This window comes from Butyrivibrio hungatei (assembly GCF_001858005.1).
In the GTDB taxonomy this organism is placed as follows: domain Bacteria; phylum Bacillota; class Clostridia; order Lachnospirales; family Lachnospiraceae; genus Butyrivibrio; species Butyrivibrio hungatei.
On the sequence record NZ_CP017831.1, the window covers coordinates 1,091,372 to 1,149,042 of the forward strand.

Below are 57,671 nucleotides of genomic sequence, written 5' to 3' on the forward strand. Positions count from 1 at the left end.
GCGGACCTCTATATCTCTTTTGACAATGAAAAAGTAGGAGAGATGATGGGCCAGGCCATGGTGGACAACGGTCTTAGAAACGGCAAGGTCGTAATGATCTGCGGTTCTCTTACAGATCACAACGTTCCTATGGTAGAAGCAGGCTTTAGAAAGATAATGGCTGCAAATGGAAATCAGATCCTGGATGTGACATACTGTGATGGCTGGAGAGCAGAGCTTGCTGGGGATTATATCTATAATAATGTGGATAAAGTTACCGAGGCTGATGCGATAATGTGCGGAAATGATGATCTTGCCAGCAGAGTAGTGTATGCTCTTGCAGAGAAAAGAATGGCTGGAAAGAAGATAGTAGTTGGACAGGACGCTGACCTTGAAGCCTGCCAGAGAATTGTTGAGGGTACACAGCTTATGACGGTGTACAAGCCTATCGAGAAGCTTGCTCAGAAGGCAGCAACAGCGGCAGTTGATCTTGCTCTTGGTAAAGAAATAGAGGGAGAGGATATATCTGATTATGACGATGGAAGTCAGATGGTTCCATACCTCAAGATACAGCCTATCAGCGTTACAGCAAGGAACATGGATGATGTTATTATAAATAGCGGTTTCCACCTTAAAGAAGATGTTTACCTAAATGTTCCCAGCAAAAAATAAACATTTTAGTAAAATAGCATAAAATTAATATTAACGGTTGTGCGTGCAAAAAAATGCTAGCACAACCGTTTTTTTGTTTATGACACTTATAAAAATTTGCTATTCTTCGTAAATTATTCCTATTTTTTCTATGATAAATTGAATTCAGTAAAGAGCGGGACTAAGGTCCTGGAGTTCAAACCAAATTGTGGGAGGAAAAAGAAATGAAGAAAAGAATTGTAAGTGCAATCCTTACAGCTGCTATGGCAGCATCTCTCATCGTAGGATGCGGCAGCACAGCTCCAGCTGAGACTCAGCCAGAGACAAAGACTGAAGAGACTACAGAAGCTCAGCCAGAAGAGAAGACAGAAGAGAAGGCAGAAGAGACAACTCAGGCTGGCGGCGGAAAAGTCGGCGTAGCAATGCCTACTAAGGATCTTCAGAGATGGAATCAGGACGGCGCAAACATGGAAGAGCAGCTCAAGGCAGCAGGCTATGAAGTTGATCTTCAGTATGCATCAAACGATATCGCTACTCAGGTTTCTCAGATCGAGAACATGATCTCTTCAGGAGCACAGGTTCTTGTAATCGCATCTATCGATGGTGATTCACTTGGAACAGTTCTTGCTCAGGCTAAGGAAGCTGGTATTTCAGTTATCGCTTATGACCGTCTTATCATGAACTCAGACGCTGTTTCTTACTATGCTACATTCGATAACGAGATGGTAGGTCAGAAGCAGGGCGAGTACATCAGAGATCAGCTTGATCTTGATAACGCTGCAGGTCCTTTCAACTTAGAAATCTTCACAGGTGACCCTGGTGATAACAACGCTAGATTCTTCTATGGCGGTGCTATGAAGGTTCTTCAGAAGTACATCGACGAAGGCAAGCTTGTTGTTAAGTCTGGTCAGGTTGACTTCGATAACGTTGCTACAGCTAACTGGTCAACAGAGAATGCTCAGTCAAGAATGGATGCAATCATCTCAGCTAACTATGCTGATGGAACAAAGATCGATGCAGTTCTTTGCTCAAACGATTCAACAGCTCTTGGTGTTACAAACTCTCTTGAGGCTAACTACACAGGTGATTGGCCAATCATCACAGGTCAGGACTGTGACGTTGCTAACGTTAAGAACATGATCGCTGGCAAGCAGTCAATGTCAATCTTCAAGGATACTCGTGATCTTGCTAAGAAGACTGTAGAGATGGTAGATGCTATCATGAAGGGCTCAGAGGCTCCTGTAAACGATACAGAGACATATGATAACGGAACAGGTGTCATTCCTTCATACCTTTGCGAGCCTGTATTTGCAGATGTTAACAACTACAAAGAGCTTCTTATTGAATCTGGATACTATACAGAGGATGACCTTAAGTAATAACTTATTTTTCCTAAATTGGACTAGGGCGGTCGTTTAGACCGCCTTATGTTCAGCCATAATACAGCTAAATTGCAGATAAGAAGGAGGGGCAAAGTTGAAAAAGATATTATTGGAAATGAAAAATATCACTAAGACCTTCCCCGGTGTGAAAGCGTTAGATAATGTAAATCTTCAGGTAGAAGAAGGCGAGATACACGCGCTGGTTGGGGAAAACGGCGCTGGAAAGTCCACTTTGATGAACGTACTTAGTGGTGTTTATCCGTATGGCTCCTATGAGGGTGACATTATATATGATGGAAAGGTATGTCAGTTCAATGCTATCAAGGATAGTGAAGAAAAGGGCATAGTTATAATACACCAGGAGTTGGCTCTGATTCCCTATATGACAATTGCTGAGAACATGTTTCTTGGTAATGAAAGAGGAAATAAGGTAAAGATCAATTGGAGTGAGACTAATTCACTTGCACGCAAGTATTTGGACATTGTTGGACTTAAAGAAAGTACACAAACTTTGATTAAGGATATTGGTGTTGGTAAACAGCAGCTTGTTGAAATTGCAAAGGCTCTTTCAAAGGATGCTAATCTTCTGATTCTTGATGAGCCTACATCATCACTTAACGAGACAGACTCAAGGGCTTTGCTTGATCTTTTGCTCAAACTCAAGAAAGAGAGAAATCTTACTTCTATTATTATTTCTCACAAGCTCAATGAGGTTTCATATGTAGCTGATAAGATCACAGTTATCCGTGATGGTTCAACTATTGAGACCTTGACTAAGGGCGTTGATGACTTCTCTGAGAGCAGGATCATCAAGGGAATGGTAGGAAGAGAACTTTCAGACAGATTCCCTAAGAGAGAAAGCCATGTTGGTGAGGTCAGCATGGAAGTAAAGAATTGGAATGTTTACCATCCTTTACATAAAGATAGAAAAGTAGTAGATGACGTTAACATCTATGTTAGAAAAGGAGAGGTACTTGGTATCTCCGGACTTATGGGAGCTGGTAGAACAGAGCTTGCCATGAGTATCTTCGGCAAGAGTTATGGAGAGAATATCTCTGGTGAAATCTATATAAATGGACAAAAGGTAAATTTAAATACAGTAAGCAGTGCTATCAAGCACGGACTTGCATATGTAACTGAAGACAGAAAGGGAAATGGTCTTATCCTATCAAATCCTATCAAGACTAATACCACACTTGCCAATCTGGAAGCAGTTAGTAGTAAGACAGTAATCGACAAGCATAAAGAGTATTCGGTTGCTGTAGATTACAAGGATAAGTTAAAGACTAAGTGTCCAACGGTGGAACAGAACGTTGGAAACCTTAGTGGTGGAAATCAGCAGAAAGTTCTTTTAGCAAAGTGGATGTTTGCTGATCCTGAGATACTGATCCTTGATGAGCCTACAAGAGGTATCGACGTAGGTGCTAAGTATGAAATTTATTGCATTATCAACCAGCTGGTAGCAGAAGGAAAATCAGTAATCATGATTTCATCTGAGCTTCCTGAGATCCTGGGAATGTGTGACAGAATTTACGTAATGAACGAAGGCAAAATGGTTGGGGAACTTGATGCTAAGGATGCCACACAGGAAAAGATCATGACTTATATTTTACAGTCAGCTGGAAACAAGGAGGAGAATCATGAATAAAAATTCTGTATTAGGTTTTCTTAAAAAGAACACCATGATAATCGAACTTATCATAGTTGTGGCATTTTTCTCATGGAGAACAGGAGGAGCTATTCTTCTTCCTATGAATGTCAGTAACTTGATATCCCAGAACGCTTATGTATTTGTTCTTGCAACTGGTATGCTTTTGTGTATCTTAACAGGTGGTAACATCGATCTTTCAGTTGGATCAGTTGTATGTTTCGTAGGTGCTGTTGGAGCACTTCTCATGGTTAATTATGGCGTACCTGTTTGGGTAGCTATCATTATCATGATCTGCATTGGAACACTAATCGGTGCATTCCAGGGCTTCTGGATCGCTTTCGTAAGAATACCACCTTTCATCGTAACACTTGCTGGTATGCTTGCATTTAGAGGACTTTCAAATGTAGCACTTAACGGTCTTACAGTTTCAATCAAGGACAAGACAACCTTTGTAAACCTCTTTGGTGGTGGAGCTGACTGTTATGTTCGTGATATTTTTGGAGGAACAAACCTTAACCTCACATGTCTCTTTGGTGGAATCCTTGCAGCATCAGTGCTTGTACTTCTTCAGATTCTTAGCCGCAGCAAAAAGAGAGCCAGCGGATATGATCTTGAGCCAATCTGGGCATTTGGAGCAAAGCTCGTTGCACTTGTAGCTATCATCTTAGCTTTCGCTTACAAGCTTGCTCAGCACAAAGGTATTCCTACAGTATTCATCTGGGTATTGGTAGTAGTAATCATTTATGGTTACATCACAAGCAATACAACAGTTGGTCGTTACTTCTATGCAGTAGGTGGTAACGAGAAGGCAACAAAGCTTTCTGGTATTGATACAAACAAAGTTTACTTCCTTGCTTACACAAATATGGGATTCCTCGCAGCACTTGCAGGTATGATCACAATCGCCAGACTTACATCAGCTCAGCCAACATATGGTCAGAACTATGAGATGGATGCTATCGGATCCTGTTTCATCGGTGGAGCATCTGCTTACGGCGGAATCGGTACAGTTCCTGGAGTTATCGTTGGTGCGGTTCTCATGGGTGTTATCAACCTTGGTATGTCACTTATGGGCGTAGATGCCAACATGCAGAAGGTAGTAAAAGGTGCAGTTCTTCTTGCAGCCGTTATCTTCGACGTAGTATCAAAGCGTGGCGGTAAATTTGTAGTGAAGAATTGATGGTGAATTGTTAGAGGTTTAATAGAGGATTCAAGGCATGTCCCTTTTGGGGCATGCCTTTTTTGTGTGGGCGAAAGTGGACCTGAGGGACGGGGTTAGTGGGCCATTTTTCTTTGAAAAATGGCCCACTAACCCCGTCCCTCAGGTCCACTTTCGCCCAGCCCCCCCAGGTCCACTTTCGCCCCTACCTTTCCTTATTTGCTTCTCCGTTGTAGAATAAAAGAGCTGTTATATTTATATAGAAGAAATGAAAAAAGAGAGGGCAATAATTATGAAATTTTCAGAGATGCCATATGAACGTGTGGATATGGATGAAGTAAAGAGCTTTTTTGAAAAGCTTATAAATGATAGTAAGAATGCTAAAAGTGGTGAGGAGCAGTTTGAACTTCACAAGAAGTACTATAAGTTTGTTGCTGATATTCGTACTAATATCATTATTGCAAAGTTCCGTCATGACTGTGATACATCAGAAGAGTATTATGCCAAGGAGAATGATTATATTGATGAGATCACACCTGTGATCGCTCAGCTTGATACTGAGTACAATAAGGTTCTCTTTGAATCTCCTTACAGAGATTATCTTGAGGGCAAGATCAGTAAGGTGGCTTTCAAGAACATTGAGCTTGCCAACAAGTCAATTGATGAGAAGATCCTTCCACTTATGCAGGAAGAAAATGCTCTTATCAGCAAGTATGACAAGATCATTGCATCAGCCAAGATTCCTTTCGATGGAGAGGAGTACAACATTTCACTTCTTAGAAAGTTCCTTACAGACAAGGACAGAGATACCAGAAAGCGTGCCTGGAAAGCTTATTCAGAATATTTCCAGTCTGTTACAGATGAGATCGATGAGATCTTTGATAAGCTTGTGAAAAACAGATCACAGCAGGCAAAAGAGCTTGGTTATGACAATTTCGTTGAGCTTGGCTACAACAGGATGACCAGAAACGCCTACAGAAGAGCTGAGGTTGAGAACTTCAGAAAGCAGGTAAAAGAGTCTTTTGTTCCACTTGTATCTGAGATTCAGGAAAAGAGAAGAAAGCAGATTGGCGTAGATGAGCTTAAGTACTACGATAACGAAGTCTACTTTAATGATGGTAACCCTGCTCCAACAGGAACACCTGAAGAAATCCTGAAGGCTGGTCAGGAGATGTACAGAGAGCTTTCACCTGAGACAGCAGAGTTCTTTGATTTCATGACTGAGAATGAGCTTTTTGATGTACTTGGCAGAAAGACCAAGAAGCAGGGTGGATATATGGACTTCCTTCCTAAATATAAAGCACCTATCATCTTTGCCAACTTCAATGGTACCAGCGGAGACGTAGACGTTATCACTCATGAGTGCGGACATGCATTCCAGGGCTATGTTACAAGAGATGATGAGATCAAGGAACACAACGATATCACAATGGAGACAGCTGAGATCCATTCCATGTCAATGGAGTACTTCACATACGGCTGGATGGATAAGTTCTTTGGAAAAAGAGCTGACGAATACAGAGAAATGCATATGATGGATTCCATCACATTCGTTCCTTACGGATGTATGGTGGATGAGTTCCAGCACATTATCTATGACAAGCCTGAGCTTACACCAAAGCAGAGAAAAGAAGTATGGAAAGACCTTGAGAAGCAGTACAGACCATGGCTTGACTATGAAGACGATGCATTCTTCTCAGAAGGAGGCTTCTGGCAGAAGCAGGGACATATCTTCTGGAATCCTTTCTATTACATAGATTATGTACTTGCAAGTGTCGTTGCAATGCAGTTCAAGGTGTGGATGGATAAAGATTATAAAGAAGCGTGGAAACATTACTTAGAATTATGTAAACTTTCTGCAAAAGACTTCTATGAAACTGAACTTGAAACGGTTGGGCTTAAAAGTCCATTTAAAGACGGAACTATAGAAACGCTAGCTAGCGAAATGAAGGCTAAAATCTGATAAAAAATACTTATCGCCAGTAATAAAATTTTTATTAAAAATATAGCTTGCAATTCTTGGTGTGGCGATTTAAAATGTTAAAGTATTGATGTAATTTAATTATTGTATACAAGTATTACTTGATCAGATTTAAGGATGCTATTTTTTATGTAAACAGAGAATAACATCTTTATTATAAAGGAGGAGAACTATGAAGAAGTACAAGAAGATCATTGCATTCCTTGCAACAGCTACTCTTGTAGCAGGTTCACTTGCAGGATGCGGCAACAAGACAACAGTTCCAACAACTTCAAACGATACAGAGTCTTCATCAGATGCATCTGCTGCTGATAGCACAGAGTCAACTGGCGAGACAGCTACAGGCGTAGCAATCTCAACACTCGTTGGTGTTGAAGAGGATACAACACCTGCTGCTGAAGGTTATTCAGCTCTTTGGGATGCTGAGAGCTATCAGGCTGAGTCATCAGAACTCTACAACAAGATTCTTGGTGAGTTCTACGAATCTTATCAGAAGGCTTTAGAAGCTGAAAACATTTCTGAAAGATATGCTCTTATGGCTGTAGCAGAAGCTAAGATGCTTGAATCTGGTATTTTCGTACCACTTACAACAAGAGGTGGTGTATACGCTATTTCAAGAAGAGCTCCTGGATCAACAACAACAACTCTTTGGGGTAATGATGAATATCGTTATCACAATGCACTTGTAACAGAGGAACTCATCACAGCAGAAGACACTGCTGAACTTAGAGCTAAGCTTGCAGAACTCAGAGGTACAGGTGAGTATCATGAGTGGGCTAAGAAGTATCTTACAGATAAGGGATACACACTTAAGGATAGCTACAATTATCCAAATACTTCAGATCCTGTAACTTGGGACGTACTTGCAACATCAAGTGCTACTGATACATCAGTACTTGTAAACCTCTATGATGGTCTTTATGAGTATGATGGCGAGAATGAACAGCAGCCAGCTCTTGCTGAGAGCTACACAGTATCTGATGACGGAAAGGTTTATACTTTCAAGATCAGACAGGGTGTTAAGTGGGTTGACTCACAGGGCAGAGAAGTTGATGAAGTTAAGGCTGATGACTTCGTTGCTGGTATGCAGCACATGATGGATGCTATGGGTGGTCTTGAGTACCTCGTTGATGGCGTTATCGAAGGTGCTACAGAGTACATCAATGGCGAGACAACAGATTTCTCAACAGTAGGTGTTAAGGCACTTGATGATTATACACTTGAGTACACACTTACAGATGATATCCCATACTTCCCAACAATGATCAGCTATTCAGTATTTGCTCCTCTTTCAAGATCATACTATGAAGGACAGGGCGGACAGTTTGGTCAGGGCGCAAGCGCTGGTCAGTATGGTACAGATAAGGATCACATCGCTTACTGCGGACCATTCCTTATCACAAGCTACACAGAGAAGAACTCAATCGTATTCAAGGCTAATCCTTCATATTGGAATGCTGAGAATCAGGAGCTTAAGACTCTTACATACAACTATGAAGATCTTACAGATGCTACAAAGATCTATACAGATATCCTTGCTGGTACTGTTGATGCTGCGAACCTTGATACAGCTCAGGTTGAGATGGCAAAGAAAGATGGAAACTTTGATAAGTATTGCTTCATCAGCACAACAGAAGGAACAACATTCTGCGGTTGGCTTAACGTAAACCGTAAGGCATTTGCAAACTTCAACGATGCATCAAAGGCTGTTTCAGAGAAGACTGTATATGATGCTCAGAGAACAGCACTTGCTATGCAGAACAGAGATTTCAGACTTGCTCTTTGCACAGCTATCGACAGAGCTTCACACAACGCTCAGAGATTCGGCGAAGATGTTAAGTACAACAACATGAGAAACTCATATACACCTGGTAACTTCGTATTCCTTGACGAGGATGTTACAATTGATATCAACGGAACTCCTACAACATTTGCAGCAGGAACATACTTCGGCGAGATCGAGCAGGCTCAGATCACAGCTGATGGATTCCCTGTAACTGTATGGGATCCTACAAAGGAAGAGGGCGCTGGTTCATCTGATGGATTTGATGGATGGTATAACCCAGAGTTCGCTAAGGAAGAAATCACAAAGGCTGCTGAGGCACTTAAGGAAGTTGGCGTAGAAGTAACAGCTGAGAACCCAGTACAGATCGATCTTCCATACTTCTCAGGTTCAGAGGTTTATACAAACAGAGCTAATGTTCTTAAGCAGTCTGTAGAGTCAGCTACTGATGGACTCATCCAGGTTAACCTTGTACAGTGCGAGGCATCTGATGATTGGAGCTATGCTTCATACTATCCACAGACTGGTTCAGACTTTAATGCTGATATTTCAGATAACTCTGGTTGGGGTCCTGACTATGGTGATCCTTCAACATACCTCAACACAATTCTTCCTGATTATGCAGGATACATGACCAAGTGCATCGGTCTTTTCTAAGATTTAATGTAATTCAGTCATTGAATTTGGGAGAGAGTGGGGTTATACCCACTTTCTCCATTTTGTGTGAAAAGGGAATATTTATTATTCCGTAAATTTATGTTCCAAATAGTAAGGAAAAAAACTTATGGCTAAATATGTATTAAAAAGATTAATTCATGGACTTATCTCATCATTCATTGTTGTAGCGATTGTTATGATCATGATCTACTCATTGCTTGATAAGAACCTTATTTTCAAGGCTGATACAGTCTACACTAACTACGGAAACAACGAGAAGGTTGCTTATTCTTTCAGAAAATGGGAAGAGTATGGCTATCTCGATTATCTTACATATAACGAGTATCTTCTTAAGCTGGTAGCAGACGGAGAACTCGATGAGGATACTCGTGCATCAGTTGCTTCTTTTGGTAAGAAACCAGAGAATGACTCTGATAAAGTAGCAGAGTATGTTAAGAAATTTAATGATTATTGTGCAGCAAATGGATATACTGTTGTGAGACTTAATGCCATCATGATGAATGGTAAGAAATATGCCAGTGGCGGTCAGCAGCAGCTTTTTGCTTACAAAGATCTTCCTATAACAAACAGATTGTGGACATATGTTAAGAATCTTATCCATGTTGATAATATTCACTATGTTGAGAAGTTAACAGGAACTCCTCTTGAGAATCAGGGACTTACATTTACTCTTCATGATCCTGTTTATGGCGGACAGAAGTTCTCACCAGCCATCATGGGAAATGGAACTTATTACAAGTACCTCCTTTATTGTGACAATAGGTTCCCATTTGTTCATCAGAACCTTGTTAAGCTTCAGCTTGGAACTTCATATGCAGTTAACTACGGCGTTGATGTATTTGACACTATGACTAAGACTCAGGGCTCATATGTTATGAGCACAACAATCTTCCCTACAGGTCTTACAGAGGAATCTGCTGACGATCTTCATAGTGTAACTTATGTTCTTGGCTCCCGTGATGCCAACAAGATCAACGCAGACAGATTTACAGATGACTATACAAACCTGACTACTATCAAAGCTGGTAAGTCCAAGATGGGCTACTCATTTACAATTGGTCTTATCGCTATGTTCCTTGCTTATCTTATTGGTCTTCCAATGGGACTTTTGATGGCTAAGCACAAGGACAAGCTTATTGATAAGATTGGTACAGTTTATATCGTATTTATCATTGCTGTTCCATCTCTTGCTTATATATTCCTCTTTAAGGCAATTGGTGGTATGTGCGGACTTCCAACAACTTTCGATATGGAGTCCTCAAGTAAACTTATATATGCACTTCCAATCATTTCATTGGCACTTCCAAGAATTGGTGACAATATGAAATGGCTTCGTAGATACATGATCGATCAGATGAACTCAGACTACGTTAAGTTTGCCAGATCAGGCGGACTTACAGAGGGCGAGATCTTCAGAAAGCACATTATGAAGAATGCAGCTATTCCTATTGTTCATGGAATTCCTGGAGCAATACTTGGAGCACTTGTCGGCGCTATTATTACAGAGCGTGTGTACACAGTTCCTGGTGCTGGTAACCTTCTTACAATTGCTATTAACCAGTATGATAACGGTGTAATCGTAGGTGTTACATTGTTCTATGCTGTACTTTCAGTAGTAAGCATTATTCTTGGTGATGTACTTATTTCACTTGTAGATCCTAGAATCAGCTATTCTGGTAAAGCTAGGTAAGATATTTAGATTGGAGACATTAGTCATGGAAAACAACAATGAACTTTTTACTGTGGAAGGCATGACAGATGAAGAGCTCTTTGCAAGAGTTGATCATAACAGCCTTGATTCAGAAAAGATAACAGCGCCTCGTTATTCATACTGGCGTTCAGTATTTAGAGTATTCTTCAAGAAAAGAATCAATATAGTGATTCTTTCAGTACTCGCTTTTGTAATCTTGTTTGCTTATATCTATCCGGTTGTAACAACCTATGATAGATTCAGCAACCTTATGGATGGTTCAACCAAGCACCTTTCACCAAAGGCTGCTATTGAGAAGTTTGGATTCAGTATTAAGTGGATCCTCGGAACAGGAGCTTCTGGACAGTCAACATTTGATGCTATATGGAATGGCTCCAGAATATCAATCTCACTTGCATTTATCTGCGCTGCCATCAACATGACAGTAGGCGTACTTATCGGTGCTATTTGGGGATTCTCCAAGAAGATTGATATGTTCATGATGGAGGTTTACAACATTGTAGGTAACGTTCCAAATATCCTCCTGATCTCTGTACTTGTACTTATCCTTTCACCAAGCTTCTGGTCAATGGTATTTGCACTTACAATCACAGGCTGGCTCTTTATTGCTTACTTCATCAGAACACAGGTTATCATCATCAGAGATAGAGAGTACAACCTTGCAAGTAGATGCCTTGGAACACCTATCACAAGAATTGCAACCAAGAACATTTTGCCATTTATGACATCAGTTATCGTTACACTTCTTGCTGTTGAGATTCCTTCATACATTTCATACGAGGTATTCCTTGCATATATCGGTATGGGAATGAGTGATATGTCTCTTGGTAGACTTATTTATGAAGCAGAGAGTGCTATGGTTACTCCTGGTTGGCAGTTTGAGTTCTGGAGCCCAGTAGTTATCGCTTCAATTATCACAGTTTCACTTTATGTTACAGGACAGAATTTGGGTGATGCTTCAGACCCTAGAACACACATGTAAGGAATTGGTACGATGGAAGATAAGAAAGTATTATTATCAGTAAAAGATATGGAAGTAAAGTTCCGTGTAAGAGGCCGTATTCTTACAGCTATCCGCGGAATTTCACTGGATATATATGAAAACGAGTCTATTGCCATTGTAGGTGAGTCAGGCTCAGGTAAGTCAGTATTTACCAAGACATTCGCAGGAATGCTTGAGACAAACGGTTTCATCAGCAAAGGTGACATCATTTTCAACGATGATGATCTGGCTGATACATCAGTTAAGTTAACTGGTATCGCTAAGCAGATGATCGCTAATACAACTAATAAGCTCAACTCATATTCATCACTTGAGTTTGGTGCTGACACATACAAAGAGATCCTTAATCTCGAGTCAGAAAGAAAGCTTAAAGAGACTCTTTCTGATGAGCAGGACCTTGAGTTTACTAAGAAGATCGAAGACCTTAAGTTCAAAAAGACAGAGCTCTTTAACTTGAAGCAGACTTACGATACAAAGTCTGAAAAGGACAAGATCAAAGAAGCAGAGAAAGAGATCGATGCATACGAAGATAAGATCAAGGCAGTAGTTGCTGAGAAAGAAGCTCTTATCAAGAAGCACAAGGAAGAGGTTAACGCTGATACAGCTTACCTTGCTGAATATGACAAGAAGCACTCAGAACTTCAGGCAAAGTATGACAAAGAGATATCTTCTAAGTGCACAGAAGAGCAGGCAAAGAGAAACGAGATCGTTGCTAAGGAAATGTACCTTGCAACTGGTAGATTTGGATATAGAAAGAGAATTAAGTCAATCAATGGCCTTCTCAAAGCTTGTAAAGAGGCTATGAGAATGGGCGAAGACATTGGTTCTAAGGATGTTAAGATCAAACTCTTTGATAGCGTTATGTACTGCGAGCTCCTTGATGAGACACCTGAGAAGCTCCACGGTAGAAGCTACATCAACCTTGCAAGAGTAACACATCCTGGTGATTGGGGACAGATTCGTGGTAAGAAGATTGCTACAGTATTCCAGGATCCTATGACATCACTTAACCCAATCATCACAATTGGTAAGCAGATCTCATCAATCATCATGAAGCATCAGGGATGCTCAGAGGTTGAGGCTAGACAGCGTGCTATCGAGATCATGCACAAGGTTGGTATTCCTAATGCTGAGAAGCGTTATGATGATTATCCATTCCAGTATTCAGGTGGTATGAGACAGCGTATTGTTATTGCTATCGCACTTTCATGCCAGCCTAAGATCCTCATCTGTGATGAACCTACAACAGCTCTTGATGTTACAATTCAGGCGCAGATACTTAGACTTTTAAAGGATCTTCAGAAAGAATATGGCTACACTATCGTATTCATCACACATGACCTTGGTGTAGTTGCTAATATCGCAGATAGAGTAGCAGTTATCTATGGCGGTCAGATCGTTGAGCTTGGTAATGTTGAAGAAGTATTCTATGATTCAAGACATCCATATACATGGGCTCTTTTATCATCACTTCCTCAGCTTGCACAGAAGGATACAGAGCTTTACTCAATCGCTGGTACACCACCATCACTTTACAACAAGATCGTGGGAGATGCCTTTGCGCCACGTAATCCTTATTGCCTCAAGATTGATACAATTGAGGAACCACCAATGTTTAAGGTAACAGATACTCATTATGCCAAGACATGGCTTCTTGATCCAAGAGCACCTAAGATTGAAAAGCCGGAAATCATCCGGAATATTCATGAGAAGTTCTTGAACGTTTACAATATTACGGAGGTTTCAGAAAATGTCTAATAATTCATTTCCTGAACATGGACCTATAGATCCAGCAACAGGTAAAGAGATACTTTTGTCAGTCAAAAATGTAGACATTACATTTGGTAAGGGTGACAAAGCTGTAAGAGCAGTTAAAAACGCAAGTTTTGATATTTTTAAGGGCGAGACTTTCTCACTTGTTGGAGAGTCAGGCTCAGGTAAGACAACAATCGGTAGAGCGGTTATCAGAGTTAACCCATGTGCTGCCGGTGAGATTGACTATAAGGGTGTTAAGATCTCTGGTGATATTTCTAAGGCTCTCGATAGAGAAGTTATCAGAAATATCCAGATGGTATTCCAGGATCCTGCTGCATCTCTTAATGAGAGAGCAACAGTAGATTACATCATTTCTGAAGGTCTTTATAACTTCCATCTCTTTGAGAACGAAGCAGACCGTATTCAGAAGGTTGAGAAGATGATCGAAGAAGTAGGTCTTCTTCCTGAGCATCTTACAAGATATCCTCACGAGTTCTCAGGTGGACAGAGACAGCGTATCGGTATCGCTAGAGCAATGGTAATGGAGCCAGAGCTGGTTGTAGCTGATGAGCCTATTTCAGCTCTTGACGTTTCAATCAGAGCGCAGGTACTTAATCTTCTCAAGAAATTCCAGAAGGAGAGAGATGTATCTTACCTCTTCATTGCACATGACCTTTCAGTAGTAAGATTTATATCTGATCGTATCGGTGTTATTTACAAGGGCGATATCGTGGAGATCGCAAGTACAGAAGAGCTCTTTAACTTCCCTCTTCACCCATATACTAAGTCCCTTATTTCAGCAGTACCTATTCCTGATCCTAAGCTTGAGAAGAACAAGGTACTTTACACTTATGATGCTAAGATGCATGACTATTCTGAGGACAAGCCTGAGCTTGTAAACATTGGTCATGACCACTTTGTATATGGTAACAAGAAGGAAATCGAGGAGTACAAGGCTCTTCGTGAAAAGAATGTTCCTATTCAGGCTGTAACAATTGATCCAGTTGCTGCTAAGGCTGAAAAGGCTGTTAACACAGAAACTGAAGATGTTGAGAATGAAAACGTAGGATCAGAGGATGATATCCTTCAGAGACCTATCCATGACACAGGTAACTTCTGGCTTGGAATTGCATCCTTCATTTTGCCAATTATTGGCCTTATAGCAGGATTTATCTTCAGAAAGGTAAATCATATCAGAAATTACAAAAAGTGTCTTAAAGGAGCAATTATTGGCCTTATTGTAAGAGCTGTAATAGTAGTTCTGTTTATTATATTCTTGCTTCTTTCATTGATATAAAAAAGCAAAAAGTAAAGGTTCTTGTGAGTGATCACAAGAACCTTTTATTAATGTCTGTATTTATTTAAAAATATATATTACTTAGACTGGCTGGCTTCTGCGGTAGCAGTTTCTGCTGCTGTCTCCGTAGTGCCTGTAGAAGCATTGTCATAGGTTGATACATTAGTTACTACCCAGCTGTCTGTTTCAGCATTCTTTTCAACTGTAAGAACAATTGCATATGTCTCAGGAGAAGCGTTTTGAATAAGTCCTTCATACATATCAAGAATCTCGACAATCATATCGTTATAGACGATTGCTTCAACTTCTTCGTCTGTGTGCTCTTCATATAGAGCCTGGATCTCATCAGCTTTCTCAGTTGCATAAGTCTCTGTGATGGTATTCATCTTGGAAACTGCTTCATCATTGTCGATCACATTTATTGGGAAAGCAGTATCGATAGTGGCGGTTACAGTTCCTACACCATTCTTATCTACAGTAACTTCTTTGATCTCGTATCCGGTTACCATAGAAGAGAAGAGTTCACAGAAGGAATCTACCTTAGCTGATGTATCTGCGTCAATTTCATCAGATGCAAAGCCGTCTTTGAATTTCTGAGACAGGTAAGCGCTGTCAAATGTTCTGACGAACTGACCATTGGATACTGAGTCGCTTGCGTACTTCTCAATATTGTCTGTGGTTCCGCTTACTACAATGGATAAGAAATTTTCTGATGTCTCCCTGATGGCATCTTTATCAGCTGAAGAACAGCCTGTAAGTAGTGATATAGTCATTGAAGCGCTTAATAAAGCTGCGCATATTTTCTTATTGATCTTCATAATTTAAATTTGTATTTTTCCTTTCAAAAAAATATTACAACTTCTGTAATACACCGATAGTATAGCATAATTCGGATAATTATCCAAAGACTATCGTAATTACACTAATTTAATGATAAAATATAGGTGATGTTTAATCTTTATAATAACTGCTGAATAAAAGGAGGTTTTTTTAATGAGAGTTCTTTTTGGTGAAGGCGTTGTTAAAGAGGTTTATTCTGCAGAAGTTAAGCCTCTGGACTTTGGAGATGGACAGATTAGCGGAACAGAGATAGATTTTGTACTGGAAGGCGGAGATATACTTAAATATATCTATAGCCAGAATGTAGCTATAGAGGATTCCGGACAGAGAGCAATAGATTTTATCAAAACTCTCTACAATGAAGGAAAAGCAGACTTTACACGTGAGCCTGTAGAAATGTTATAAGAACAAATTAAAAGGTCCTATGCTGATGAATGCATAGGACCTTTAATACTGGACTTCTTCCATGTTATTCTCCCTATAATAGGTTAAGATCATCTTTTTCCAAGACAACCCTGATTTTTAAGTTCGATAAGCAGATCAAAAACTACCCCCAATGGTAAGCCTGTGATATGAGCTACCTTTTCAGGATCTGGATAGTATTCATCTTCAAAATCCTTCTTTATGCAGTCCATGACTTCCATTCTGGCATCACATGTAGCTAGCATACACATTGTTCCTCCTTTCCAAATAGTCTAATAATTTGAAAGTAGATATCATCTACCTTTCTATTATTATATCGTAAATTTAATACAAAAGTTAACCTAATTGTATTAAAAAAATATGAAATTTGATGCTGCGTAATTATTCTATTCGAAAGAAAAATCCCGTATTTCGAAGAAATACGGGACCTTTGATCATACATATTGGCTTAATTGTCTTGCTGCATATCTGTAAGCTTGTTAGCCTGCTGGAATATCTGAAGAAGTATATCTTTAAATTCATCGAACTTGGCAACAGCTTCATCAGATTCTCTGACACCTTCATTAGATAGTGAAGCAACTTCCTGACTGGTTGCAGAAAGATTGGAGATACTGTCGTTGATCTCGGTAGTGGAAGCGGCAATAGACTTCATACCTTCTCCAATCTCTGTAAAGCGAGAGAGCATATCGCTGACATTTTCGTTGATACTATCAAAGTTCTCACCTACAGATGCAATCATTTCATTCTGCTCAGATACGGAAGCAACTGTTTCATCAATACTTGCCATAGCTTTCTGAACATCTTCATTAAGCTCATTTATGATATTTGTGATCTCTGTAGAAGCAGTATTGGTCTGAGCTGCAAGCTCACGTACGTCGTTAGCAACAACGGCAAAACCTTTACCTGCTTCACCAGCTCTTGCGGCTTCTATGCTGGCATTAAGAGCCAGGAGATTGGTCTGTTTTGATATGGACATGATGGTTCCAACAATTTTTTGAACATCAGAAACTTTATTGATAACTGCCTGAGTTGCGTCTACAGTAACCTGACTTTGATCAGCAACAGCAGCTGATTTTTCTTTCAGATTATCGATAACAGCTACACCTTCACGGACTGCGTTCTGAGTATTCTCAGATGCCTGTGTCATGTCTTTTCTATGCTGCTCAGTAGTAGCTGTCTCTTCCTGAATTTGCTGAACTCTTTCAGCCTGAGTTACTGCAGATTGAGCGGTTGTTTCCATGCTTGTGGCAATTTCCTGCATTCCTCTGTGCTGCGCCTCGATGATCTGCTGGAGATCATGCATATTTTCCTGAGAATTATTAAAGAGTTCAGTGATCTTATTGGCTATGTTTGCCATGTTGTTTCCGGTTTCCAAACTTTTTTCAGCATCTTTTGTAATACGATCGTTGTTTTCATCATTGAACTTGGTTAAAAGAGTTACTGTAGCAAGACATGCTATGAAAGCAAGACCAAGTGTCAAAAAAGCCAGGCCATGCATCAGGTCCAGTGATCCGTTGACCACGTAATATTTTATACAAGTAATGATAAAAGAAATAATGATGGCACCAATGCCTGCTTTACACAGTCTGACATTAAGATAGATTATGCTACATATAAGTATTGGAAGCCCAAAAGCAAAGAATATTATATTATCTTCAAATATCAGGAGGAAAAAGTAAAATACGGTTGATCCTCCCATGATAAGAATAGATCCGAGCTTTTCTTCTGCGTGTCTGAATTTACCAGTCATTATCATTGCATTTCCTGCCAGAACACCTACCAGGATACCTAAATTAGAAATAGTAGCACCGTTTTGCATGAATTTTGAGATTGTGATCAAAATGCCACTGATGAGGATCACTATACATACATTAAAAGAATTATTATTTGCACGACGGTATTGTTCAGGACTCATATATAATCTCCTTTTCTTAGTATGAATTTCACCATAAATGTAAACTTATAATAACATACAGAATTGCGCAATTAAACACATTACCGGTTAAAAAGAAATAAAAAAACGATAAAGTTTTGGACTGTGTACATGATAAGTTTAATCGTTTTTTAAGAATAAAATATTACTAAATAATGTACAATTGTAATAGAGAACGTTATTTCATTCTCTTATTAAACTAAAGGGGTGATTTCATGAAAAAATTAAGTTTACGTGTTAAGATGCTTATCTGTATACTTCCGGTTATGGCAGTAGCAATGATAGTTCTTACGTATGTAGCTGCTTCCTTGCTTAGCGATAATCTCCAGAAGACTAATACTGATAGTATGTATCAGAATGTAAATGCTAATGCGACTGCAATAGATACCAAGTTGGAGATTGTGAGGACAACGGCAACTAACATTGCGGAAATGGTCTCAACTTCATATCAATTTGTTGAGATTGATAATTATAGAGGAACTCTATCCAAGATCATCAGTGATAATGATAGTGTTTTAGGATCTGGTGTCTGGTTTGAACCTTATGTTTTTGATTCTGCGGAAAAGTACATGGGACCATATTGGTACAAAGATGGAAACACAATAGTTGAGACCTGGGATTACAGTAATGCAGAATACGACTATTTTAATGAAGAATATTATACCAGTGCCAAAAACCTCAAGAAGGGTGAGGCATCTATAACAGATCCATATTATGATGAGACGTCAGGTATGGTTATGTCCAGCTGCTCAGCACCTATATATGATGGTGATAAGTTTGTGGGATGCGTCACAGTTGATATGAAGCTTGAAGATGTGCAGAACATGGTTTCAAACATTAAGGTCGGCAAAACAGGAAGAGCTATTTTGCTTGCATCTGACGGCACATATATCTATACAGACGATTTAGATAAGGTTGCCAGTTCAATGAAGATGCAGGAAGATCCAAGTGCGGCTTTTGCTACTGTTGGTGCAGAAATTGTAGAAAAAGCTTCTGATAGTCCTGCAATGGGAGCAGCATTTGAACCTGGAGGAACAGTTCTTTTGACATACAAGAATGTTCCAAAGGTTAACTGGAAGATGATAGTAGCTATAGACTATGATGAGATAAACGAACCGGTTGTTATGGCAGTCAGAATGCTGGTGATTCTTGCTATAGTCGCTCTTTTGATTGGAGCTGTTATCATTTGGTTATTTGTTCTTAATATCAGTAAGAGCATTAATAACGTAAAGGCTTTCGCTGGAGTTTTGGCAAGTGGAGACTTTACAGTCGATAAGATGATCAATAAAAGAGGTGACGAGCTTGGTCAGATGAGTGAGTCGCTCAATAATATGTATGAGAGTAACAGAGAAGTTATCAGCAGGATTTCAGACGGTTCGGTTCAGGTAAGTGAAACTTCTTCGGGACTTGCTAATATGGCAAATGAATTGTCAGATCAGTTTGGCAGTATCAGGGATAATATGTCCGGTGTTAATGATGCTATGATGGCTTCCGGCGCAGCAACAGAACAGGTAAATGCATCAGTTGAAGAAGTAAATGCGTCTGTTCAGCAGCTTGCTTCTGAGACGGAGTCATCAAGTTCAGAAGCTGCAGATATCAAGGAAAGAGCAAAGGAAATTGAGAAAAAGAGCCATGATGCATATGAAAACGCCCTTAATATTGCAGAGCAGAGGCAGGCTGATCTTGAAGATGCAAATGAAAAAGCAAAGGTAGTAGATCAGATAGGAAGTCTTGCAGATACGATCGCTGAGATTGCTGATCAGATCAATCTCCTTTCACTTAATGCCAGCATTGAGGCGGCAAGAGCAGGAGATGCAGGTAAAGGATTTGCAGTAGTTGCTTCTGAGATCAATAAGCTTGCAAGTGGCACTTCTGAAGCAGTTGAGCAGATAAGAGATACGATCGAAGGAGTACAGGAAGCTTTTGGAACTCTTTCAGGAGCATCAGATGAACTTCTTGGATTTATCAAGGAAACAGCTATTCCTGATTATGATAACTTTGTAAATGTAGCCAAGCAGTATGGATCAGATGCAGATTCTTTTGGTGTTTCCTCTGAGAAGATTGCAGGAATGGCAGAAAATATCCGCTCTGCAATGGATGAAGTATCTAAGGCTATCCAGAATATTGCTGAGTCAACCCAGGATACAGCTGATCTTTCAAGTAGAGTAAACGATTCTGTTCTGGCAGCTTCGGATGTTGTATCTAATGTAAATGATATGACAACCAAGCAGGAAGATATTGCTAATACACTTGGTGAGATCGTAGGTAAGTTCAAACTTAAATAATAATTAGTTTCATATGAATAAAAGAAAGCTTGCGGAAAATGAATATTCCGCAAGCTTTTTATTTATTATTTTATAAGGAATCAAAGCGTGTCCTGACGTTTGATATATTGTGGCTCATTTTCAGTGCCCATAATAGTCTTGGCGTGTATTATCTTTGCCCATTTATCTACTATGGCATTTTCAATATGGATACCAGCTTCGATCTCTGCATAAGCCATGATAATTGAGTTTTTGACAACTGCACCCTTTTTGATAGTAACACCACGGCCTATGATGGAATTTTCTACAGTTCCTTCAATGAGACAACCGTTACTGATAAAGGAATTATTGACCTTGGCACTCTCAAAATACTGAGTAGGGCAGGAGTCGGTGGTTCTTGTGTATATTGGCCAGTCAGACTTAAACATCTCACTTGCAGTATTGTAATCCAAAAGCTCCATAGAAGCGTGGTAGTAATCCTGAAGAGATGTAAGGCTGGCAAAATATCCTTTGTGCTGGAAAGCGCGTACATCAAGCTGCTTACACATGAGATTAAGGATATCTGCAAAGGTATAGATGGAAGACATGAAGCTTGCATCGTTTACCAGCTCAACGAAAAGATCTTTTTTGAGGCAATAGGTATCCATAAGGATATTCTTGTTATTGGCTGTTCCAAGGTTCTTTTCAATTGCCTGTACACCCTTTTGCTTGTTGAGAGTGACTGTATGGCAATTCTTGAAATAATCTCTAGCATTATCAATCTTGTGATAAAGAACTGTGACTTCTGCGCCTGTCTGAATATGTGTATCAAGGAGTTGCCTGAAGTCCTGTTTGTAGACCATGTAGCTAGGAGTGATGATAACGTACTCCTGATGAGCTCTCTGGATGTAATCGAGGTTTTCCTTGTAAGCTAATATATCGTTGTTGTAGATAGAACGTGATGAAGTATTTTCTGTGAAAAGAAGCTGAATCTTACCTCTTTTACTGTTGATGTTGTAGTGTCTTCCTGAACCGACGTGCTCTGCAATTGATCTGGGCCTTGAGTTAAGGAACACCTGAATACGGTTGATGTCTGAGTTACTCATGTTGGATATCGGGAAGTCGATCACACGGAATCTTCCAAGGAAAGAGAATGCTCCGATAGGGCGGTAGTCCTGAAGCCCGTCAACATGGATAGTGTTATCAGCGGAGGATACAATTCCTAATGCAGTAGCCATTATTTGTTACCTCCTTTCACATTTGATGCAACAAGTATGATGTTTTCGCTGTTCTTCTGGCCGACTTTAGCTTTTTTGCCAATTCGAACATTCTCAGCAACAAGGGCTCTTGTGACAACGGCGCCTTCCTCAATGACTGCTCCGGGCATTATGACTGAGTCGACTACCTTGGCACCTTGTTTTACTACAGCTCCTGTGAAAAGAACTGAGTTTGTAACGCTACCTTCGATCTGAACACCCTGTGTTATATAAGCACGCTTAACTTTGGCATTCTGGCCTATGTACTGAGGAAGAGTAGATACATCCTCTGTGTAGATGAGCCATGAAGAGTCGTTTAGATTAAGTTCATTCTTGGGATCAAGAAGGTCCATATTTGCTTCCCAGAGAGAGTCGATTGTTCCAACATCTTTCCAGTAGCCTGAGAATTCATAGGCGAAAAGATCTTTCTTTTCATTGAGCATTCTTGGGATGATGTCCTTACCGAAGTCGTGATCGGAATTTGGATTGTTCATGTCATCCACAAGCATCTTGCGAAGGAGCTTCCAATCGAAGATATAGATGCCCATAGACGCTAAGTTGCTCTTTGGCTTAGCAGGTTTTTCTTCGAATTCTATGATCCTTCCCTTGTGGTCTGTATTCATGATTCCAAAACGGCTTGCTTCTTTCATAGGAACGCCGCGCACAGCAATAGTAGCATCCGCATTGTGCTCCTTGTGGTATGCAAGCATCTTGGAATAATTCATTTTGTAAATGTGATCTCCAGAGAGAATTAAAAGATATTCTGGATTATAAGCATCGATAAAATCGATGTTCTGAGAAATGGCATCTGCAGTTCCTCTGTAGACATCAAGGCCTTCATCAGCCTTCTCACGAGGAGTCAGAACATATACGCCACTGTCTTTGGAATCAAGTCCCCAGCGTCCATCCTGAGCAACATAACTATTAAGAAGAACAGATTCGTACTGGGTTAGCACACCTACGACATCAATTCCGCTGTTAGCACAGTTACTTAGTGGAAAATCTATGATACGATATTTGCCGCCGTAGTACACAGCAGGCTTAGCAACTTTGGTGGTCAGATCTTTGAGTCTGCTACCACGGCCACCGGCTAAGATCATGGCCAGCATTTCATTTTGAGCCATACACACTCCCCCTTGTCCTATGGATTTATAGAAATACTACTATATTTATGATATAATACAGCGTAAAAAAAAGATAGTTTAATTATCGAAAAAGTGAGGATTTAATAGTGCTTTCAGTAGTAATACCTGCATACAATGAAGAGGAGATTATCCCCAAAACTGCTAAGACGATCGATACCATATTGAATGATGCAGGAATAGATCATGAGCTTTTGTTTATAAATGATGGTTCCAAGGATAAAACTTGGGAGAGGATTGAAGAGCAGGCTAGCCTTATTCCTAGTGTTAAGGGCGTATGCTTTTCCAGAAACTTTGGCAAGGAGTCAGCGGTATTTGCTGGAATTGCAGAGGCAAAGGGAGACTGCTGCGTGGTAATCGACTGTGACCTTCAGCATCCACCAGAAAAGATCGTTGAGATGTACAGACTCTGGGAACAGGGTTATGAGATAGTAGAAGGTGTTAAGACCAGTAGAGGTAGAGAGAGCGGCATGCACAAGTTTGCTGCCAAGACTTTCTATTCAATAATGAGCGATGCTGTTGGCTTTGATATGTCCAGAGCATCTGATTTCAAGCTTCTTGATAGGAAAGCCATCAACGTTCTGATCAATATGAATGAAAAGAACGCATTCTTTAGAGCCCTTTCTTCATGGGTTGGTTTCAAGCAGACAGAAGTTGAATATGAAGTTAGAGAAAGAGAAGCTGGTACTTCCAAGTGGAGCACAAGATCTCTTATCAAGTATGCTGTTACTAACATTACGTCCTTTACATCTGCTCCTATGCAGATAGTTACTATCATGGGAGTATTCGTATTTGTGTTTGGGCTACTTGTGAGCATCGAGGCTCTTGTTCAGTACTTTAGAGGAACTGCAAGAGAAGGCTTTACAACAGTTATCATTCTTCAGTGCTTTACATGTTCTGTTATCATGATGGGACTTGGTGTTATAGGGTTTTACATTTCCAAGATCTATGATGAAGTTAAGGGAAGACCTAGATATATCATAGACAAAACAACTGATGAAAAATAATTGGTTGACGCTATTTTATAAAAAAATATTGGTTTAAACGGGAATATAGAGTACAATATAGGTGGGAGTCTGTCTTTTTGTACAGGAAAGGAGACATAAATGTTAGCTACATTAATTCCTTTGTTTGATGGTAATATGTCAGTGTGCGCCTACTCTGTGTTTGCCCGCAAAGAGAATCATTTCTTGAATCCCAATCTCGAGGGCGGCGCAAGATACGACGGAGCTGGTACTGTTCATGAGCTGGAAGTTGTCAGTAGCATGGGTGTATCTACTCTTTCTGGCGGCAAGGAAGTATTTGTCCCCATAAATCAGTTTTCAATTTTTTCAGAGATATCCCTTCAATGTACAGTGCCTGCAAATAAGGTAGTTCTTTTGATGGATAATACCATTAAGCCCGAGGAACAGTTTATTAAGAGGGTAAAAGAGCTAAAGAGTCAGGGATACAAGCTGGCTATGAGAAAACTCCCTATTATCCAGTTCGAACCTTATAGAGAGATTCTTAATAAATGTGATTATATTTTACTTAATCATTCTAAGATTGATATACAGAAGGCAAAGATATATTTCACAGCTGTATATCCTAATATCAAGCTCTGTGCAGTAAATGTAGATACTCAGGATGAGTACGATGAGCTTACCAAAGACGGCGGCTATGATCTTTATGAAGGAAGCTTCTTCAGAATGCCGGTAAAAGAGTCTGAGACAGAAGTTAATCCTCTAAAAGTAAATTATATTGAGCTTTTAAATGTAGTAAATGATGCTGACTTTGATCTTACAGATGCAGCTGATGTTATCGGTAAGGACCCAGCTCTGGTGATCTCTCTTTTGGAGATCGTTAACAGAATGGCTCTCAATTCTGAGATCACATCTATCAGACATGCAGCAGCTATGATGGGTCAAAAAGAGCTAAAGAGATGGATAAATACAGCTGTTACCAAGGAGCTGTGTGCTGATAAGCCTTCTGAGATCACAAGACTTGTTATGATCAGAGCCAAATTTGCTGAGAATCTGGCAGAGCTTTATGAAATGGCAATGCAGGGACCTGAGCTCTTTATTATGGGACTTTTTTCAGCAATTGATATCATGCTTGATAAGACTATGGAAGAAGCCCTTGACATGGTAGTTGTGCCTAAGCTTGTTAGACAGGCACTTTTGGAGAACTCAGGAGATTATTACAAGATACTTAATTTTATCAAACGCTATGAGGATGCAGATTGGATCGAAGTCTCCAGGCTTATGGTACTTGATAATATTGATATGGATAAGGTTTACGAAGCATATCTTAATGCATTAAGATGGTATAGAGATCTTATCCCAGTAACTTAAAGAGGTTATAATGGCCGCGCTGGAGGAATCTGGCGCGGCTTTTTTGGTGAAGCTAATGAATGAGATATTTGGAGTAGACATCAGAATACTAGATGATAAAGAGGCCTTTGATTCCTGGTATCAGAAAATGCCTGAATATAGGAAAAAGAAGATAGACGGCATAAAGCCCATAAATGATAAAAAGCTTTCTCTTGGCGCTGGTATCGCGCTTCATAGAGCTCTTTTGGCAAATGGGATAAAAGAATATGAAGTTGGAATAGCTGAACATGGCAAGCCTTATATCTTGGGAAGAGAGGATATCTTTTTTAATCTGTCTCACTCTGGAAATATTGCAGTGTGTGCAATATCTGACAGTGAGGTTGGGGTAGATATTGAAAAAAAACGTAACTTTAGTGAGGGACTAATAAAAAAAGTCTTTGACGATAAAGAAATCCAGGATGTGGAAAGCATTGCAGAGACTAAGGAAGATAGAGATGAGCGTTATACAGCTCTTTGGACTATCAAGGAAAGTATAATGAAATATTATGGAACTGGAATAGCCATGGCCCCTGCTTCTATACATGTGGATTTTGGAGAGAAAGTAGCAGTAAAATGTCAGGCTTTCCCTGAGGAAAATCTTAACATTTTTTTTAATAATTATGATGAAATAATGTTGACAATCTGCTCCAAAAATAATAACTTTAACAAAGTGATTAATTTTTTATAACGCTTTGAAAAGGGGATAGAGTAAATGTCGATTTTAGCATTCCTTGCAGTGTTACCTGCTGCAGTATTACTTATCGTTATCTACAAGTTAGATAACATTGAGAAAGAGCCAGTAAGCCTCATGGCTAAGGTATTTGGCTTTGGTGCATTATCTGTAATCTCAGCTATTTTGATGGAGATGGCCGGTAGTGCAATTCTTTCATTATTCTTTAGAACAGAGAACGCATTATATAATGCTATTATGTACTTCTGCGTAGTTGGCTTTTCTGAGGAGATTGGTAAGTTCGTTGCTCTTAAGCTCGGAACATGGAAAAATCGTGAGTTTAACTTCTCATTTGACGGAATCGTATATGGCGCTTGCGCAACACTTGGTTTTGCAACAGTAGAGAACATTATGTACTGCTTTCAGTATGGACTTTCTGTAGCAATCACAAGAGCTATCATGTCAGTTCCAGGACACTGCATCTTTGGTGTATTCATGGGTATCTACTATGGTATGGCTAAGAGATGTGAGCTTAATGGAGATGAAGAGGGCAAAAAGAAGAACATCTTCAAGTCACTTCTTATTCCTATCTTACTTCATGGAACTTATGACTTCTGCCTCTCATATCAGTATGACGGAATCATGTTAGTATTTATCATATTCGAAATTGCTATGGTTACTGCAGCAATCAAGAGAGTTCTTAAGATGTCCAAGACTGACAGCCCACTTGCACCAGAAATGCAGATGGCAGTTGGCTCAGAGGGAATGTATCAGCAGGCTCCAATGATGGGACAGATGCAGACTCCAGTAATGGGACAGCCTCAGGCTCCAGTGATGAATCAGCAGCCTGTAACTCCAGTTGCACCAATGCAGCAAGTTCCAGTACAGCAGACACCAGTAGTACCAGTTCAGCAGGCACCTGTACAGCAGACACCAGTAGTACCAGTTCAGCAGACTCCTGTAGCACCTGTTCCTGCAGCTCCAGTTCAGGAGCCAGTTGTAACACAGACACCTGAGCCTGGTATTTACAATCCTAACCCAGTATTTACTCCAGAAAGTATCGAGAATAAATAATTGGAAATTTGAATTTATGACCTGTCGTTGCTAAATTGATTTAGCAAGGCAGGTCTTTTTTTTCATAAAATTTGTTATAATGTGTAGGACTTTGTAGGTAGATTGGAGATATGCAATGCTTTATATAATGCGACATGGCAAAACACAGTGGAATAAGGAGCAAAAGCTCCAAGGACAGATTGATATACCTCTTATTGAAGAAGGAAGACAGGCTGCTATAACAGCAAGAGAAAAGAATAAGGACCTTCATTTTGATGTGTGCTATGCGTCTCCACTTTTAAGAGCTAAGGAAACAGCAGAGCTTTTCCTCGAAGGCACAGATACTCCTATTATCTATGATGACAGGTTAAAAGAGATGTCTTTTGGCGAATATGAAGGATCACTTGGATATTTTGATGATCCAAAGAATCCTGTAAATGTGCTATTTGTAAGGCCTGAAGCTTATGTGCCTACAGGTAGCGCCGAATCACTTGAAAAATTAAGCGAGAGAAGTAAGAGCTTTTTGGATGAGATTGTTTATCCTCAGGTAAAAGAAGATCCACATAAGAACATCTTGATAGTAGCTCATGGAGCACTTGGATGTAGTCTTATTTCTCACATAAAAAAAACTCCACTTGAACATTTCTGGGACAATCTCATAGGAAATTGCGAATTAGTCAGACTCCTGTAAAACGCTGGTTTTACGGGAGCTTTTCTTTTTCGGAATTATAAATTTTTCACTGCCATGAAATATAATTTCACAAAATAATTAGATTGAATGAAATTTAATATTGATATTTTTTATCATCCCATGTATCATTTTTTTAACGGCAAATTATTATTTTTTTAATGCTTTTATGATTTTCTTAATGGAGGGGAATATGACAAGGAATGTTTATGGAAAGCTACGCAAGATAGCTGCTTCTGCGCTTGCGGGACTTATGATCGTATCGTTTGCAATCGTTCCAGGAACCAGTGTTTATGCAACGTCTGATGACGCAACACTGGAATCATCTTCAGCTGAAACTCCAGCTGAAGCACCAGTAGTACAAGAAATAAAGGATGAGGAAACTCCAGCTGCGCCAGCGCCTGAGGAAGTTACACCTGCACCTGAGACACCTGCACCTGCATCAGCAGAGGTGGTTTCAGCTACTGCTCCTGCACCTGTTGAAGAGCCAAAGGGTGAAGAACCAGCACAGGGTGAAGAGCCAAAGGTACCAGCTAATGTATCTGCTTCTTTTGAGAATGGTGAGATCACTATTACTTTAACTGAAGGTGAGACTCAGGAAAAGAAGGAGGATCAGCCTGAAGCAGAATCTGATAAAAAGGAAGATGCAGCTTCTGAACTTAATAGTGAAAGTAACGTCAATGACGCAGAGCCCGAGACTAACGAGAACAAAAGTGAAGAACAGCCAACAAAGTTGTTTTCGCTACGTTTAGCAGCTGCTCCTGCAGCTACAGCTAGTCCTGATGATCCTATCAGTGTAGAGACACTTGATGATGGAAGTATTGTTGAGACTTATTTAGGATATAAATATATATATAAGCCAGTTAGTAGTGATGATGGAACAGAGTATTCATTCGTGGTAGAAGTAACAGGAGATGGTTTAGACGAGATAGTTATTAATACACCTAGACTTAAGAAATCCCTTGAGCCAGGAGACACTGTTTCTGTTCATTTTAAGCTGAATAACACGGATGAGACATATACTGTAGAATATACTGAAGATCCTTCAAAATATGTTCTGTATTACTCTCTTCCAGATTCAGAAAGAAACAGAGCAGCTTTAGAAAAGATGGGGTACACAATAGTCAAAGAGTCTGATGATGGAAAGATATTAGTTACTCCTAGTGGCAGCTTCTTAGGTTCTCATACAGGTTATGTGGGAACCAGTCTTATGCATTTTTTGATAGAGACTGAAGAAGGTAGAAACATATTAAAAGAAAATAATGTGCAATTTGATTCAAGTGTTGATGAGAAAAGTCTTTACAGAAAAAATATGTATTCTGTAACTCGATTTTTGGAAAAGCTGGAGGATGATGATCCTGACAAGATTGACGAATTGTTTATTAAAAACGCAGAGTACAGAATTAAAGAACAGACTGGGCAGGAAGTGAGTTTTGGAAATGATGTGGCTAAAGCTTGGAATGATTTATTCTTTAGTTTAGCATGGAGAACATATTTCGAATTAGATGGAAAAGAGGTAAAGGAGTTCCCAAGTGATGCAAAATGGGAGCCAGGACAGAGCATCAATATTGCTGTTATATCAAAGCTTGATGGAGAGCTTGGTGATAATTTCTACGAAGACATTGCTTGGAATTATGCAGGTCGACTAGTTATCAGAAGATTTTCAGAACCAGTCCCACCACCATATGATCCACCAGAGGATCCAGACGATCCACCTTCAGATTCTCCATCAGACCCACCATCAGATCCACCTTCAGAGCCACCTGTAGTTCCTACAGTTCTCACACAGCCAGCACCTGAAGCTCAGGTTCTCGGCGCTAGAAGAGAAAATGGACAGGCAGTTCTTGGAGCAAGAAGAGCAAAGACAGATGATACTTCCAATAATGCAGGAAGATTGTTTATAATAGTAGTTGCAGCTGGTGCTCTTGTAACAACATCAGTACTTGGCCGCAAGAAAGCTAAATAATTTTCCATGCCGGGAGGTTACATCAATATATGTCGAAGGGTACTAATCAGAAATTAAAGCTATATTATCTGGCTAAGATCATGATTGCAAAGACAGATGATGATCACTATCTGACAATGCCGCAGATCAAGGATATGCTTGAAGAATACGGCATAACTGCTGATAGGAAAAGTCTTTATGATGATATGGAGGCCCTTAGGACTCTAGGAATAGATGTGCTTCTAGAGCATGAAGGCAGAAATTATTATTACCATGTTGGATCCAAGCACTTCGAACTTGCTGAGCTTAAGCTGTTAGTTGATGCCATTCAGGCTTCAAAGTTCATAACTGAAAAGAAGTCTAATGCTCTCATCAAAAAGCTTACAGCTCTTGTAAGTGAGTACGAGGCAAGTCAGTTAAAAAGACAGGTTGAAGTTCAGGGCCGTATCAAGACCATGAACGAGAGTATCTACTACACTGTAGATGATATTCATAACGCCATAATCAATAATAAGGCGATAACCTTTGAATATCTTAAATGGAACCTGCAAAAAGAACTGGTGCCAAGGAAAGAAGAACGCTACGAAGTAAGCCCTTGGGCTCTTACATGGGATGATGAAAACTATTACCTCATTGCCTATGATGATGAAAGTCAAAAGATAAAGCATTACAGAGTAGATAAGATCAACAAGATCAAGATCACTGATAAGAAACGCCAAGGTAAAGAGCATTTCGCAGCCTTTGATATGGCAGCCTATTCCAAGATGAACTTTGGAATGTTTGGCGGAAAAGAGACTAAGGTAAAGCTTAGGTTCAAGGATGAAATGGTCGGAGTCTTACTTGATCGTTTTGGAAAAGACATTTCTATCAGGAAGTCAGCTACTGCTGGCTGGTCTGAAACAAATGTCGATGTTGCAGTAAGTGATCAGTTCTTTGGATGGATATTTGCTCTTGGGGGCTCAGTAGTCATCGCAGGTCCTGATGAAGTAAAAATGAGATTCAAAGAAGAATTAGAGAAGGTTAAGGAATTATATAAGTAATTTTAAAGGGCTGTGAATTTATTTTCACAGCCCTAGCTTTGTCTTTATTTAGTTTTTACTGGCAGAAGCTGTAAGCCTTTTGTTCCAAAGAACAGGCTGTTTCTAATCATTCCGATCCTATAGAGATTTAAGATATAAAATAATGAGCACATTACTGTAATTATTCCGAATGTACTTATAAGCTCCTCTACAGTAGGTGGATAGCCACGTCTTCTGGTATAGTTACCTACATATTCTGCGATTTCAAATTCTATTCTTCCCATCTAGTCTACCTTCCCTTCTGGTTTATATAGAACGATAGGATAATGATACCTGTTTTATGTTTCATAAATGTGTAGCAAATATTAAATGAAAATAAACTTTATACCCCCTTACATTTGAAGTATAATGTGGCTATTGGGGAATTTGAAAGGGGAGAGCGCATGAATAATTTAGATAATCTTGAAAAAGAAGTTGCTGAGATACAGCGCCAGATGTCTAGCATCAATTCTATGCTTGGCAAAGTAGCTCAGGAAATATCTGAAATAAAAAAATCCCAGGAAGAAGAAAAAATACAGCAGACACAGCCTGTACAGCCGGTTCAGTCAAATGCGTACACTCAGCCTATATATCAAAAGCCTGTGTACACGCAGCCTACATACAACAGGCCAGTTCAGAAGCCTTCAGAAAGCCAGGCTATCTTTTCACAGGTTAATATTCCTAGTGCGGTTAACGTATCTGATGCTCAGGGAAGAGACACTTCCAAGAAAGGCATCTTCACTGAATCCTGGATCGGTTCACATCTCATGGGAATCGCAGCCAGCATACTTATATTCATTTCATTAGTTCTTTTTGCAAAGCTCCTGATCCCATATCTTAGCGATGTGGTGAAGGTTGGTCTTATGTTTACAGGAAGTATCCTTCTTACAGGAATCGGATTTTACTTCCACAAAAAGAAACCTGAAAACTCCTTCTTTAGCGCGTTGTTTGCCTGCGGAGAAGGGTGCCTGTACCTGTCCATCATAGTTACAAGAGCAGTATTTATGTACTTTAACGATATTGAGATGTATGTGATGCTACTTCTTTGGGGACTTATGGTTGTCTTCATCGACAAGAAAAAGAGCCTTCTGTTCCAGATCATTGCAGACATGGGCTTTTTGGTGGCAGTATTCTTTAGCGGCAATATGAGTAGCTACAAGCTCATTTTCCCTATGCTTGGCTACATTATTGTAATGGCGGTGGTATATCTTTTCGTATTTAGTAAAAAGAGACTAAGCAGAAATATTCAGATCGGTGTCAGTTTGTTTGCGCTGACAGTCTTTGATGTGAATATCTTTATTAACTTTGACAGTAATACTTCAGCAGTCATTGCTCTTGGAATCCTGACAGCCATATTTACTTTGGCTTATGTAGCACTACTTGGCATGAGGCTTAAGCTCCAACAGTCAGAAAATCTGATATGGGGCCTGCTTTCAGCCTGCGTAGCTTTGTTTTCATTTGTTGTTACAGTTGTCATTACGCCTTATGAAGAACCTCTTATATGTGGGTTCATGTTGCTGATTGGCGTTATTGGAGAAATTTATATGGTATTAGAGGATAATAAGAGTCACGAGTATAACCTCAATATCATAAATGCTATCTGGACCGGATTGTGCTTTCTGATACTTATAACTTACGCAGGATATGATCTTCCACAGCTTATTAATACAGGCATTATCTATATTCTGTTCCTTGTAATTATGTGTTATGGTCTTTTCAAACAGTTTGACATTATGAAGATCCAGGCAGGAGGTCTTGCAATCTGGACAATGTTCTATATGTTTGGTAGTAACGCTACAGTTATGCTGGCGTTCTGTGCACTTTGCTTCTTTGCATTTTGCTTTATCGTCGAGACCTTCGTTCTTGGAGAAAAGAACTATATGAAGAATACAGCATATTTCATGATGCTGATCGCTCTTGCAAAGTTTAGCTATGAAATGGGACTTCGCATCGGCCAAAATGAGGCAGAGCTTATTTCAATCGCAGCTTTTTCTCTTGTAAATGCACTTGCTATAGGCTTTAAGTTCTTTACCTATGGAGAAGGCGAGGAAAACAGTCCGATAAATATAGCTCTTAACGTGTTAAATGGATGTATGCTACTTGTAGTACTTGTTCTTATGTTTGATGTTAGTACCAAATGGATGGTATGGGGCTATATATTACTTGCAGTGGTCCTTGGGTGCGTCAATCTTGGAAGGCATATCAGAAATGGCGGCGGAGAGCTCTTATATGCAGGCATCAAGTTTGGAGTGATACTGCTATTTAGCCTTCTTGCAAATGACTGTGAAAATTATCTTGTAAGCGTGATAATACTTGCGTTTGCTATCGTATGTATCGTAGGCGGCTTTGTACTAAGGGGCAAGGGAAAGTGCCTTAGAATATACGGCCTTGTCCTTTCTATGATATGTGTGTTCAAGTTCATCATGGTTGATATTTCCTATGAAAACAGCATTGGACATGCTATCAGCTTCCTTATAAGTGGTGTATTGTGCTTTGCAATAAGCGCTATATATAATCATTTTGAAAAACTAGATAAAATACAGCAGGCAGGAGAGTAACATGAAGGATTTATACGGATATTTATTTGTTCACTTTACAGGGGAACACAAGGATGGAGAGCAGATCTATTTTTCTTTATCTGAAGATGGATTACACTGGAAGGATCTAAATGGTGGTAAGCCGGTTCTTAAGTCAACAATTGGCGAGAAGGGCGCTAGAGACCCATTTATCATAAGAGCTGTTAATGAAAAGAAATACTGGATAATTGCCACAGACTTAAGAATAGAAGCTGGCAAAGGCTGGGATGTAGCGCAGCATGGCGGCAGCAGAGATATTCTTATCTGGGAGTCAAAAGACCTTGTAAACTGGGAAGGGCCAAGAGCAGTAACTGTAGGAGTACCCGGTGCAGGTTGTGTATGGGCTCCCGAAGTAATTTATGACAAGGAAAAAGAAATGTATATGATCTTCTTTGCTTCTATGACAGATAATAAGCAAAAGATCTATAGAACCTTTACTAAGGACTTTTCTTCTTTTACCGATACAGAGCTTTATACAGAGAGCGACAATCACATCATTGATTCAACGATCATCAGCACTAAGGAAGGTTACTATAGATATACCAAGGATGAGACTACCAAGAAGATCAAGGCTGAATTTGGAAAAGACCTTGAAAACAATAGCTTCAAACTGATAGATTCAAAGACACTTGGAGAGATGGAAGGAGTTGAAGGTCCTGAGATATTTAAGTTCAACGATAGAGATGAGTATTGTCTCATAGTTGATAGATACGCTGAAGGCAAGGGATATCTTCCAATGGTGACTAATGACTTATCTAGTGGAGAATTCAGAGTTCTTGATGAATCTGAATTTGATCTTGGAGAAAACAAGAAGCGTCACGGCGGAATCATGACAATTACCAAAGATGAATATGATGCATTAAAAAAACTTCTGGTTCAAAGCAATTAAGCTTTGAATCAGAAGTTTTTTGTTGTATCAGTCTGCTAACCAACCCTTACGTGAGAGTGTTATAGAGTCCATAGAATCTTCTTTGCTGTTTACATAGATTCTGTAACCGTTATAATAGTCAGATTCTTCAGCATCTTGATCAAGGCTGATCTTGTAGTACTCATATTCATCTTTGTACTCATATTTGATTCCCTTAGAATCAAGCATAGCCTTAAAGTCTGTGTTTGATGTCTTGGTAGAAAGACCAGGAACTTCAAAATCTGACTCTCTGTAAGATGAAATATAGACGGAGAGTTCTGTGATCATTGAGTTCTTAACCAGTGTAGCGCTGTTACCTTTGTTGTAAAGCATAACGTAGATACTCTGATCATCCTTTGAGAGAGCAATACTGATCTGCTCTTCAGCACCAATAGGAGAGTCCCCAGCTACATTGCTGCTAGCAATGCTCCATCCATCATCAAGGAGCTTCTGAAGTGGAACAGGAAGGTTATATACCTTACCGCCAAGCTGGAAATTTCCTGAAAGGAAATCATCTCCAAGAGATGAAGGATCTTTGTACTGGCTTACATAATCAGGAGTAGCTTCATTAACTTCACCCCTGTCGAAACCTTCAGGCATTTCCTCATTTGTGATAGTGAGGTTTTGGAGAACACCTGTTGAATCGTCAAATGTGAAAGTGATGGTATTGAATACATTCATATCATCGTGATCTTTGTAATAAGTAAGAGTTCCACTGTACTCATGATCTGGATTACCAAAAATAGCTGTGACATCCTCTGATTTGCTCTTTCCAATTACGATCTGATTGTTTTGAATCGATGCTTCAATACCGCTTTTTTCAAGAGATCTTGAATAAAGAGAAAACTCTGTAACGTAGCAATCCTTGGCTTCATATGCATTGAATGAGTAGTTTGTGATCGCAACAGAGCAGTAGGTGTCTTTACCCTTGTAATTAAGTGAGGTGAAGGTTGTTTCATTTGTACCAAGTAACTCACTTGCATCAGCTCCATCCTGGAAAGTCCAGCCATGCTCAAGGAAGTATGAAACTGGAAGAGGTAATGAATATGTCTCTCCATCAACTGTGAAAGCAAACATACTTGATGAATCTACGTTTGCTGGAGTATTTGCCGCTGGCTTTTTATCCGCATCTGATGACTTATCTTCTGATGGATCATCTGACTTCTTGCCATCAGGTGTTTTTGTATCTTCTTTTGAAGACTTTGATGATGCAATATCTATTGGATCATTTGGCTTTTTGTCTGCACCTGAACTGAATGCAATGATAGCAACTATCAAGATAAGCGCAGCTGCTATACCGCCTCCGATGATCATAAGCTTTTTCTTATCTGCAGGATTCTTAGGGGAATAAGTTCCGCTATAAGAAGCTATTGTAGTCATACCAGGAACTACTGGCTGACCAGCATTTGCTGCCTGCTGAGCACCAGGAATAACTGGCTGTGCTGGCTGAACCGGTGTAGGATTTGGATTTGTTACCGGCTGAACTGGCACTGGGTTAACAGGCTTTGCACCTGCGTTTCCTACAGGCTGCGCTCCAGGAATATTGATTGGCTGCGCACCTGGGATATTAAAAGGCTGTGCACCCGGAATTGTAGTGTTTGGTGCACTATTTGTTGCGTCTTGTGGTGTGATTGGCTGACCTGTAATAGGGTCAAATTGTTGTCCACTCATTGAAAATAACTCCTTCCCAAAAAATACAAAATACACTATATCAAATATTAGCTTTTTGAGAAAGATAAATATACAATTCATTGTGAAAATTGATTGACAGTATTTTGCTAAATAGTGAGGTTATGCCGTATAATCAGGGTATGAAGAAAAAAGGACTATTACTAATAAGTTTAATATTTGTTTTAACTGGTTGTGAACAGGCTATCACATTACCTGATATGGGTGAAATAGAAGAGGGAGTTGGAGCTGGAGCAGAAGCGGCCTCAGAAGCTCTTTCTACTGCTATGCAGGAAGCAAGAGAAAAGATGGAAGAAATTGCAGAGTCAGATTTTGCAGATAGCGCCGAAGAGGAAAGCAGCCGCGGAATCCTGACTTCCAAAGAAGATATACAGCTTACAGCAGTAGACAGCAAAGGAACCTATTCCTTTATCTATGCTGGAGAGACCTTCACTGCTATTTATACTACCGACAATTGGAAAATAAAAGATTCATATAAGATCACTAATTACTCTGACATAACCATGATCTGCGAAGCTCTTTCTGACGAGCACCAGATCCATGGCCTAGACAGAGAGTCCTACAGAACCCCTGATGACATGGCTTTCGAATGGCAACAGCACAACATCGCCTACGAACTTCTTCCAGAAGACAACGACTGGAAAAAACATGCCAAAGACGTAGATATTGATCCCAAGGACCAGGGTAAGACCTTCTTCGAAATGTACGAGGAACGCGCCGGAAATTAGTTTTTGGCCGCACTGAGCCTGAAATAGCCAAAAAGATATTTACATATCAGAACATCTGTTCTATAATTACAATACGAACAGGAGTTTGGGATATGAGTAGGGTAATTGATAAAGTGGATGTGATCTGTGAACATAAGGCAGATGGCAATATTATCCCTATGAGATTTAGGCTGATGAATGATGATGGTGTCTATGAAGCTTATACAATTAAGGGATATCGGCAGATATTGAGGAAAGATGTTTACACGACGCCGGATGGTCTGACGGTATGTAGCAGAGATAAGGTGTATGAGTGCAGAGTATTGATACTTGATATGTATAGGACTGTTAGGCTGTATTTCAATACTGCTAACGGAATTTGGAGAATTGCTATCTGAAGTGGTATACTCTTTTAAGTTGTCTTTTGACAATTTGGAGAGGATATTATGAAAGAACGTGATGCTAGATTTGATAATATCAAGGCTATCTTGATATTTCTTGTGGTGCTTGGCCACACTATAGAATATTTATATGGAAATAAAGGCATGTATGGAGTAGCGAGGGCAGTTATTTATTCATTCCATATGCCAGCCTTTGTTTTTATCTCAGGATACTTCGCTAGAAAGTCTAAGAGCTCTCTTCCTGATATTACAATTAAATATCTTGGAACATATCTTATATTTAACACGCTTTTTGCGCTTTCACCCTGGCATGTGGATTCACCAATCAACTTTTTATATCCACAGCTTATTTATTGGTATTTGCTATGCCTTTGCTTTTGGAGAGTTAGTATTGGCGCACTATCTAAGATTAGATTCATTGTTCCATTATCATTATTATTTACTCTGTATATTGGAACCTGCGTCAAGGCTGACAGATTTATGTCCATATCAAGAGCAATATGCTTTTTCTCATTTTTCCTTATTGGATACAAGTTTGACCTAAAGCTTATCCAGAAGCTTCCTAAGTGGCTCATGGCACTTACTCTTTTTGCTTGCCTCAGTGCAGTAGTATATGCCCATTACACAGGACTTATTCCTGTTAAGATGTACGAATACATTCAGTCCTATGAAGCTACAGAAGTTACTAACATAACGGGGATCAAGATGCGAATCTTCATGATAGCTATAGCCCTTGTTATCACCCTATGCCTCATAGGTCTTGCGCCATCACGCAAGTTTGGATTTACAATCTTTGGACGCAACAGCCTTAGCATTTACTTGTTACACATCTTTATTATCAAAGCCATTGCTGGTTCCAAGATCGTAAACTTTGGAAATGAACTTACAAACATACTATTTAGCTTAGTAGTTTCATTATTGATTTGCTTAGTTCTTTCCATTCCATTTATAACTAGTGTATATAACAAGTTCATAAATAGAGTAGTAAAGGCCTCTGTTGTACATGAGTAGAGCAAATTATTTAAGATAGTATAGATATTTTTTTATTAAGTCCTATAAGTTTTTTATAGCTTAATGTTTGTTTTTCATGAGTCAGGAAGATTTTTGAATATGCAAAAAAAGGGTTGCCGCCCTGAAGTATTTAATTTATGAATCTCTAAGTATTTTTAGTTGTTCATGAGCTTTAGATTTCACACTAAAAATCCTGTTTTTGAAACACTGTTTGAGCCATTTATGGCGAGTTTGTTTCAAAGGATTTTAAGTGTGAAATATAATGCCATGAACACAAAAATACGAAGGATGAATAAATAAATACTTCAGGGCGGCAACCCCTTCTCGGGAAGCCAAAAACCTCCCGGCATCACCAACAACCTTCCGGTATCACAATCCTTCCGGGAAGCCAATATCTTACCGTCTTCTATCTTTGCCTGTTTCTTTGTAGTAGCGCTCTTTGTCGTTGTACATCATGTGCTCTGCTTTGTTTACTATTTCAAGGATCTGCTCACCCTTTCCAACTGCAAAGCCGTAGGAAGCAATCCGATCGTTATCCCTAAGGATTGATGCAAGGGCAACCATTCTGTCAGCAAAGGCATTATCAACAACATCATTTAAGATGCAGACAAATTCATCGCCACTGATCCTGCAGACATTTCCGTCTGGAAATTCTTCTTTTAGTATATTCGCAAGCTTCTTTATAAGCCGGTCACCTGCTTCGTGACCATAGGTATCGTTTACAGCTTTTAAGGAATTAGCATCACAAAAAACAACTCCAACTGTTTCTTCTTTTGGAAGATTATTTACGATCTCCATATAACCCCTACGATTCCTTAAACCTGTAAGAGCGTCGTTTATAGACAACTCGTTATAAAGAGTCGCGTCTATATCTGCTTCAGTTATGATCTTGGTCTGGATGATAACGTATATTATGGCAAGTGCAAGAGCAGCACCGATAAATCCCTGTCTAAAGCAGGCGTGCATGACGTAGAAAAGTACTATGGAAGCTATCGGAATGGATATTATAAGGAGTATAGGCCACCATTCTTTTACTCCCCAGAAATTATAAATATGTTTGGCGATAGGTAGTAAACATATGAAGGAAATGGCTGGAAGTACTGAAACATAGTAGGACCAGGGTCCAATGATGATAGTATCATTTACTACGCTATATAGATTTCCTGTTACGGTACCGGCAATGATGAAAAGAAGTTCAAGAATATTAAGCGGAACATTAATTCGTTGGAATTTTTGGGCATTGCTTTTGAAACTTTCTTCAGAAATCGAGAGAACGTAGAAACCATAAAGTACAACCAGAAGTGGGAGCATTATATATGCAAAAAAGCAGAAGATTCCTGCAATATACCCTTTTCCAGGCTGACCATCAAAAGCAAAAGATAAAGCTTCACTTAAAAGCCCTATTATGGTTACCCAAAGGCAATATCTAAAGTATTTGGTCTTTTGGAAAACTACGTTTTTAAGCTGGTAGAAGCTACAGACAATGATCAAAAGAAAAAGTGAGCTAACAACATTAGCTGCGATCAGAATCAAATTCATAGTTATGATCTCCTAATCGTGTTGAACAGTTACCTTCTTTAACAGACTAAATTCATTTTTATTATACAATAATATTGATAATTTATGTACTGAATGTGGTATCATAACAGATAAATACATATAGCAATGGGGGCTAAATATGTTTTGGGGAAAAATACGAAAAAGGGCATTACTGCCACTTTTTTTGGTAACCACAGTTCTTTTGACAGGATGTGGCCAAAGGGAAGAGGAGCAGCACAGTCCTGAGCTACTATTGGGGTTTAGTCAGCTCGGAACAGAAAGTGCCTGGAGAAGTGGGAACACCAGCGATATCGAGAAAAAAGCTGCTGAGTCTGGCGTAAGTCTGATGCTAGAAATAGCAAACAGAAAGCAGGAAGACCAGATCGCAGCTATCAGGAGGTTTATCGCTTATCAGGTAGATGTAATAGCTTTTTCACCAATAGTTGAGGAAGGCTGGGATAATGTCCTCTTGGAGGCAAAAGAGGCAGGAATCCCGGTTATTTTGGTGGATAGAGATATCAGTACAAAGAGTGAGGGACTGATAAGCTGCCATATAGGTGCAGACTTCTATAATGAAGGCGTTATGGCGGGAGAGTATCTTATCAGAAAAGCTAACAGCCTTCAGATGGATGAAGTCCATATCGTTGAGATAACAGGTACTGAGGATTCAACGCCAATGCGCCAGAGACAGGCTGGATTTATGGATACTATAAGCTCAGATCCAAGGATGCAGGTTATAGAGAGCGTAAATGGAGACTTTTTAAAAAGCAGAGGCGCTGAGTGCATGCGCTACCTCATGGAAAAATATGGGGATGATATTGATGTGGTGTTTAGCCACAATGATGAGATGACTCTTGGGGCGCTTCCTGAAATTGAGAATGCAGGGGCGGTTCCAGGTAAGGATATAATAATAATTTCTATCGATGGCGGTCAGGAAGCTATCGATGTTCTTAAAGAGGGCAAAATAAACTGCGTTGTTGAATGCACACCGATGCTGGGACAGGAACTGATGGATACAGCCAAGAAACTCAAAAATGGCGAAGAAGTAGAAAAAGTTATCCATCCAAATGAACTTTTCTTTAGTGACGAGCAGGATCTGTCTGATCTGGCTCCAAGAGGATATTAGTATGGAGAAGGTCAAGAAAGAAAAGAGTATCATCGGTCAGATCAACGACATGAGCCATAAAATGGTGCTCATGCTTGTTATGCCTATTTTCTTAAGCCTTGTTTTGATGCTTGTTTATGCTGGCAAGTACAGTATGGCTATTTCCCGAATGGAAACAATAGCAAGTCTAAAGCCAATCGTTGCGGAAGAGATTCCGGAGACAGCCTGGAATATCATAAGTGGCAGGGACACCATTGAAAAGAGCAAGATATATGGAAGGCTCCACATCGTGGACGAGGTCATAGATGAGGTCACAGGCAAGACCGGCCAGGAGAACAGACTATCACTTATTGTTGCCGGAAGGACCATGAAGACTTTAGAAAAGTATGTGGACCAGATAAGGGACAATATAAATGCTGAAGTTCCTGTTGTGGAAAACGAGGCAGTTCTTGAGGAAATAAGGGAAGTATCATCCCTTGTGGATTCCATGTTAAATGATTATATCGCTGCAGAGATTGCTTCTACAGGGCGGATGAGTGGCACATTAAAGGGGGTCATCATCGCAACAGCTATTCTAGAGGCAGTCATAGTTATCGCAGCTCTTTGGATCAGAAATCGTTCTATGAAAAAAACTGCTGCCTTCGTAAGGACGCCTATTGAAAATCTGGAGAAGGTAGCCGCATCTCTTGCAGAAGGAACGTTGGATGCCAGGATCAGAGCTACGGAAGTTACAGAGCTTAGAAATCTCACGACTCAGGTTAACACCATGGCTGACAGACTTGAGACCATGATGAAAAAAAGTGTAGAGGATGAGAGAAACTTAAGAAAAGCGGAGCTTCGTACTCTTCAGGCCCAGATAAATCCTCACTTTTTGTATAACACCTTAGATGCCATTGTCTGGAAAGCTGAAGCTGAGGACAAGGACGAAGTAATTTCCCTTACCAGCGCCCTTAGTGATTTCTTTAGAATAAGCCTTTCATCAGGTGCTGACTGGATTCCCATAAGCCAGGAGAAAAAGCACATCGAAGGATATTTAAAGATCCAGCAGACAAGATACCGCGATATCTTAAGATATGAAATCGATATACCGGATGAGATCGGAAATTACTATATATTGAAACTTCTTTTACAGCCTCTTGTTGAGAATGCCATATATCATGGTATTAAGAGTAAAAGAGGCGGCGGAACCATTAAGGTGTCAGTAAGACTTGATGGAGAAGACCTTGTCTTTTCAGTAAAGGATGATGGTGCCGGTATGACGCCATATCAGATGGATCAGTTAAAAGAACGCATGAAAAAAAGTCAGCCAAACTCAGTAAGTGAGTCTTCTGGCGGCTTTGGACTGGTAAATGTGAATCTTAGGATCAGGCTTTATTACAACCAGCCAAACGGGCTGAACATAGAAAGTGATAGCAGCGGTACGGAGGTAAGCTTTAGAGTACCTTGCCGTACCAGAGAAGGGATCTTAGAAAATGAAAGTATTTCTGGTTGATGATGAGATAGTAGTAAGAGAGGGAATCAGAGAGTCTTTTCCCTGGGACGATAGTCCATATACTCTGGTGGGAGAAGCACCTGACGGGGAGATGGCGATTCCCATGATAAGGGATACGAACCCTGATATTGTCATAACTGACATCAAGATGCCATTTATGGACGGAATTGAACTCTGCAATATATTAAGGAGCCAGATGCCATGGGTCAGCATCATAGTACTTAGCGGATACGATGAGTTTGAGTATGCCAGAAAGTGCATCCAGCTTGGGGTAAAAGAGTATCTGCTAAAGCCTATAAATGCTGAGGATTTGCGACAGGCTCTTGATAGAGTCAGTGATCACATCAAAGAAGAGAGAAAAAGCAGGGAACATGCCGAGAGTCTTCGTGCCCGTATGGAGACAGGAAATCGCTTTGTAAAAGAAAAACTTATAGGCTCTTTATATTCAGAGGAATCAATGGAAGAGGATGCGGCAAATGCCCTTGAAGAGTTAAGAGGCATGGGCTGTCCTATAAATGCGCCTTACTATGTGGTGATAGATTCAGCCTTTGAACCTGTAAATAAGGGACAGGAGATAGCATCAGATCTGGCAGATAGCAGCTTTGGAAGGATTCATGCTTCTCCTAGCAGGACTGGCACAAGACTTCTTGTTCTTGGTGATACTCAGGAGGATGTTGAGGAGAGGGTGTATTCTACTGCCACAGCTCTTTTGCAGGAACTTGAAAGAGCTGGCTGCAATGGTATCTGGACGGGAATTGGCGATATTGTCGGTAGTCCCGGGCAGATACTCAAAAGCTTCAAGACAGCAAGGCATATAAGACATCTTTTGGTCGAAAGAGATGATGAAAAGATAAGGATCCTTGGAACAAGAGAGATGGGAGATTCCGCCTGCGACAAGAAATCTTCAGCAGTCATAAACGAAGCCAAGCTCTACATGACTCAGCATTTTACTGATTCAAATCTTATGCTTCAGGATGTTGCCAGAGCTGTTGGCATGAGTAACAGCAGATTTTCCACTGTCTTTTCACAGCAAAATGGTCAGACTTTTACGGAGTATCTGATATCTTTGAGACTCAATAAGGCAAAAGAGCTTCTTAGGACCACAGATCACAGAAGTTCCCAGATAGCCTTTGATGTAGGATACAACGATGCCCACTATTTTAGCTATATTTTCAAAAAGAATATGAAAATGACACCTTCAGAATATCGTTTGCGATATCAAAATCAACCTGAGTAAAAAAATTTTTAACTTCCTTGTGTAAAATGAAATAATATTTAACCACGCCGAAATGAATATTGATTTACTAAAAAACCTCAATTTTGTACCCTTTTATTAGTAAATGGCCAGTGGCCCAATATAATAGGAGGAGAACTATATGAGAAGGTTTTCTAAAGTATTATCAATGGTAATGGTACTTGCAATGGTCCTTTCACTTTGCGCTTGCGGCGCTTCTTCAGGTGGAAGTACTGGCGGATCAGCTGGTGGAACTATCACAGTAGGTGTAGTTAACAACCCACCTTCAGAGTCAGGCTATCGTGAAGCTAACGTTAAGGACATGGAAGCAGTTTTCTCAAAGGAGAACGGCTATGAACTTAAGGCATTCTACAGCTTAAAGAATGACGAGCAGCTTCAGGCAGCACAGGGCTTCATCACAGAGGGTGTTGATTACCTCCTTATCTCTGCAGCTGAGACAACTGGTTGGGACGAAGTTCTTCAGTCAGCTAAGGAAGCCGGCATCAAGGTTTATCTCTTCGACCGTATGATCGATGTAGATGAGAGCCTTTATGAGGCAGCAGTTGTTTCTGACATGGCAAAAGAGGGTGAGACAGCAGTTAACTGGCTTCTTGATCAGAAGCTTTCTGAGTACAACGTAATCCATATTCAGGGTGCTATGGGTTCTGACGCACAGATCGGCCGTACAGGCGCTCTTGATGCTCAGTTCGCAGCAGGCACAATGAACAAGGTTGTACAGCAGACAGCTACATGGGACGAAGCAGAAGCTAAGAAGATTGTTGAATCAGTTATCAACAGTGGTGAGAAGTTCAACGTTATCTACGCTGAGAACGATGGTATGGCTAAGGGTGCTGTAGCAGCACTTGACGAAGCAGGTATCACACATGGTGTTGATGGTGATGTAGTAGTTATGGGATTTGACTGCAACAAGTGGGCACTTAGAGAGCTCCTTGCAGGTTCATGGAACTATGATGGACAGTGTTCACCATTCCAGGCTCAGATCATCAGTGACCTCATTAAGAGCGGCAAGGCTCCTTCTTCAAAGGTTATCATCAATGAAGAAAAGGGATTTGATGCTAAGACTCTTACTCAGGGCGACATCGACACATACGGTTTAGGTGAATAATCCTATTTAGAAAGACCTGATGGCGCAGCCTTGTTGCTAAATATTGACAACCGGGCTGCGCTTTTATTACACAAGGAGGATGCGGTATGCAGGAAGAATGCTTACTGAAGCTGCGCGGAATTGATAAAAGTTTTCCAGGGGTAAGAGCACTTCACAATGTAGATTTTACGCTGCGTAGTGGCGAGATACATGCTCTCATGGGGGAAAATGGCGCAGGAAAATCTACTCTTATTAAGATCTTAACAGGCGTATATCAGATGGACGCCGGAAGCATTTTCGTAGACGGAGATGCTGTCAGCATTCACTCCCCACAGGATGCACAAAACAAAGGAATAAGTACGGTTTATCAGGAAATCACGCTCTGTCCTAATCTTACGGTTGCAGAGAATATGTTTATCGGAAGAGAAAAGAGTGCGTGGATCAAACAGAGGGATTATGAAAAAAAGGCAGACGAACAGCTAAAGAGCCTTGGAATTCCAGCAAGAAGTACTCAGCAGCTTGGAAACTGTTCTTTGGCAGTTCAGCAGATGGTGGCAATTGCCCGTGCAGTTGATATGCAGTGCAAGGTTTTGATACTTGATGAGCCTACATCCTCTCTTGATGACAAAGAGGTTAACATGCTTTTTGGTCTTATGCGAGACCTTAAGGCTAAGGGTGTTGGAATCATATTTGTAACCCATTTCCTTGAGCAGGTATATGAAGTCAGCGACAGGATCACAGTTCTTAGAAACGGTGAGCTTGTTGGTGAATATCTGACAAAAGAGCTTCCACAGGTGCAGCTCGTTGCCAAGATGATGGGAAAAGAACTTGATGAATTAGAAGATTTCACAGGAGATGATACAAAAGAATCTGTAGAAGGTCCTGTTTTTTATGAAGCAACTGATCTTTCAAGTGATGCAACAAATCCATTTAATTTTACAATCAAAAGAGGTGAAGTTAACGGCTTTACCGGACTTCTTGGCTCTGGCAGAAGTGAGAGCGTAAGAGCTATCTTTGGTGCAGACAAGGTTACATCTGGTAAGGTTAGGATCGGAGGAAAAGAAGTTAAGATAGCCCATCCTATCGACGCTATGAAAAATGGTATCGGATATCTTGCTGAAGATAGAAAAAGAGATGGTATCATTCCGGAATTAAGTGTTCGTGAGAATATCATCCTGGCACTTCAGGTTATGAACGGCTTCTTTAAACCTATCAGCAGAAGCGAATCAGAAGCCTTTGCTGATGAGTATATCAAGGCACTTAATATCAAGACAGCAAGCAGTGAGACACCGGTTGGTTCACTAAGTGGTGGTAATCAGCAGAAGGTAATCCTTGCAAGATGGCTTTTGACACATCCTGATTATCTGATACTTGATGAGCCTACAAGAGGTATTGACGTAGGAACTAAGCTTGAGATCCAGAAGCTTGTACTAAAGCTTGCAAAAGAGGGCGTAAGCGTAACCTTCATTTCATCAGAAGTTGAAGAGATGCTTCGTACCTGTTCCCGCCTTATCGTAATGCGTGACAGACACATTGTAGGCGAATTGAAGGGTCAGGAACTTAATCAGGCTCAGGTTATGAAGACTATCGCAGGAGGTGAGGCATAATGAAAAGTGATTCAAGGAAATTCCTGAAAGGTGGCCTTGGACAGCTGGCAATCCCTATCATTGCAGTAGCTCTCCTTGTGATATTTAACCTTATAAGAGATCCGGGATTTTTTAGCATAACAATAACCCATAACAATTATGGAAATGCAGTTCTTGCAGGTAACCTGATCAGTATCATCAACGGAGCAAGTGAACTTGCAATCCTGGCAATAGGAATGACACTTGTAACAGCTGCTACAAAAGGACAGGATATTTCTGTTGGTGCGGCAGCAGCTATCGCAGGATCAGTATTCGTAAAGGTGCTTAAGTCAGGTTCAACTATTAACGGCGGAACAGTACTTCTTGCATTTCTTTGCTCATGCCTCGTGGCAATGCTTTTTGGAGCATTTAATGGATCACTTGTTGCATTTTTCAAGATCCAGCCTATGATCGCAACGCTTATTCTCTATACCTGCGGTCGTTCAATTGCTTACTGGATAAATGGCGGTGCAACACCTACAGTTACGAGTCAGATCCTTTCATCGATCGGATCCTTTGCACCTGGAATACCAATTCCGATGCCGGTTATCATTGTTATCATTGTAACTATCTTGTTCAAGCTTCTTTTTCACTTTACATCTCTTGAACTTCTGACTCAGTCAGTAGGTATCAACCAGGATGCAGCCAAGTTAAATGGTATCAACACAACATTTATAAAGCTCCTTTCATTTATACTTCTTGGCGCATGTGTTTCAGTTGCAGGATGTATCGGGGTTTGCCGACTTGGACTTATTAACCACGAGACACTTCTTCTGGATGTTGAAATGGATGCTATCCTTGCAGTTGCTATAGGTGGTAACAGCCTTGGCGGTGGTAAGTTTAAAATAAGCGGAAGTATCATCGGAGCGTATGTTATCCAGATGCTTACAATAACTCTTTATGCTATGAAGGTTTCATCAACAGACGTTAAGGCTTACAAGGCCATTGTTATCGTACTTCTTGTAGTCATTGGCTCACCTGTTGTAAAGGAGAAATTCAGAAAGCTTTTGCAAAAGAGAAATACTCAGAAAAAGGAGGCTAGCGCAGCATGAAGAACTTATTTAAGAAAAGAAGAGAGCCTCTTACAGATACGCAGCTTTTAATGACCATTACCATCAGTATCTTTATTGTGATGTATATCCTGGCAATGGCAATCCTCCAGGGAGGCTTTTTGCATGCTCAGCAGATATTCGACCTTTTAAATGACAATGCCAGCCTTATAATCGTATCCTGCGGTCTTACTATCGTTATGATAGGTGGAGGCATTGATATCAGTGTAGGCGGCGTTACATCTTTGGTAGTCATGAGCTGTATCCTTTACCTTAATAAGGGAGGAAACGTTTTTGTGGCAGCGCTTATAGCACTTGGAATAGGACTTGCCTTTGGCGTGGTCCATGGAGCACTTATAAGCTACCTAGAGATCCAGCCATTTATAGTAACTCTTGCGGGAATGTTCTTTGCAAGAGGCATGACAACGATCCTTTCAGTTAATCCACAGAAGGTTGATAACGCAGCCTTTGAGAGCCTTAGAAATACTAAGATTGAGATTTCCTGGCTTGGCTATGTTGCCAAAAATGGAAACCTTGTTCCTGCCCGCATGGAGCTCGGCGTTGTGATAGCTTTACTGTGTGTGATCACTGTATTCGTAATACTGATGTTCAATCGCCTTGGCAGGAACTTTTACGCAATGGGTGGAAACCAGCAGAGCGCATTGATGCTTGGAATCAATGTTAAAAAGACACGATTTATGAGCTATCTTTTAAGCGGACTTCTAAGTGGTATCTCAGGATTTGTACTTATGATGCATACAGGCGCAGGAAATGCCACAAATGCAGCAGGAATGGAGATGAACGCAATTGCTTCATCTATCATCGGTGGAACACTACTTACTGGCGGTGTTGGTAATATCATTGGAACATTCTTTGGAACCATGACCCTTACAACTATCAAGAAGATTGTTGTATCAAGCGGACTTAAGGATCCATGGTGGCAGAGTATTACAACTGGAGGTATGTTGTGCTTCTTTATCCTCCTCCAGAGTATAGTACTAAGTAAGAGACAAAAACAAAAATGAGCCCTAGGGCTCATTTTTTTTTACATGATTGAACTTACTTCAATGATAGAAATAAGAGAGTCTTTGATCTTGCTGACTCCTGATACATTTGATTCTTCTTTCTTAAGGAAAGGAGATGGCTTTTCTATTTCATCTTCAGAAATAGTAAGTACTTCTTTTACGGTATCTACGATCACACCTATCTGCTTGTTTTCATCAACGTTAAGGATGATGATCTTAGAGTTTGGAGTGATATTGTCATCACCCAGATTAAACTTTGTGTGAAGGCTCATTACAGGAATGATCTCGCCTCTTAAATTGATAACGCCCTTATAACATTTTGGTGCACATGGAACAGGTCTGATCTTTTCCATCTGTACGATGTTATTGACGTTTGTAATATCAAAAGCAAACTTCTCGTTTTTTACACCAAAAACAAGGTAACGCTTTTCGTTTTCTGTTATGTTCTCATAAATTGCAAGTTCAGCCATTGCGCACCTCCTCTGTTACAAATGAAGGAATATTGAGAATAAGGGCAACATCATCATCAAGGATTGATGCCCCTGTGAAAAAGTCATTGTCATCAAGAACGCCAAGAGACTTGGTCTCAATCTCTTTTTGACCGTTTAATGCATCTACTACAAAACCAAAGTAAGAGTGGTTGTACATGCAGACAACTACTGACAGATTCTCTTTTTCAGGTGAAGGCTCCATGTTGAATACTCTGTCGAGATAAACAAGAGGAATGACCTTGCCTCTTAAATAGATAACATCGTCGTTGTCTACCTGGCTAAGCTCAGATACAGCCACATTTTCTATAGATAAAATAGTTGATAACGGGATTGCAAAGAGTTCATTGCTGATGCTTACAATAAGTGCCTGGTAAGTTCCAGTCTGCTGGCCTAGAACCATAAGCTGATTTGTGTCCATTTTAAACCTCGCTATTATTTCAATTATTTTTTAATCCCTCTTAAATACGATATAATATAGTTATATAGCAAGTAAGAGGTTCAATATGATAAGTACAAAATACTCCACCAAAAACATGTGCCAGATCTTTGGCATAACCAGAGAAACCCTAAGGCATTATGAACGCCTTGGTTTATTAAATCCGCGCTTTAACCCGGACAATGGATACAGGGAGTATAGTTACTGGGATGTATGTTCCCTTATAGACATCTTGAAGTACAGATCACTTGGGTATTCACTATCTGATACCAAAGATGCTATTTTTGAATTAACCTATCCTCAGATCAAAGAAAGCCTTGAGGACCATATAGAAATATATTCTAACAAATTAATACAATATGACTTATTGCTAAAAAAGGCAACAAGAGATTTAACTTATTTTCGTCATGCACAGGATCACCTTGGGGAGATCATCGAAGCAGAAACAGAAGAATTGTTCTATGTTCCATATACTACCAATCCGAAAAACCCAGATTTCATGCATATGCAGAAGGCATTTGATAATCTGCAGTTCTTTACAACAGCTTTAGTTATAAATGGTGACAATCATGATCTTGACTGCTACGTTCTCATAACTGAAAAGCAGTATGCTGATTTCCTAAAGCTTCACGATGGAGTGATAATACCAAAGTTCAAGGCTGTATGCCAGATGATCGACATAGTTGGCAGAAATCCTGCAGATGAAACTATTGTTGAAGATTTCAGAAAGAAGATCTCCAGAAAGTATTCCAGGACTTTTGATACCATCTATGCAATTTTGGTAACCAGATTTTATGACGAAGAAAAGAGGTATCATCAATACTTTTTTGTCTTTTCAAAGCTTTAATGATACCTCGGGTCTTATTATTTAAAGAAAGCTATTTCTTCGTTAAGCTTTTCTGCAATTTCTTTTAAGCTTGTTGCTGAACCAGCAAGTGTTGTAACAGTAGCTGAAAGCTCTTCTACAGAAGCACCAGTTGTTTCTGTAGCGGCAGCATTCTCTTCAGATATAGCTGAAAGAGATGACATTGAGTGAGAAACGTTCTTGTTTGATGTTACACAAGTATCAGTCTCACCAGAGATTCTTGCTACGCTAGTTACAGTCTTTTCGATGTCTCCAATCATTCCGTTTACTGAATCAATAGTTTGAGCAAGTGCAAGCTGCTGATTCTTGTTGTCTTCGATGATCTCGTTGGCAGCCTTAACTGCTGACTGTGACTCTGTTAAAAGAGTCTCCATAACTTCGTGGATCTGCTTAGCAAGTGACTCTGAATCGTCAGCAAGCTTTCTGATCTCTTCAGCAACTACGGCAAATCCCTTACCTGCATCTCCGGCTCTTGCAGCCTCGATAGAAGCGTTAAGTGAAAGAAGGTTTGTCTGAGCTGCGATTCCAGAGATACCCTCAACACGCTCGTTAATCTCTGCAACAGCACTCTGAGTTGCTGTGATCTTTTCTGCAATATCCTCGATCTTAGTAGCCATAACAGCACTTGAATCGTGGAAGTTTGTAAGAGAGTCACTTGATGACTCTGAAGCTTCTTTCATGCGTTTTGCAAGGTTGTTGAGGTCGTTAGTAGAACTCTGAACGCCTTCGATAGCTACTGTGATCTGGCCAGCATTCTCTACAGAATCCTGTACCTCTTTTGCCTGCTCAGAAGCACCAGTTGCGATTTCCTGAACAGCCTCAGCTACATTCTCAGTAGTAGCGGCAATCTGATTTGCCATAACTGAAAGCTCCTCAGAAGAGTTGTTAACAGTGTTAGATGACTCTTTGATGTTGCCAACAATTCTCTTAAGCTTCTCAACAACTGAGTTTGAGTTATTGATCATCTGACCAAATTCGTCTGTACGCTTTGTGTATTTTTCTATAGAAATAAATTCACCATTAGCAAGTGAAGATAATAATTTGTTTACTTCAAGGAGTGGATTAGTAAAGCTGTTTGCTACAAAAATTGAAAGAACAAGTACAAGGACAACGAGGAAAACTCCTACGCTAACAATAAGCATTGCACCTTTCCTTGCTTCAGCTATAACTTCTGCTTCTGCCTTACCTGCGCATACTGTGTATCCTGATGAAAGATTCTTTACATAGCTGACATAAACTGGGTAACCCTTAGCAGTACTGATGTAGAAACCAGTCTTTTCACCTGATGTCATATATGGTGATGAGGAGTAATTTTGCGGCTCATCGGTTGCTGCTATCTCAAACTGTGAATGTGCTACCATTGTTGCTTCCTGGTCTACAAGGAAAGCTTCGTCAGCTTCTGCAGCAAGGAGAGTATGAATCTCGTTTGGATCAAAAGTCTTGTGAACTACTCCGAGAACTGTCTTTTTGTCAGTATCAAAAACAGGAACTGCGATACAGATATTTCTTGAATTTGTAACTGAACTTACAAATACAGAAGAAATAAATGTCTTACCCTGAATAGCATTCTGGAAATAGTCTCTTTCAGCAATGCTCTTTAATGCACCGTCGTCACTACGAAGTACCATCATTCCCTGAGCATTTGACATTACGATAGTATTATCATCGCCAAAAGACTCATTGATAGAGACCATCTGATTCTTTATGATAGATGGATCTGTAATTTCTCCCTTAAGGAAAGCAATAGTCTGAGGAGATGAAGCAAAGCTGTTAAGGGCTGTCTGACTCTTTGTAAACATCTTGTCGATTTCAGACTCGATATATTTTGCCTGCCAGTCAAGATTTCTTTTTGCATCCTCTTTGGCATTATTTGTTGAACTAACATAACTGATAACTACAGCAATTGTTAATGGGATTATCGCAATTAAAAGCATGATAGCGATAAGCTTTGTTTTTACACTATTTGTTGAAAACTTCCTGTTTTTCATTTTAATTTCCTTTCTAACATCCATGTTTCTTTTTCAATAGTTTTTAAACGCATGCTCGTCATTTATAAACCCGGTGGTAACCACCAGGTCAAGAATTTCTTTATTTCACTTTTGTGGCAGAATCTAGTATTATTATTTCAATGGGTGAGCCCTAGTGACGGAGGTTACGGCTCATTTTTGTCAAAAATGAGCCGTAACCTCCGTCACTAGGGCTCAAAAGGAGAGGCAGACATGACATTACAGCAACTAACATATTTAGTTACAGTGGCGGATTGCGGGAATATTACTGACGCTGCAGAAAAGCTCTTTATATCACAGCCAAGTCTTAGTGCAGCAATACAGAACCTTGAAAAAGAGATGGGAGTTAAGGCCTTTGTGCGCTCTAATAAAGGCGTTGTAGTTACAAGAGAAGGGGAAGAACTTCTTTCTTTTGCAAGGATGCTTCTTGAACAGGCAGATAATATGAAAGAGCATTTTGGCTCTGAAAATGTGAGACCACCTAAGTTTTCAGTGTCTTGCCAGCATTATTCTTTTGCTGTTAATGCCTTTGTAGACCTTATCAAAAAATATGATGCTGATCAGTACAGCTTTATAATAAGAGAGACTCAGACCGGCGAGATCATAGACGATGTTGCCAGTGGCAAGAGCGAAGTAGGAGTCATATATCTTTCTAAAAATAATGAAGAAATATTGAGTAAATTAATAAAGAAGAGCGGGCTTATATTTGAAGAACTTAAAGTGGCAAAACCTCACGTATTTATCAGTAATAAGCACCCTCTTTCAGGAAAAGAGCTGGTAACTTTTGATGATCTTAAACCTTATCCGTATCTTGTTTTTGAACAGGGAGAAAAGAACTCTTTTTACTATGCAGAAGAACTTGTGAGCATGCTGGATTTTCCAAAAAACATACAGGTCAGGGATAGAGCGACTCTTTTTAACTTAGTGATCGGACTAAACGGATTTACCGTTAGTAGCGGTGTAATAGATCAGAAATTAAATGGCAAGGCTATAATTGCAAGGCCTCTTAAGATGGATGCCCAGATGCGAATAGGTATAGTGACCAAGAAAAATATGATATTAAGCCGCTATGGAGAAACATATATTGAAGCTTTGAATAAACATTTGTCTATAGGTTAAAACTATGGAGAATTAGGAGTTAAATGTATTATATTTCCCAAGGGGGTGTTGATAGAATATCCTAAAAAGTTTTGTTTGGAGGATATTCATATGGGAAAGGTCAGTTCACCTCAGAGATTCGATTTCGTTGGAAGTTTTTTAAGAACACAGCCTCTTAAAGATGCTAAGGTTGCCTATAAAAATGGAATGATCAGCAAGGAACAGTATGATCTTGTTGTAGAGGATGAGATCAGAAAGGTTGTTGCCAAGCAGAAAGAACTTGGCTTTCATGTGATCACAGATGGAGAGTTTAGAAGGAGCTTTTGGCATCTTGACTTTATGTGGGGATTTGAGGGCGTTGAGCACAAAGAAACAGGAAACGGTGTTCAGTTTAATGGAGAACTCGCAGTTCTTGATGATACCTACCTTGTAGGCAAGATCAAGGCAAAGGAACATCCTTTTGTTGAATACTTTAAGTTCCTTAAGCAGTTTGAAGATGAGAATACAGTTGCTAAGTATACAATTCCTGCACCAGCTCAGACATTCCAGCAGATGATCGTTCCTGCAAACTATGGCAGGACCAGAAAGTTTTATGCTACAAATGAAGAGCTTATCCATGATATCGCAGTAGCTTATCAGGATGTTATTAAGCAGTTTTATGAGGCAGGCTGCCGTAATCTTCAGTTTGATGATTGTACCTGGGGAGCTATCGTTGGTGATGCTGCCAAACAGCGTTATCAGGCTCTTGGAATTGATATAGAGGAAGTTAAGGATCAGTTACTTAAGGTCAATAATCTTGCTCTGGAAGGAAAGCCTTCTGATATGGTAATTACTTCTCATATATGCAGAGGAAATTATCATTCTACGTATTTTACCAGCGGAGCATATGATACTGTAGCAGATCACGTATTTGCCAGAGAAAATGTAGATGCTCTTTTCCTTGAATATGACGATGAGAGATCTGGCGGTTTTGCCCCTCTTAGCAAAGTTTCTGATAATAAGAAGGTTGTACTTGGTCTGATCACAACAAAATCTCCTAAACTTGAGGATAAAAAAGCTGTGATCGATAGGATCATGGATGCGGCACAGTACGTGCCCCTTGATAGACTTTGCCTTAGTCCACAGTGCGGATTTGCGTCCTGTGAGATCGGTAACAAGCTCACTGAAGATGAACAGTGGGCCAAGCTAAAGCTTGTAAAGGAAATTGCAGAAGAAGTGTGGGGATGATGAGTCCCAAAGCTCATCATGTGATATAATGTCGGTTAACCAGGTGTTAACCGACATTTTTATTTTGTATAGCAGGTGGAGAAAATGACATATCGATTGATCGCATTGTTTTTTATAGCAGTATTTTACTTAATATATTTTACCAAGATGCTTATCCAGAGAAGAAAAGGCATTGTAACTGATCAGATAGCTAAGAGTAAGGTTCACGACAAGAGCTATTATATAGAGCTTTTTATGAAGGTGGCCACATGCCTGATAGTTGTCACTGAAGTAGCATCGATTATCTATGGACATAGCATGTGTACCATTATGTTCAGAATCATAGGAATGTATTTTGCTTTTCTTGGAGATCTGGTATTTTTCCTTGCTATATGGACTATGAAAGATAGCTGGAGAGCGGGAGTTGCAAGGGATGACGAGGAAAAAAGAGATCTCATAACAGTAGGTATCTACAAGTATTCCAGAAATCCGGCTTTCCTTGGCTTTGATCTGGTTTATGTGGGAATTCTTCTGATGTTCGGAAATCCGGTGCTCCTTGTCATTACTATATGGGCTATAGTGATGCTTCATCTGCAGATACTTCAGGAAGAAAAGTATCTTGAAGAAATCTATGGTGAAAGCTATAAGGAGTACAAGAATAGAACCAGCAGGTATGCTGGCCTTGGAAAAATTACAGAGAGCGGTTTTACAAAGATCTGTTTGTACATTTATTTTGTACTTGGTGTATGGTCAGTTTTCTACTTTTTTACCTGCCTTGCTTATGGAGGAGGTTTTTCACTGTCCTGGGTATGGATATGGGTACTGCTTGCCGTTTTTTCTTTTGCCAGGGTATGGATGCTAAAAGCAAGGCTCAGCGGTCAGGAAAAGATAAAACTTCCATCGATCATAAAATGGTCATACCGGGTGGTGTTTGCAATCTGCCTTATGATCTTTGTGGTTACAGAAGTAAGGATCATTGGGGCGATGACTACAAGATCACAGAAGGACCTTGATTATATTGTAGTTCTGGGAGCGGGACTTCATGGAACTGAGCCGTCTAATCCATATAAAGCAAGGTTGAAACGTGCTGCGGAGTATCTGAAGGAAAATGAAGGTACTGTGGCTGTGCTTTCTGGAGGACAGGGTAGCGATGAGGCTATCAGCGAGGCGTTGGCTGCAAAAAATGTACTTGTTGATCAGTACGGAATAGACGAAAGTCGCCTTATCCTGGAAGAAAAGTCCCGTGATACTGAACAGAACTTGAAGTATAGCCTTGAAATCATCGGTGACCCTGACGCTTGCGTCGGCATTGTTACTAATGGCTTTCACGAACTCCGCGCCATGTCGATTGCTGGAGAAGTCGGCTATGAAAATGTATATTCGGTACCTGCACAGACTCTTTTTCCAGTAGGTATCCACTACTGCGTAAGGGAATTTTTTGGAATGGTAGAGTTTTGGATTAAATATTGCTTTTTTTGAGCCCTAGGGACGGAGGTTGTGGCTCATTTTTGCTTTTTTTGAGCCCTAGGGACGGAGGTTAGGGCTCATTTTTTACTGTTCCAACTAGTGATCCTTTTTACGGTTGCTTGAGAAATGTCCATTATTCGTGAAACTTGTTTTACTGTGAGCCCTTTATCCCGGAGAAGTCGAATATAGACATTTCTTTCTAACTTATTTAGTTTGTTAACGTCTGATGTAGAAGACAGATTAGTGACATCTTTAAAGATTTCTATAGCTTTTTTATCAGAGACGAAGTTTTTTTTCTTTTCACCGATATCATCAAATAGATAGCTGCTAGACGAGATATTTTCATTAGCAAAAAATTTGTGTAGAGAATCCTTTGAACCAGCAACATTGCATGCAAAAGATGTGTTGGTCAAAGGATTTTTTGCATCATAATATGCGTTGAAGCTACTCCATCTATATTCGGATGGATGTCGACAGACGTTTGCATTAACAGGATTGTTGTGGATATAGGCGAGCACAGAAAGGAAATATTGATCACTTTCTATTATTGTGCTGTAGAAACGGTCCTGAAATAAATGACCGCTACGTGAATATTTTTTGTTGTACCAGATGGCAAATCTTGTGCCTAGACTTTGAAAGAAAACTGATAATTTGTCCGGCTGTGAATAAAGTAGTAGGTGTACATGATTGTCCATTAAGCAATAGGCATATATATCGATATTATATTTCTCTTTGCAATCTGATAAAATATAGATAAATTTGCGATAATCAGATTCATCTTCGAAAATGATATGCTGATTAACAGAACGAAGTATAACATGATATATGCCAGTGGGACTCATGATTCGTGGCTTTCTTGGCATATAATTCTCCTATGAACATAAGATTGAAAAAGTATTTAATTAAGCTTTTGAATTATATATGGAACAAAAAAGAAATGCAATATGAATTTGAAAAATGAGCCCCAACCTCCGTCCCTAGGGCTCATTTTCGAAAAGGGGAAATATTCTATGCCAAACGAAAACAGAACATGGATAATGTATGGAGTAGCGTGGGAAGATCCAGAATGCCTGCATACTGTGGATGATGCAATTGCATATATTAGTGAAGTGGGGTTCCTGCCACTTTTTAAGAACGATATTCCTAGTTTTTCACTGGAAGAGAGAACTGTGCCGGAGTATTGGTGGTGCGGTGATCCTAAGGTTGATCCATGGGAGTGGAGAGAGATAATAGCTAGCCGCGGCGAGATCGCATATGGAAAGTTTTTTGATAAAAAAGCTGGATTTATATCAAAAGAATGGCTTCCCTACTTTGTAAATTATAGAAGAGATGGCTATGATTTTGATGCTCTTTGGGAAGATGGCAAAGCTTCCATGAGACAAAAGAAGATCATGGATTTATTTGCAGAAGAGCATATTGATGAAGAAATCTTTTCAAATGAAATGAAGAAGAATGCTGGCTTTGGTAAGGGCGGTGAAAAAGGCTTTGATGGTGTGATGACCAACTTGCAGATGCTTACATATCTATGCGTTCGAGATTTCCGTCAGCGCAGAAACAAGAAAGGTGAAGCCTATGGCTGGCCAGTTGCAGTGTACTGTACACCGGAGCATCTGTGGGGATATGAATATGTAACTTCAGCGTATAAAGAAGCACCAAAGGAGTCAGCAAAAAGAATTATTGATCACGTTATGGAAATATATCCGATAGCAACAAGTAATCAGATAAAAAAAGTGCTGTCCATGTAAAATGAGCCCTAGGGACGGAGGTTTAGGCTCACTATTGCAAAAAATGAGCCATAACCTCCGTCCCTAGGGCTCAAAAGGAGTAACTCTATGACACAAGAAGAAGCCAAAAGAATATACTTAAAAAACGGTTGCTCGGCTTTTTTCATGGCTCGAGGAGAAGATAGATACGAAGAGTTTAGAGAAATGCATATTCCGAAGGAAAAGCTTGAAGAGTGGGCGACAGAGTATCTAAAAGGCTGTATAGACAAAATATCAGTTAA

49 protein-coding genes (2 of these 49 running past the window's edge) are annotated in these 57,671 nt (G+C 39.9%); 37 read left to right on the forward strand and 12 right to left on the reverse strand.

What is annotated here, in order from left to right; all coding sequences use genetic code 11:
• From bhn_RS05315 to bhn_RS05365, 10 genes are all read left to right on the forward strand, one after another.
• Positions 1–651 carry the 3' portion of a sugar ABC transporter substrate-binding protein gene (locus tag bhn_RS05315; RefSeq protein WP_071175711.1) on the forward strand. The gene continues 393 nt to the left of window position 1, outside the view, so the window shows 651 of its 1,044 coding nt (coding positions 394–1,044); the start codon falls outside the window, past its left edge; the stop codon is at positions 649–651.
• Positions 652–854: 203 nt separating this feature from the next.
• On the forward strand, positions 855–2,009 hold the full coding sequence (chvE, locus tag bhn_RS05320) for a multiple monosaccharide ABC transporter substrate-binding protein (protein ID WP_071175712.1): 1,155 nt from the start codon (positions 855–857) through the stop codon (positions 2,007–2,009).
• Positions 2,010–2,106: 97 nt separating this feature from the next.
• The gene (gene mmsA / locus bhn_RS05325) at positions 2,107–3,660 is read left to right on the forward strand and encodes a multiple monosaccharide ABC transporter ATP-binding protein (RefSeq protein ID WP_071175713.1); all 1,554 of its coding nucleotides are present in this window, start codon (positions 2,107–2,109) and stop codon (positions 3,658–3,660) included.
• The gene (gene mmsB, locus bhn_RS05330) at positions 3,650–4,843 is read left to right on the forward strand and encodes a multiple monosaccharide ABC transporter permease (RefSeq protein WP_071175714.1); all 1,194 of its coding nucleotides are present in this window, start codon (positions 3,650–3,652) and stop codon (positions 4,841–4,843) included. The genes mmsA and mmsB overlap by 11 nt, the downstream gene beginning before the upstream one ends.
• 271 nt (positions 4,844–5,114) lie before the next feature.
• Positions 5,115–6,785, forward strand: a complete 1,671-nt coding sequence (locus bhn_RS05340; protein ID WP_071175716.1) for a M3 family oligoendopeptidase — start codon at positions 5,115–5,117, stop codon at positions 6,783–6,785.
• Positions 6,786–6,975: 190 nt separating this feature from the next.
• Positions 6,976–9,243, forward strand: coding sequence for an ABC transporter substrate-binding protein (locus bhn_RS05345; RefSeq protein WP_071175717.1), 2,268 nt, complete (start codon positions 6,976–6,978; stop codon positions 9,241–9,243).
• A gap of 127 nt (positions 9,244–9,370) precedes the next feature.
• Entirely contained in the window at positions 9,371–10,954 is a 1,584-nt protein-coding gene (locus bhn_RS05350) for an ABC transporter permease (protein ID WP_071175718.1), read from the forward strand.
• A 25-nt stretch (positions 10,955–10,979) separates the two neighbouring features.
• A complete protein-coding gene (locus tag bhn_RS05355) occupies positions 10,980–11,957 on the forward strand; it encodes an ABC transporter permease (protein WP_083385755.1) in 978 nt (325 codons plus the stop codon).
• Between the two features lie 12 nt (positions 11,958–11,969).
• The gene (oppD, locus tag bhn_RS05360; RefSeq protein ID WP_071175719.1) at positions 11,970–13,736 is read left to right on the forward strand and encodes an oligopeptide ABC transporter ATP-binding protein OppD; all 1,767 of its coding nucleotides are present in this window, start codon (positions 11,970–11,972) and stop codon (positions 13,734–13,736) included.
• Positions 13,729–15,030, forward strand: coding sequence for an ATP-binding cassette domain-containing protein (locus bhn_RS05365; protein WP_071175720.1), 1,302 nt, complete (start codon positions 13,729–13,731; stop codon positions 15,028–15,030). The genes oppD and bhn_RS05365 overlap by 8 nt, the downstream gene beginning before the upstream one ends.
• Positions 15,031–15,107: 77 nt before the next feature.
• Here the strand turns inward: bhn_RS05365 and bhn_RS05370 are convergent, their stop codons facing one another.
• Positions 15,108–15,848, reverse strand: coding sequence for a hypothetical protein (locus bhn_RS05370; protein ID WP_071175721.1), 741 nt, complete (start codon positions 15,846–15,848; stop codon positions 15,108–15,110).
• Between the two features lie 175 nt (positions 15,849–16,023).
• Here bhn_RS05370 and bhn_RS05375 point away from each other — a divergent pair, with 175 nt between their 5' ends.
• Positions 16,024–16,275, forward strand: a complete 252-nt coding sequence (locus bhn_RS05375; RefSeq protein WP_071175722.1) for a hypothetical protein — start codon at positions 16,024–16,026, stop codon at positions 16,273–16,275.
• Between the two features lie 89 nt (positions 16,276–16,364).
• Here the strand turns inward: bhn_RS05375 and bhn_RS15695 are convergent, their stop codons facing one another.
• Entirely contained in the window at positions 16,365–16,538 is a 174-nt protein-coding gene (locus bhn_RS15695; protein ID WP_161487300.1) for a hypothetical protein, read from the reverse strand.
• 203 nt (positions 16,539–16,741) lie between these two features.
• Positions 16,742–18,208, reverse strand: a complete 1,467-nt coding sequence (locus bhn_RS05380; protein WP_071175723.1) for a methyl-accepting chemotaxis protein — start codon at positions 18,206–18,208, stop codon at positions 16,742–16,744.
• A gap of 233 nt (positions 18,209–18,441) precedes the next feature.
• On the opposite strand from bhn_RS05380, the gene bhn_RS05385 reads away from it, so the two are divergent.
• Positions 18,442–20,511 (forward strand): methyl-accepting chemotaxis protein, encoded by a 2,070-nt coding sequence (locus bhn_RS05385; RefSeq protein WP_071175724.1) that lies wholly within the window; start codon positions 18,442–18,444, stop codon positions 20,509–20,511.
• A gap of 80 nt (positions 20,512–20,591) precedes the next feature.
• Here bhn_RS05385 and glgD read toward each other — a convergent pair whose 3' ends face one another.
• Positions 20,592–21,707 (reverse strand): glucose-1-phosphate adenylyltransferase subunit GlgD, encoded by a 1,116-nt coding sequence (gene glgD / locus bhn_RS05390; protein ID WP_071175725.1) that lies wholly within the window; start codon positions 21,705–21,707, stop codon positions 20,592–20,594.
• Positions 21,707–22,849, reverse strand: a complete 1,143-nt coding sequence (locus bhn_RS05395; RefSeq protein WP_071175726.1) for a glucose-1-phosphate adenylyltransferase — start codon at positions 22,847–22,849, stop codon at positions 21,707–21,709. The genes glgD and bhn_RS05395 overlap by 1 nt, the downstream gene beginning before the upstream one ends.
• A 107-nt stretch (positions 22,850–22,956) precedes the next feature.
• Between bhn_RS05395 and bhn_RS05400 the strand changes: the two genes are divergently transcribed.
• From bhn_RS05400 to bhn_RS05430, 7 genes are all read left to right on the forward strand, one after another.
• Positions 22,957–23,874, forward strand: a complete 918-nt coding sequence (locus bhn_RS05400) for a glycosyltransferase family 2 protein (protein WP_236845971.1) — start codon at positions 22,957–22,959, stop codon at positions 23,872–23,874.
• A gap of 99 nt (positions 23,875–23,973) precedes the next feature.
• A complete protein-coding gene (locus bhn_RS05405) occupies positions 23,974–25,200 on the forward strand; it encodes an EAL and HDOD domain-containing protein (RefSeq protein ID WP_071175728.1) in 1,227 nt (408 codons plus the stop codon).
• A gap of 10 nt (positions 25,201–25,210) precedes the next feature.
• Positions 25,211–25,906, forward strand: a complete 696-nt coding sequence (locus tag bhn_RS05410; protein ID WP_071175729.1) for a 4'-phosphopantetheinyl transferase family protein — start codon at positions 25,211–25,213, stop codon at positions 25,904–25,906.
• A gap of 24 nt (positions 25,907–25,930) precedes the next feature.
• Positions 25,931–26,962, forward strand: coding sequence for a PrsW family intramembrane metalloprotease (locus tag bhn_RS05415; RefSeq protein WP_071175730.1), 1,032 nt, complete (start codon positions 25,931–25,933; stop codon positions 26,960–26,962).
• Between the two features lie 115 nt (positions 26,963–27,077).
• Positions 27,078–27,632, forward strand: a complete 555-nt coding sequence (locus tag bhn_RS05420) for a histidine phosphatase family protein (protein ID WP_071175731.1) — start codon at positions 27,078–27,080, stop codon at positions 27,630–27,632.
• Positions 27,633–27,822: 190 nt separating this feature from the next.
• Positions 27,823–29,595: a hypothetical protein gene (locus bhn_RS05425; protein WP_071175732.1), complete on the forward strand. Its 1,773-nt coding sequence runs from the start codon at positions 27,823–27,825 to the stop codon at positions 29,593–29,595.
• Positions 29,596–29,624: 29 nt separating this feature from the next.
• Positions 29,625–30,614, forward strand: coding sequence for a helix-turn-helix transcriptional regulator (locus bhn_RS05430; protein ID WP_071175733.1), 990 nt, complete (start codon positions 29,625–29,627; stop codon positions 30,612–30,614).
• Between the two features lie 44 nt (positions 30,615–30,658).
• On the opposite strand, the gene bhn_RS05435 is transcribed toward bhn_RS05430, so the two are convergent.
• Complete coding sequence (locus bhn_RS05435) at positions 30,659–30,877, reverse strand: hypothetical protein (RefSeq protein ID WP_071175734.1); 219 nt, start codon at positions 30,875–30,877, stop codon at positions 30,659–30,661.
• 159 nt (positions 30,878–31,036) lie between these two features.
• Here bhn_RS05435 and bhn_RS05440 point away from each other — a divergent pair, with 159 nt between their 5' ends.
• Entirely contained in the window at positions 31,037–33,190 is a 2,154-nt protein-coding gene (locus bhn_RS05440; RefSeq protein WP_071175735.1) for a DUF2339 domain-containing protein, read from the forward strand.
• Position 33,191: 1 nt separating this feature from the next.
• Complete coding sequence (locus tag bhn_RS05445; protein WP_071175736.1) at positions 33,192–34,097, forward strand: glycoside hydrolase family 43 protein; 906 nt, start codon at positions 33,192–33,194, stop codon at positions 34,095–34,097.
• Between the two features lie 27 nt (positions 34,098–34,124).
• Here bhn_RS05445 and bhn_RS05450 read toward each other — a convergent pair whose 3' ends face one another.
• The gene (locus bhn_RS05450) at positions 34,125–35,786 is read right to left on the reverse strand and encodes a hypothetical protein (protein WP_071175737.1); all 1,662 of its coding nucleotides are present in this window, start codon (positions 35,784–35,786) and stop codon (positions 34,125–34,127) included.
• A gap of 122 nt (positions 35,787–35,908) precedes the next feature.
• On the opposite strand from bhn_RS05450, the gene bhn_RS05455 reads away from it, so the two are divergent.
• From bhn_RS05455 to bhn_RS05465, 3 genes are all read left to right on the forward strand, one after another.
• Positions 35,909–36,532, forward strand: a complete 624-nt coding sequence (locus tag bhn_RS05455; RefSeq protein WP_071175738.1) for a hypothetical protein — start codon at positions 35,909–35,911, stop codon at positions 36,530–36,532.
• Positions 36,533–36,624: 92 nt separating this feature from the next.
• Complete coding sequence (locus bhn_RS05460) at positions 36,625–36,909, forward strand: hypothetical protein (protein WP_071175739.1); 285 nt, start codon at positions 36,625–36,627, stop codon at positions 36,907–36,909.
• A 48-nt stretch (positions 36,910–36,957) separates the two neighbouring features.
• Positions 36,958–37,923 (forward strand): acyltransferase family protein, encoded by a 966-nt coding sequence (locus bhn_RS05465; protein WP_071175740.1) that lies wholly within the window; start codon positions 36,958–36,960, stop codon positions 37,921–37,923.
• Between the two features lie 396 nt (positions 37,924–38,319).
• On the opposite strand, the gene bhn_RS05470 is transcribed toward bhn_RS05465, so the two are convergent.
• Positions 38,320–39,462 (reverse strand): GGDEF domain-containing protein, encoded by a 1,143-nt coding sequence (locus tag bhn_RS05470; protein ID WP_071175741.1) that lies wholly within the window; start codon positions 39,460–39,462, stop codon positions 38,320–38,322.
• Between the two features lie 139 nt (positions 39,463–39,601).
• Here bhn_RS05470 and bhn_RS05475 point away from each other — a divergent pair, with 139 nt between their 5' ends.
• The 7 genes from bhn_RS05475 (at position 39,602) to bhn_RS05505 (ending at position 48,097) form a co-directional block, all read left to right on the forward strand.
• A complete protein-coding gene (locus bhn_RS05475) occupies positions 39,602–40,588 on the forward strand; it encodes an ABC transporter substrate-binding protein (RefSeq protein WP_071175742.1) in 987 nt (328 codons plus the stop codon).
• A gap of 1 nt (position 40,589) precedes the next feature.
• Positions 40,590–42,059: a sensor histidine kinase gene (locus bhn_RS05480; RefSeq protein WP_071175743.1), complete on the forward strand. Its 1,470-nt coding sequence runs from the start codon at positions 40,590–40,592 to the stop codon at positions 42,057–42,059.
• Complete coding sequence (locus bhn_RS05485) at positions 42,040–43,296, forward strand: response regulator (protein ID WP_071175744.1); 1,257 nt, start codon at positions 42,040–42,042, stop codon at positions 43,294–43,296. The genes bhn_RS05480 and bhn_RS05485 overlap by 20 nt, the downstream gene beginning before the upstream one ends.
• A 139-nt stretch (positions 43,297–43,435) precedes the next feature.
• Positions 43,436–44,419 carry a substrate-binding domain-containing protein gene (locus bhn_RS05490; RefSeq protein WP_071175745.1) on the forward strand — a complete coding sequence of 328 codons (984 nt, stop codon included), beginning with the start codon at positions 43,436–43,438 and terminating at the stop codon, positions 44,417–44,419.
• A gap of 86 nt (positions 44,420–44,505) precedes the next feature.
• Entirely contained in the window at positions 44,506–46,005 is a 1,500-nt protein-coding gene (locus tag bhn_RS05495) for a sugar ABC transporter ATP-binding protein (protein ID WP_071175746.1), read from the forward strand.
• Positions 46,005–47,075: an ABC transporter permease gene (locus bhn_RS05500; RefSeq protein WP_071175747.1), complete on the forward strand. Its 1,071-nt coding sequence runs from the start codon at positions 46,005–46,007 to the stop codon at positions 47,073–47,075. Before bhn_RS05495 ends, bhn_RS05500 begins: the two co-directional genes overlap by 1 nt.
• Positions 47,072–48,097 carry an ABC transporter permease gene (locus bhn_RS05505; RefSeq protein WP_071175748.1) on the forward strand — a complete coding sequence of 342 codons (1,026 nt, stop codon included), beginning with the start codon at positions 47,072–47,074 and terminating at the stop codon, positions 48,095–48,097. Before bhn_RS05500 ends, bhn_RS05505 begins: the two co-directional genes overlap by 4 nt.
• A gap of 20 nt (positions 48,098–48,117) precedes the next feature.
• On the opposite strand, the gene bhn_RS05510 is transcribed toward bhn_RS05505, so the two are convergent.
• Entirely contained in the window at positions 48,118–48,567 is a 450-nt protein-coding gene (locus bhn_RS05510; protein ID WP_071175749.1) for a chemotaxis protein CheW, read from the reverse strand.
• Complete coding sequence (locus bhn_RS05515; protein ID WP_071175750.1) at positions 48,560–49,006, reverse strand: chemotaxis protein CheW; 447 nt, start codon at positions 49,004–49,006, stop codon at positions 48,560–48,562. The genes bhn_RS05510 and bhn_RS05515 overlap by 8 nt, the downstream gene beginning before the upstream one ends.
• Positions 49,007–49,091: 85 nt before the next feature.
• On the opposite strand from bhn_RS05515, the gene bhn_RS05520 reads away from it, so the two are divergent.
• A complete protein-coding gene (locus bhn_RS05520) occupies positions 49,092–49,871 on the forward strand; it encodes a MerR family DNA-binding transcriptional regulator (protein WP_071175751.1) in 780 nt (259 codons plus the stop codon).
• A gap of 17 nt (positions 49,872–49,888) precedes the next feature.
• On the opposite strand, the gene bhn_RS05525 is transcribed toward bhn_RS05520, so the two are convergent.
• A complete protein-coding gene (locus tag bhn_RS05525; RefSeq protein WP_236845972.1) occupies positions 49,889–51,877 on the reverse strand; it encodes a methyl-accepting chemotaxis protein in 1,989 nt (662 codons plus the stop codon).
• A 231-nt stretch (positions 51,878–52,108) separates the two neighbouring features.
• Between bhn_RS05525 and bhn_RS05530 the strand changes: the two genes are divergently transcribed.
• From bhn_RS05530 to bhn_RS15700, 3 genes are all read left to right on the forward strand, one after another.
• On the forward strand, positions 52,109–53,014 hold the full coding sequence (locus bhn_RS05530) for a LysR family transcriptional regulator (protein ID WP_071175753.1): 906 nt from the start codon (positions 52,109–52,111) through the stop codon (positions 53,012–53,014).
• Positions 53,015–53,104: 90 nt separating this feature from the next.
• The gene (locus tag bhn_RS05535; RefSeq protein WP_071175754.1) at positions 53,105–54,220 is read left to right on the forward strand and encodes a 5-methyltetrahydropteroyltriglutamate--homocysteine S-methyltransferase; all 1,116 of its coding nucleotides are present in this window, start codon (positions 53,105–53,107) and stop codon (positions 54,218–54,220) included.
• A gap of 84 nt (positions 54,221–54,304) precedes the next feature.
• The gene (locus bhn_RS15700; RefSeq protein WP_071175755.1) at positions 54,305–55,678 is read left to right on the forward strand and encodes an ElyC/SanA/YdcF family protein; all 1,374 of its coding nucleotides are present in this window, start codon (positions 54,305–54,307) and stop codon (positions 55,676–55,678) included.
• A gap of 65 nt (positions 55,679–55,743) precedes the next feature.
• Here the strand turns inward: bhn_RS15700 and bhn_RS05545 are convergent, their stop codons facing one another.
• The gene (locus bhn_RS05545; protein ID WP_071175756.1) at positions 55,744–56,529 is read right to left on the reverse strand and encodes a transposase; all 786 of its coding nucleotides are present in this window, start codon (positions 56,527–56,529) and stop codon (positions 55,744–55,746) included.
• Positions 56,530–56,676: 147 nt separating this feature from the next.
• On the opposite strand from bhn_RS05545, the gene bhn_RS05550 reads away from it, so the two are divergent.
• Both bhn_RS05550 and bhn_RS05555 read left to right on the forward strand, forming a co-directional pair.
• Positions 56,677–57,411: an AlkZ-related protein gene (locus bhn_RS05550; RefSeq protein ID WP_071175757.1), complete on the forward strand. Its 735-nt coding sequence runs from the start codon at positions 56,677–56,679 to the stop codon at positions 57,409–57,411.
• An 87-nt stretch (positions 57,412–57,498) separates the two neighbouring features.
• On the forward strand, positions 57,499–57,671 hold the 5' end (the start) of the coding sequence (locus tag bhn_RS05555) for a hypothetical protein (protein WP_071175758.1). It continues 325 nt past the right edge of the window; only the first 173 of its 498 coding nucleotides appear in the window; its start codon is at positions 57,499–57,501; the stop codon falls past the right edge of the window.

Bases quoted from the DNA above. Each gene is read 5' to 3' on its own strand.
- bhn_RS05365 (WP_071175720.1), top strand. From the start codon at position 13,729: ATGTCTAATAATTCATTTCCTGAACATGGACCTATAGATCCAGCAACA.
- bhn_RS05435 (WP_071175734.1), bottom strand. From the start codon at position 30,877: ATGGGAAGAATAGAATTTGAAATCGCAGAATATGTAGGTAACTATACC.
- bhn_RS05350 (WP_071175718.1), top strand. From the start codon at position 9,371: ATGGCTAAATATGTATTAAAAAGATTAATTCATGGACTTATCTCATCA.
- glgD (WP_071175725.1), bottom strand. From the start codon at position 21,707: ATGGCTACTGCATTAGGAATTGTATCCTCCGCTGATAACACTATCCAT.
- bhn_RS05520 (WP_071175751.1), top strand. From the start codon at position 49,092: ATGATAAGTACAAAATACTCCACCAAAAACATGTGCCAGATCTTTGGC.
- bhn_RS05420 (WP_071175731.1), top strand. From the start codon at position 27,078: ATGCTTTATATAATGCGACATGGCAAAACACAGTGGAATAAGGAGCAA.
- bhn_RS05340 (WP_071175716.1), top strand. From the start codon at position 5,115: ATGAAATTTTCAGAGATGCCATATGAACGTGTGGATATGGATGAAGTA.
- bhn_RS05490 (WP_071175745.1), top strand. From the start codon at position 43,436: ATGAGAAGGTTTTCTAAAGTATTATCAATGGTAATGGTACTTGCAATG.
- bhn_RS05515 (WP_071175750.1), bottom strand. From the start codon at position 49,006: ATGGACACAAATCAGCTTATGGTTCTAGGCCAGCAGACTGGAACTTAC.
- bhn_RS05465 (WP_071175740.1), top strand. From the start codon at position 36,958: ATGAAAGAACGTGATGCTAGATTTGATAATATCAAGGCTATCTTGATA.
- bhn_RS05550 (WP_071175757.1), top strand. From the start codon at position 56,677: ATGCCAAACGAAAACAGAACATGGATAATGTATGGAGTAGCGTGGGAA.
- bhn_RS05530 (WP_071175753.1), top strand. From the start codon at position 52,109: ATGACATTACAGCAACTAACATATTTAGTTACAGTGGCGGATTGCGGG.
- bhn_RS05375 (WP_071175722.1), top strand. From the start codon at position 16,024: ATGAGAGTTCTTTTTGGTGAAGGCGTTGTTAAAGAGGTTTATTCTGCA.
- bhn_RS05395 (WP_071175726.1), bottom strand. From the start codon at position 22,849: ATGGCTCAAAATGAAATGCTGGCCATGATCTTAGCCGGTGGCCGTGGT.
- bhn_RS15695 (WP_161487300.1), bottom strand. From the start codon at position 16,538: ATGCTAGCTACATGTGATGCCAGAATGGAAGTCATGGACTGCATAAAG.
- bhn_RS15700 (WP_071175755.1), top strand. From the start codon at position 54,305: ATGACATATCGATTGATCGCATTGTTTTTTATAGCAGTATTTTACTTA.
- bhn_RS05405 (WP_071175728.1), top strand. From the start codon at position 23,974: ATGTTAGCTACATTAATTCCTTTGTTTGATGGTAATATGTCAGTGTGC.
- bhn_RS05505 (WP_071175748.1), top strand. From the start codon at position 47,072: ATGAAGAACTTATTTAAGAAAAGAAGAGAGCCTCTTACAGATACGCAG.
- bhn_RS05440 (WP_071175735.1), top strand. From the start codon at position 31,037: ATGAATAATTTAGATAATCTTGAAAAAGAAGTTGCTGAGATACAGCGC.
- bhn_RS05345 (WP_071175717.1), top strand. From the start codon at position 6,976: ATGAAGAAGTACAAGAAGATCATTGCATTCCTTGCAACAGCTACTCTT.
- bhn_RS05535 (WP_071175754.1), top strand. From the start codon at position 53,105: ATGGGAAAGGTCAGTTCACCTCAGAGATTCGATTTCGTTGGAAGTTTT.
- bhn_RS05475 (WP_071175742.1), top strand. From the start codon at position 39,602: ATGTTTTGGGGAAAAATACGAAAAAGGGCATTACTGCCACTTTTTTTG.
- bhn_RS05385 (WP_071175724.1), top strand. From the start codon at position 18,442: ATGAAAAAATTAAGTTTACGTGTTAAGATGCTTATCTGTATACTTCCG.
- bhn_RS05430 (WP_071175733.1), top strand. From the start codon at position 29,625: ATGTCGAAGGGTACTAATCAGAAATTAAAGCTATATTATCTGGCTAAG.
- bhn_RS05480 (WP_071175743.1), top strand. From the start codon at position 40,590: ATGGAGAAGGTCAAGAAAGAAAAGAGTATCATCGGTCAGATCAACGAC.
- bhn_RS05415 (WP_071175730.1), top strand. From the start codon at position 25,931: ATGTCGATTTTAGCATTCCTTGCAGTGTTACCTGCTGCAGTATTACTT.
- bhn_RS05525 (WP_236845972.1), bottom strand. From the start codon at position 51,877: ATGAAAAACAGGAAGTTTTCAACAAATAGTGTAAAAACAAAGCTTATC.
- chvE (WP_071175712.1), top strand. From the start codon at position 855: ATGAAGAAAAGAATTGTAAGTGCAATCCTTACAGCTGCTATGGCAGCA.
- bhn_RS05380 (WP_071175723.1), bottom strand. From the start codon at position 18,208: ATGAGTCCTGAACAATACCGTCGTGCAAATAATAATTCTTTTAATGTA.
- bhn_RS05470 (WP_071175741.1), bottom strand. From the start codon at position 39,462: ATGAATTTGATTCTGATCGCAGCTAATGTTGTTAGCTCACTTTTTCTT.
- bhn_RS05370 (WP_071175721.1), bottom strand. From the start codon at position 15,848: ATGAAGATCAATAAGAAAATATGCGCAGCTTTATTAAGCGCTTCAATG.
- bhn_RS05455 (WP_071175738.1), top strand. From the start codon at position 35,909: ATGCCGTATAATCAGGGTATGAAGAAAAAAGGACTATTACTAATAAGT.
- bhn_RS05485 (WP_071175744.1), top strand. From the start codon at position 42,040: ATGAAAGTATTTCTGGTTGATGATGAGATAGTAGTAAGAGAGGGAATC.
- bhn_RS05450 (WP_071175737.1), bottom strand. From the start codon at position 35,786: ATGAGTGGACAACAATTTGACCCTATTACAGGTCAGCCAATCACACCA.
- bhn_RS05445 (WP_071175736.1), top strand. From the start codon at position 33,192: ATGAAGGATTTATACGGATATTTATTTGTTCACTTTACAGGGGAACAC.
- bhn_RS05495 (WP_071175746.1), top strand. From the start codon at position 44,506: ATGCAGGAAGAATGCTTACTGAAGCTGCGCGGAATTGATAAAAGTTTT.
- bhn_RS05410 (WP_071175729.1), top strand. From the start codon at position 25,211: ATGGCCGCGCTGGAGGAATCTGGCGCGGCTTTTTTGGTGAAGCTAATG.
- bhn_RS05355 (WP_083385755.1), top strand. From the start codon at position 10,980: ATGGAAAACAACAATGAACTTTTTACTGTGGAAGGCATGACAGATGAA.
- bhn_RS05545 (WP_071175756.1), bottom strand. From the start codon at position 56,529: ATGCCAAGAAAGCCACGAATCATGAGTCCCACTGGCATATATCATGTT.
- bhn_RS05460 (WP_071175739.1), top strand. From the start codon at position 36,625: ATGAGTAGGGTAATTGATAAAGTGGATGTGATCTGTGAACATAAGGCA.
- bhn_RS05510 (WP_071175749.1), bottom strand. From the start codon at position 48,567: ATGGCTGAACTTGCAATTTATGAGAACATAACAGAAAACGAAAAGCGT.
- bhn_RS05500 (WP_071175747.1), top strand. From the start codon at position 46,005: ATGAAAAGTGATTCAAGGAAATTCCTGAAAGGTGGCCTTGGACAGCTG.
- oppD (WP_071175719.1), top strand. From the start codon at position 11,970: ATGGAAGATAAGAAAGTATTATTATCAGTAAAAGATATGGAAGTAAAG.
- bhn_RS05425 (WP_071175732.1), top strand. From the start codon at position 27,823: ATGACAAGGAATGTTTATGGAAAGCTACGCAAGATAGCTGCTTCTGCG.